The following is a 57,671-nucleotide window of genomic DNA, read 5'->3' as shown; positions in this document are numbered from 1 at the left end:
GGTCGTAAATTGCGGAATGCTCGTTTGCGCCTTGTTCCTCGCAATCAGTGGTGTGATGCTTTCGAATCACGTGTTTACATTCCTCGAGATTGAATCGGGAGCGAGCTTTGCCCGGACGGCGCACTTGCTTGCCTCGCACTGGTATTTCGTATTTATCGCGCTGCACATTGGGCTACACGTGAATGTGATTTTTAGTCGATTGGGGGTGGCGCAGCTTGTTATGAAGTCGCGCGGGGTGGTTGTCGCGACCCGCATCGCAGTTGCGCTAATCGGTGCCTACGGCGTGTACGCCTTTATCGAACGGGGTCTCTGGAAATACCTAACGCTCCAGCAGCCATTCTTCTTTATGGACTTGGAACGCGGCTACGTGTTGTTCTTCGTCGATTATATTGCAATGATCGTGGCGTTTGCCGTTGCGATTATTTTTGTTTCCAGTTTAATACGACTGCGGCAGCGAGGATAAGCGCGATGCCTGTTCCAGAGAGTAGCGTTAGCGCTTCGGAAAAACAGGTGATGCCGACGATGGTTGCAACCATGGGCTCGAGGGTCGCGAGAATCCCTGCTTTGCTGGCTTCTACCGTGCGGAGGCCCAGTGTGTAGAAGAGAAACGGGATTACGGCTGTGATGAGGGCCGTCAAGAAGCAAAAGAGAATCAGGTTTGTTGAATTGCTGGCGGCTGAAAATTTCGTGAGCATGTCTGCTGGGTTGCAGATGAACCAGGAGCCGATTGCGGCGAGCAAGAATGTGTAAGTCGTGACGGTGTAGGGCGAGTATCTGCGTAACGCGACCGTGCCCAAGATGCTGTAGAGTCCGTAACCGATGCCGGAACCAAGGCCAATTAGCAATCCTTTTAGGGTGATGCCTTCGCCCGAAATTCCTGAAACTAGCACGCAGCCTGTGAATGCGAGCGCCAGCGCGAGAAGCTTTTTACAGTTCATCTTTTCGCGGAAGAAGATGGCCGACATCAGTACAATCCAAATGGGCGATGTATACAGGAGTATTGCCGCGGTAGAAAGCGGCATGATGGTGATGGCCGTAAAGTAGCAGACCGTAAAGAACAGGATGCTGCCGAAACCGAGCCCGAGAAATAGCGGGATGTCGCGCGGTAAAATCTTGAAGCCGGAGCGGTCTTTGACGAGCAGGATTAAGGCGAAAAATAACGCGGCCAGGGTAATACGAATCGATACGATTTGGATGGCGCTGAAACCGAAGGAGCTCAGATTTCGCACAAAGATGCCCATGCTTCCCCAGAAGCAGGCGGCGATAATAATTAAAATCGGACCGATTTTTTGAAACATGGCTCTAAAGATATAAAATTGCCACGACGCAAAAACGCCCCCGACGACTGGAGATTCGTCGAGAGCGTTGGAGTGTGCAACAAAAGAAACTTTCTGAAAATTACTGCACGGTAGCGGTGAAGCGTGCGGCGATAGCGACGTCAGAGACTTCGTTTTCGCTGTAGGCGCTCAGCTGGATTTTGCTACGCTTGCCAATCTTCTTGATAAGGCTTACGGTCCATGCGACGGCATCGGCGTCGGCCTGCAATTCGTCGCGGTTGGAGAGGTATTCGAGTTCGGCGTAGAGGCTGTTCAAAATGCCTGCGGTGGGGATTTCAATGCCTACGAAGAACGGAACGTATTCGGTGCCTTGGGCGTATTCAGGCTTGATGGCGTTTTCGACAGAAAGATTTTCGTCGTCGCCGGTATACACGTAGGCGACTTCGCCGTAGACACCCAAATTCTTGAGGAAGTAATAGCTGGCACGGCCTGCAACGCGGTGGGTGACTTCGGCGGTATGCTGAATGGGGTCAAGAACATTGCCGCGGTAAGCGACGCTCACCTTGGCGTCACCGAACTTGAGGGTTTCTTCAAAGCGCAGGTAGCCGGTATCGAACTTGTTGTCGTATGCGCCCAACAATGCGCTGAAGCTAGAGATGCCCTTGTCGAAACCGAAGGCGACGGCATCATGCTGGTAATCGCGAGCGAGGAAGCCGCGCTTGGAGAGGTGTACGTCTACATAGGTACCGAAGTTGCCTGCGACGGTCCAGTCGGTACGGAAACGGCCGAATTGAACGCTGAGATCGCCGAAGGCCGGATTCCACTTGTACTTGGCGTAGTAAGTATCGGCGCTGATCTTGTCTTGAGCGGTCTTGGTCACTTTGGCCTTGCCGTTTTCGTCGATGGTGACGTCGGTGACATTCTTGTTGCCGAAAATGGGGCTAAAGATGCGCAAGTTGATGACGGCTTCGAAGTTGTCGGAAGTGTATTTACCGCCTACGTTTGCACGCAAGAAGGAGTTGTCGAGGGTGTTATCGGCATCGTTGTCATAAACAGCCTTGATGGCCTGGGCCTGAACGTTTCCGGTGAGCTTGAAGGCGGGTTCTTCTTTGACAGTTTCCTTGGCGGGTTCCTTCGCAGCCTCTGTTGTGGCTTTAGCGGCGTCTTGTGCGAAAACGGAGGATGCAAAAATAGAGGTAGTAAATAGTGCCACGCTGGCAAGCTTTGCAAAATTCTGATTCATTCTTAAACTCCTTGGTTATGATTTTTATTTGTGTATTGTTTTTTTTGTGCGCTCAAATATAGAAGCGGTTTTTAGGGTTGTCCAATACTTTAATTTTATGCGGAGTTATCGGTTTTTGCTATGAAAAGGTGTGTTCCATAGAATCGTAAAAACCACCGGTATTTCTACCGGTGGTTCATTGTTTTGAGGGATGGAGTAGCTACATATTTAAATTTTTCAGGTGTTTTGTTAAATCCATGTTGGCGGAGTAATCTACGGGGCATTCGATGATGCTCGGCACTTCCTGAGAGAATGCGTCTTGCAACGTGCTGATTAGATCTTCGGTGCGCTCGACGCGGTAGCCCTTCAGGTGCATGGATTCTGCATACTTCACAAAATCGGGGTTCGTAAAATCGACGGAATAGCAATCTCCGTAACGTTCTTCCTGTTTCCACTTGATTAGGCCATAGGAACCATCGGTAAAGATGAGCGTCACGAACGGAATGTGTTCGCGGTACGCCGTTTCCAGTTCCTGACTGTTCATCATAAAGCCGCCGTCTCCCGTAACCGCCAGGACTTTCTTTTTGGGGTACAGGAGCTTTGCTGCCATCGCGCCGGGGACTGCAATTCCCATGGTGGCAAAACCGTTGGAAATAATACAGGTGTTCGGATGAAGACAGTTGTACTGCCGCGCAATCCACATCTTGTGTGCGCCTACGTCCGAAATCAAGATGTCTTCTTCGCCCATGACCTGTCGAATGTCGTGCAGCACTTTCTGTGGTTTTGGCGGAAAACTATCGTCGCGGTCGTAGCGAGAATGCTCGGCAACCATCATCTCGCGAATGCAAAGCGCCCAGTCGGGTTCCCAGGTGTTTTTGCAAACCTCGCAGAGAGAATCCAAAGAGGCCGAAATGTCGCCGATAACTTCTTCTTCGGGCTGGTAGAATTTGTTTATATGGTTCGGAGTTTCGTCGATGTGGATGATGGTCTTGTCGCCTTTAGGGTTCCACTTTGCAGGGGCGTATTCTACCACGTCGTAACCCACGGCAATCACGAGGTCTGCCTGCTCCATAATCACGTTCGGGTAATCCCTTTGCGGCAAACCGATACATCCCATAAAGTAGCAGTTGTCGTAGGGGACTGCGCCTTTTGCCATCATGGTGCAGACGACGGGAATCTTCAACGAAGATACGAATTCCGTCAACGCTTCGAAGGCGTGGTTGCGGACCGCGGAATGACCCACGAGAATCACGGGGCGTTTCGCAGTTGCAAAAACTCCGCCCGCAGTGAGAATTGCGTCGGTGCTCGCATATACCGTATTTTCGCGGTGGTGCTTTAGCGGCGTCTGGGCCACTTCGCCATTCACTTCCATCGCCGCGATGTTGCAGGGCAAATCGATGAGGCAGGCGCCGGGCTTTTCCATTTCGGCGTACTTGAAGGCGATTCGCACAATTTCATTTACCGTATCGGGGCGCACCACCTGCTTGCTGCGCTTGGTGATGGGGGCGAACAGATTTACCAAATCCAAATACTGGTGACTCGTCAGGTGCATGCGTTCGGTGCCGACCTGTCCGGTAATCGCGATCAGCGGGGCGCCATCGGAATTGGCGTCGGCGACACCCGTCACGAGGTTGGTGGCTCCGGGGCCGAGCGTCGAAAGACAGACTCCCGCCTTGCCCGTCAAGCGGCCGTAGACATCGGCCATGAACGCGGCTCCCTGTTCGTGGCGGACCGTGATGAACTTGATAGACGACTTCCGGATCGCTTCCATCAGTTCCAGGGTTTCTTCGCCGGGAATTCCAAAAATATACTTGACGCCTTCGCTTTCGAGGGACTTGATTAATACTTCGGCAGTGTTCATAATCGCTTCGTAGAGGTTGTTCCTTTGGATGTAAGCGAAAACCGTGCCAATGGGAATGGGCGGGAGAAATGCTGATTTTCGGGGTTTTTCTGCCTTATTTGCGACCTATTTGCACACAAAATCTGTAAAGACTGCAAAAACTGTAATTAATAATGCTCTAAAAACACATATAAATGCGCCTAAATGGATTGGCACAATTTTTGCGATTTATAAATGTATGAATTGTGTTGAAGATGAAGATTTTTTTATCAATTCCATTTCGGCGATGTCGAAGGTGGAATTTGAGCACCGTTGCAGGCGATTGCACAACGTGCTTGACGAGAATGACCTTTCGTCGAGTATGGGGTGTAGCCACAAGGGCACGGACCCGATTCCGCTGGTGATTTCGACGGATGAATGGAAGACGATTGAAGCCGGCGTTGCGCAGAGAGCGAGGCTTTTCAACGCGCTGGCCAACGACATTTATGGCGAACAACATCTTTGGAAAGTAGGCAAGTTGCCTGCGGCCTTGCTGTTTGCAAATCCCGATTTTTTACAGGTTGTCTGGAAAGTGCGACCTGCCGGTGGCATTTTCGTGAACTTGGCCTCTACGGATGTGGTGCGGCTCAAGGACGGATCGTTTGTGGCCGTGGGGGACCATTTGCAAGTGCCCGAAGGTTTAGGGCGTGCGCTCGAAAACCGAATCGGCGTGAGCCGGGCTTTCCCGGAACTTTTCCGCAGCATGCGCACGGAAAGGTTGGCTGTCTTTTTCAAGAAACTGATGGACGGCCTCGACGACATGCACAAGGACATTCGGGAGCGGGGTGAATCGGACAAGGTGGTGCTTCTCGCCTCGGGGCCCGAAAATCCGCGCCGTGCCGAAGACGCCGTGATCGCGCGGTACCTGGGGATTCCCCTTGTGGAAAACGACGACTTGGCTATTCGCCATATGCAGGTGTACATGAAGACGCTCATGGGCCTCAAGAAAATCGGGACGATTTTCCGAAGGGTCGAAGACGGTATGTGCGATCCGCTGGAACTGCGTATCGATAGCGGCGAAGGGGCTGTCGGCTTAATCAGTACGGTTCGCGCCGGGAATGTGGCAATTGCGAATTTCTTGGGAACGGGCGTTCTGGAATCGCCGATGTTCAAGCCCTTCTTGCCGGAGATTTGCCGTGAGCTTCTTGGCGAAGAGTTGCTGTTGCGCGATGTGGAAACGCTTTGGCTCGGGAACGGGGCCGATGCGGAGCGCGTGCTGGCCGAACCGGAAAAGTGGATTTTCAGGAAGGCTTTCAGGGATGCCGAAAGCTTTAAGGAAGCCGAGCCCAAGGCGTACGCTTCTATGACGACGACGGCACAGCTCGCCATGTTGCAGGCTGTAGAAGAATCGCCGGAACAGTGGGTGGCCGAAAAGTCGATAGAATCTGCGACCGTTTACGCTTACCGCGAAACGCCAGAAAATGCGGCCCGCGATGATGGTGGAAAATCGAATGGACCGGAGTTCTCGTCGGTGGCGGCGCGGATGCGGTTCTTTGCGGTGAATACGAAGAAAGAAACGACGGTCATGCCCGGCGGCCTTGGAATCTTGGGCGATGGGCTCGGCGAAAAAGACATCTGGGTGCTTTCGGAAAACCCCGTGGCGAACTTTTCGCTTTTGGCTCCGGCGGGCCAGACGATTACGCCGTCGAGAGCGAGCGGAAACTTGCCGAGTCGTGCGGCCGAGAACTTGTTCCGGCTGGGGCGAGCCCTTTCGGCTTCGAACATGATGGCCCGCATTGCGAGAGGTATCGCCGTCAGGCTTTCGGACGAATCCTGGATGGAAATGCCGGAGCTGCCTTGGATTTTGAAGGCGGGGCTTTCGGACGATTCCCAGTCGAGACTCGCGCAGGATCCGGAAAATGCGCTGCGTTATTTCGTCTTGCGCAAAGACAACAAGGACGGAATGCAATGCGTGCTGACAGAGATTCGCGATTTGGGAATGCAGTTGCGGGACCGCATTTCGGAAGACTTGTGGCTTTACCTGAACGGCTTTGGCATTGCCGAGATGCCGGCGGGGCCAGGTGCGGCGGCACTGTTGCCGTACTTGAAGGCGGTGCTTTCGGACAGTGCCGCGGTGGCCGGACTTGCTGCCGATTCCATGACGCGCGGCCACGAATGGCGCTTTCTGGAACTTGGTCGCGAGATTGAATGCGCCATCCGCACCTTGCGACTCATCAAGAATCTGCTTTCGACGGCTCCTACCGACGAAATGACGGATTTGCGGTTGCTGCAGGCGGTGCTTGAAATCGGCGATGGCCTGATGACGTACCACCGCCGTTACGGAGGCCGCTTGCAGATTGTGCCGGTAATCGACTTGCTGCTCTCCGACGAATCGAACCCGCGAAGCGTTGCCTACCAGGTGGCGAAACTGCGCGAAGCGTCAAAGCATTTGCCCGGCAACAACCAGAGCGAGGCCACCTTCTCGCCGCTGGACCGTGAACTGATGCGGGTGCTGGCGGAACTTCGCCTTGCAAACATTGAACAGCTTGCAAAAACAGAAAACAACAATAGGGAGAATCTGGAAAAACTTCTTGACGAACAGATAAATTCGATTGAACGTATTGCCGAAATTGTCACCCGGCTCTATTTAAGCCACGCTCCACGCGCAGGCGTCATTCACGCCACAACCACGGAAATGTCGGAGGTTTAAAAAGTGCCTATCTATCAGATTGATCACGAGACTGTCTATGATTACCGCCTTCCCGTTCTTTACAGCAATCACTTGGCGCACATGCTCCCTCGCGCTGTCAGCCGTCAGAATTGGATTAGCCACAGCATCGAAGTGGACCCGGATCCCTCCATTCAGCAGGAGCGGCTCGATATTTTCGGGAACAGGGTTTTGGCGTTCAGCATCGAGCAAGAACACAAGCATTTTCGTTTCAAGACGACAGGCCTTGTGGACGTGCATGCAGAAGAACCCCCGAAACCAGGCGAAACCATGCCGTGGGAAAATGTGTCTAAACTCTTGGAACGTCCGACAAACGACGAGACGTTGGATGCAGCCATGTATGCCTACGCCTCTCCATTCGCCAAGTTTGAAGAATCCGTCCGTAATTACGCGCTCGAAAGTTTTCAGCCGAACCGCCCCATTTTCGATGCCGCTTACGAACTGATGACTCGAATTTTCACGGACTGCAAGTACACACCGGGTGCCACGAGAATCGGGGCGCAGCCGCAGGAAATCTTGCGCGGTCGAAAGGGCGTGTGTCAGGACTTTGCGCACTTGATGATTGGTTGCTTGAGGTCCTTGCATTTGCCTTGCCGTTACGTGAGCGGATACCTTCGTACCCATTCTTGCGAAGGCCAGCCGAAACTTGTCGGAGCCGATGCGACCCACGCTTGGGTGAGTACCTACGTTCCTGACCACGGTTGGGTGGAATTGGACCCGACGAATAACGTGCTCGGTGGTGACGAACACATTGTACTTGCCTGGGGGCGCGATTTTGGCGATGTGAGCCCCTTGAAGGGCGTCATTACCGGTGGCGGCGACCACACCTTGAAAGTGTCGGTGAACGTGGATGTGAAAGAATAAACATAAAAGCATAAGGAAACAAAACATGCAATTCGAAAACTACGATACCGAAGGCTTTTACGACGAGCTTTGCTTACCCGACGGGACGCCCCGCCCGGCTGCAGAGCCGTTGTTTACGAAAATCAATGAGCTTCCCGCAGGAGAACTGCAACGCCGCCAGAAAATCGCGGAGTCGGCTTTTTACGACAACGGCATTACTTTCGCTGTTTACGGCAACAAGGATGGTAAGGACAAGATCATCCCCTTCGATGTGATTCCCCGCATTGTAAGCGCTTCTGACTGGAAGCACCTTGAAGCGGGCCTGAAACAGCGTACCGATGCGTTGAATTGCTTTTTGACGGACATTTACAACGACCGCAAGATTCTGCGCGACAAGATTGTGCCCGAAAGCCTCATCAACACCTGCACCGCGTACCGCCCGCAGATGGAAGGCTTCGTGCCGCCCAAGGGAATCTGGGCGCATATTACCGGTACCGACCTTGTGCGCGATACCGACGGCACCTTCTACGTGCTTGAAGACAATATGCGTTGCCCGAGCGGTGTTTCGTACGTGTTGCAGAACCGCCAGATTCTAAAGCGTACGTTCCCGCAGGTGTTTTCGAATTGCTCGATTCGCCCGGTAGACGAATACTGTACCCGCCTGCGCAAGTCGTTGGAATACTTGGCCGAACCCGTCGCATCGCCCAAGGTTGTGGTGCTGTCGCCCGGCATCTACAATTCCGCTTACTATGAACATTCCTATCTCGCGCAGCAAATGGGCGTGGACTTGGTGACTGGAGATGACCTGATTGTGCAGGACAAGAAGGTGTATGCCCGCACCACGCGTGGACTCAAGCAGGTTCATGTGATCTACCGTCGTGTTGATGACGAATTCCTGGATCCGAAGGTGTTCCGCCCGGATTCTTGTCTCGGCGTGCCCGGACTCATCGAAGCGTACAAGGCTGGTAATGTGGCGCTTGCAAATGCTCCCGGTTGCGGTGTCGCTGACGACAAGGCGATTTACACTTACGTGCCGCAGATTATCAAGTACTACTTGGGTCAAGAGGCCATCATTCCGAACGTGCCGACCTTCGTGTGCGAAAATCCGAAGCATATGCAGCATGTGCTGGACCACATCGAAAACATGGTCGTCAAGGCGGCCAGCGAATCTGGCGGCTACGGCATGCTCGTGGGCCCGAAATCTACAAAGGAAGAATGCGAGGCGTTCAAGAGCAAGATTATTGCGAACCCGCGTAACTACATTGCACAGCCTATGATTTCCCTCAGCCGTGTGCCATGCATTGTGAACGGCGGTTTTGAAGGTCGCCATGTGGATTTACGCCCCTACATTGTGCAGGGCCGCGAAACCTACATCCTGCCCGGTGGCCTCACCCGCGTGGCGCTCCGCAAGGGCTCCATCGTGGTGAACAGCTCGCAGGGCGGGGGTTGCAAGGATACATGGGTGATTGCCGAAAACGAAAAGGCTCCGGAACTTGGCCAGGCCAAGCTATGGATGGAACAACAACAGCAGCAACAGTAAGGTGAATTATGTTAAGTAGAGTCGCAAATTCCATTTATTGGCTTGCCCGTTACATTGAACGTGCCGAAAACGTGGCGCGCAGTATTGATGTAAACCTCCAACTCCAATTGGACTTGCCCGGCGAAGTGCGCCCTTGGGAACCGGTGATTCAGATCGCTGGCAATGCGGATGATTTCTTCAAGAAATATGTGCACGCCTCCTTCGAAAATGCGTTGACTTTCCTGACGTTCGACAAGGAAAATCCTAGTAGCATTATTTCTTGCGTGGCGGCCGCGCGCGAGAATGCCCGTTGTGTGCGCGAAAGGATTTCTTCTGAACTTTGGATTGCCATCAACCAGTTCTACCTGAAATTGAATGACCCGGAAATGTCCAAACAGGTTCTGGCCGCACCCCATGCGTTCTACAGTAGCGTCAAGGAATTCAGCCAGCTCACGGCGGGCATTATTCAGGGTACCATGAGCCACGATGTGGCGTGGAACTTTACGCACCTCGGAACTTTGCTGGAACGCGCCGACCAGACTTCGCGAATTCTGGATGTCAAGTACTACATCCTGCTTCCTGACGTGAGCATGGTGGGTATGGCGCTTGATACCGTGCAGTGGAATGCCGTGCTCAAGAGTGTCGGTGCATACGAGATGTTCCATCGTCGCAATTCCAACGTGACGCCCCACAATGTGGCGGAATTCCTGTTGCTTTCGGAAGACTTCCCGCGCTCCTTGCGTTACTGCTTGGAAAAGGCGGAAATTTGTCTGAAGAACATTGCGTTTCCCGTCAAGAGCAACGCGGAATCCATTCGCCTCTTGGGCAAGCTGCGTTCCGACATTTCGTTCACGACTATCGAAGAAATCATCGACCACGGGCTTCACGAGCAGATAGAAAAAGTCCAGATCCGCCTATGTGATTTAGGAAACCAGATCTGGAAAGATTTTTTCTGTTAGATGTGATTAATGGATAACCACTTTGCGGTACGTGTCGAAGGCTGTCCACTTGCGGAAAAATTCCTCACGGTGGTCGAGGCCTGCAGCGTTGTATTCGTTGAGTAGCTGCTTCACGTCTGCATCGGATTTAACTTTGATTTCAAAGCCGCGCCCGTTGATGACGGGAACATTGCCGTAGTGATACTCGGCGGCGGCCAACACTTCCGTGATGCGCTTGCCGCGAATCTTGACGGCGACGCTATCACGCAAAATGATAATGTCGAAGTCATCGGGGTAGTGGTAGCTTTCGCCTACGGTGGGGATTTCGTCGCCTACGGTGTAGTGTTGCTTGACGGGTTGCTGCTTCACTACCGAGAGCGTTGCCGTGTCGTAGAAGAATTCTTCGAAGATTTCTCCGCGGCCATGGCGTTCGCCTTGCACGAAGGCGGCCTTTTCGCTGTTAGAAACTTGCTTTTCGAACAGACCTTCTACTACGCCGCAAGCCGATGTTGCATGCGTGACGCGATCGATGAGAATCAATTCACCAAGCGTTTTGTGATTTTCGAAGAGGTCTGCGACAATGGCTTCGGCAAACACGATTTCGACAACGGCGATTCCGTTCTTGCTCAAACTTTCGGTGGCTTGATGCGCACCCGTATTCACGTCGATGGCGTAATCAATTTTCGTGAGGGTGCCGGGGATCGTCTTCGTTCCAAGTTTGACAAGAAAATCTTTTCCGAGAGAAAGCGGCTCGTCGTCCATCCATAAGAGCGAAGCCTTGATTTTCTTGTAGCTAGCGATATTGGCATCCTTGATGAGTACGCAACCTCTCGATACGTCAACTTCGCGGTCGAGCGAAATGGTAACGGGTTCGCCAACATGTGCTTCGTCTACATTCTTGTCGGTGAAAAGAATGCTTTTAACGGAAGCCTTTTCGTTGCTCGGGAGCGTAGTGATGGTATCGCCCACGCGAATGGAGCCTGCTTCAATCTGGCCTTGGAATCCGCGGAAGGTTCTGTCCGGGCGGCAAACGCGTTGCACCGGCAAATAGAATCCCTTTTCCTGCTGAGAATCGGCGATGTCGATGGTTTCGAGGTAATCCAGGAGTGCCTTGCCGGTATACCAAGCGATGTTTTTGGATTTCACGGTTACGTTGTCGCCTTCGGTGGCCGAAAGCGGAATTACGTAAATGCTGTGGAGCGAAAGTTCGCTGGCCAGCTCGTTAATTTGCTTCAGGATTTCTTCGAAGCGTTCCTTGCTGTAGCCCACAAGATCCATCTTGTTGACGGCAAAGACGAAATAGCGAATGCCCATGAGCTTGCAAATGCGGGCGTGACGGCGTGTCTGCACCAGAACGCCCTGCGATGCGTCCACAAGAATCACGGAGAGATCGGCAAACGAAGCGCCTACCGCCATGTTGCGGGTGTATTCTTCGTGCCCCGGGGTGTCCGCCACGATAAAGCTGCGGCGATCCGTCGTGAAATAGCGATACGCGACGTCGATGGTGATGCCCTGTTCGCGTTCTGCCATCAGGCCGTCAAGCAAAAGGGAATAGTCGATTTTTCCGCTGCGGCTACCGACCTTGCTATCCAATTCCAGAGCCTTTTCCTGGTCGGCGTAGAGTAATTTGGAATCGTAAAGAATGTGGCCGATGAGCGTGGATTTTCCGTCGTCCACGCTGCCGCATGTAATAAACTTCAACAAACCTTTCATTAGAAATATCCCTCCCTCTTGCGGCGTTCCATGCTTCCGGCGGCTTCGTTGTCGATGACGCGCGAAGTTCTTTCCGAAGAGACGGCGCTCAGGGTTTCGTCGATGATTTCATCAAGCGTGGTGGCGGTGGATTCGATGCCGCCCGTGAGCGGGTAGCAACCCAGCGTTCTGAATCGCACCGATTTGATTTCGGGTGTTTCGCCTTCGCGCAGCGGGAATCGTTCGTCGTCCACCATGATGATGTTGCCGTCGCGCACCACAACCGGGCGCGGGGCCGCAAAGTACAGCGGAACGATGTCAATCTTTTCGCGCTTGATGTACTGCCAGATGTCTTTTTCGGTCCAGTTGGAAATCGGGAAAACGCGGATGCTTTCGCCCTTGTTGATCTTGGTGTTGTAAAGCTTCCACATTTCAGGGCGCTGGTTTTTCGGGTCCCAGGCGTGGGCGGAATTGCGGAACGAGAAAATGCGTTCCTTGGCGCGGGACTTTTCTTCGTCGCGGCGGCCACCGCCAAATGCTGCGGTAAAACCGTACTTGTTCAGCGCCTGCTTCAGGGCTTGCGTCTTCATAATGTCGGTGTAAGCCGAGCCGTGGTCAAAGGGGTTGATGCCTTGCTTGACGCCATCCTGGTTGATGTATTCCAGCATTTCGATGCCGAGTTTTTTCGCGATGTTGTCGCGGAACTCAATCATCTCGCGGAACTTCCAGGTGGTATTCACGTGCAAGAACGGGAAGGGCGGCTTTTCGGGATAAAAGGCCTTCATGGCCAAATGCAGCATGACGGAACTGTCCTTGCCGATAGAATACAACATCACCGGCTTTTCGCATTCGGCGGCGACTTCGCGGATGATGTAGATGGCTTCGGCTTCCAGCTCGTCGAGGTGTGAAAATTCGCTCACTGTGAAACTCCTAGTATTTGTTGGATTCTTTGGGGTCGATGTCAATGTGCTTTACGTTACCGTCTGGAAATTCCACAATCCAGCGGATAAGTCCATTGACTTTTTCGGTGTGCACCTTGCTGCCCTTGCCGCCAATGTCTTCGCCCAGGAAGAATCGGATGGCGTGAACGGGGCATTCCTTGATGCACGAGGTGCAACCCCAGCAATCTTTGGGGTACTTGATAAACGCTTTTTTGTTTTCGTTAATCTTGATTAGCGTGCCGGGACAAACATTGTGACATTTTCCGCAGCCGATGCATTTGCTTTGATCAATGCTGATGCTCATAGTTCTTTTGCCCTTCTGCGGTGAGTTCGCGCAAGATGATTTTGATTTCGCCGTTTTCGAGGCGGGAATTCACGTACTTGCGGAAGTTGGTGTTGTCTTTTTCGGGGTAGTCGAGGTTTTCTGCAAAGCTGTGCCAGCGGGTTTCATGTCGTGCCGCGAGGTGCGCAATGACGCTCTTGCAAACCGTAAGGCGTTCCTTGAGCTCGTAGATATACATGACTTCTTGCAAGTCGGCGGCGCTCAAGTTGTCTGTCAGCTTTTCGATGATTTCGATTTCTTTTTTTGCCTGGTTCAGTTGGTTTTCGCTGTAGCGGTAGCTGGTCTTGATACCGCCTGCGTAAGAATCCATAACCGCCTGCATGGCTTCTTCGAGATTTTCGGTGGTCTGCGCAGTTTTCTTGTTCAGCAGATACTTCTCAATTTCTGCGATGTGATTTGCGATTTCTGCGACGGAGATTTTTGCTGTAACGGTGCCATTTAAGCGGATGTATTCTGCGGCGGATTTTGCTGCGATTTCGCCTTCGGCAAGTGCGCCTGTCACGTACTTTTGCGGGCAGCCTCCGGCCACATCGCCGGCGGCATAAAGCCCTTGAATGGTGGTGGCGCGCTTGGTGTCAACCCAGTAACCGCTTGCGGTGTGGCCGCCTACGATATACGGTTCCGTGCCTTCGATTTCCACATTCGCTTTCGAGGGCAGTTGATTTTCAAGCCAGCGGATAGTCTGCGACGGGGCCATATTCAAGTAGGCCTTCAAAAGCGATTCTTCTTGCTCGGCGGTAATGCCCTCGGTCCTTAAATAGCAGGGCCCGCGGCCTTCCAGATTTTCGGCCACCGTTCCGTAAACACGTTCCGAAGTTGAAATGCCGTATTTGGTTTCGTAAACTTCGCCGAGAGAATTCACCTGCTTGGCGCCAACACCTTGCGCCAGCGTTCCCGTGGGCGCGATGGTGTCCTTGCAACGGAGTGCAATGAACCGCATTTCAAAGGTGGTCATTTCGGCACCATGGCGAATACCCATGGCGTAACCTGCGCCCGTATTGAAAGGCGGGTACCACATTTTATGGCGAGAGAAACCCGGATTGTTCGGGCGGTAAAGCCCGGCGGCACCGCCTGTGGCGATAATGACTGCGCCCGCTTCGATGGCGTAGAAAGTATCGTTCTCTATTCCGAATCCGAATGCGCCGTCAATCTTGTTGCCGTGTACCGAGAAATCAAAAATGTTCACGTGATTCAGCACGGTCACGTTGTCCAACTTTTTAACGGCATCGGCTAAAATTGGTTTGATGTTTTCGCCATTGATTTTGATATTGCGATTGCCGCGCGTCACATATTTGCCGTCTTTGTCTTTCAAGATGACAAGGCCCAATTTTTCCAGGTGGGCGGCGACTTCGTTGAACTTTTCGGAGATGGTGTAAAGAAGGTCTTCGCGAACGATTCCGTCGGCGTCTTTTTTTGCGTATTCTACATAATCCTTGGGCGTGCGGCCTTCGGTAATGTAGGCGTTCAAGGCGTTTACGCCGGCGGCCAGGCAGCCGCTGCGCTTGATATTTGCCTTTTCGACGATAAGGATTTTGAGACCTGCGGCTTCTTGCGGTGCATTTTGCGCACCTGCGGCGGTAATGGCGGCGTAGCAACCCGCCGTGCCTCCACCAATAATCAACAAATCTGTTTTAAGTCGCTCTATTTTCACGGCATCTCCGTACAACTATTTGATTAGCCATTATAGGCGTCTTTGATTTTTTGTGCAAAGACGTCGTGGCCAATGCGGTCGATGGTGTATTTAAAGCGTTCGCTGGGCTTTGCATTTTCGGCGAAGAAGGTGATGGCGGCATCACAAATGTCAAGCAGCTTGTTTTTGTCTTCTACGAAGGGGATAATGGTTTCGCCCTTGTTGATGTTATTGCCGAAAAGTCCACCGAAAGAAACGATGTAGCCGTGAGTGGCATCCCATGCATCAGTGGGGCAAGATTTGTAGCAACGTCCGCAGAAATTGCACTGGTCTTCGTCAAAAATGACTTTCTTGTTTTCAACCTTGATGGCGCCCTTGCGGCAAGATTTGGCGCAGAGCCCGCAACCAATGCAGCGATCTTCGGCCCACTTCACCTTGATAGCACCCTTGATGCCCACGTCGTTTTCTTCGGCTTTCAGGCAGTTGTTCTGGCAGCCGGTTACGCCGAATTTGAACTTGTGGGGGAGTTCTCGAGCGAAATAGCGGTCGTCCAGTTCCTTGGCGAGTGCGTAGGTGTCAATGCATCCGCTGGGGCAAACGGCTTCGCCTTGGCAAGCCGTAATGGTTCTTACGCGGGGTCCGCAAACGCCCGGTTCCACGCCGCCTTCGGCAAGGGCAGCCTTTACATCGTCAACATTTTCAAGCTTGATAAAGGGAATTTCGACGCTCTGCCTAGAGGTCAAATGAGCGTAGCCTTCGCCGTATTTTTCTGCGACCTCGGCGATTTTAGCCAATTGGGTTGCGGTGAGGTTTCCGCCTACGACGCGAACGCGCAGCGAGAAGTTATTCTTCTGCTTTTGGCGCATCCATCCGCCCTTTTTAAGAGTTGCATAATCCGTTGCCATATTGTGTGTCTCCTTAAATTCCTTTTATTGCTTGTTCAAAGTCTTCTTTAAGATCTTCGATGTCTTCGATTCCGACACTCACGCGGATGGTGCCTTCGAATACACCTGCATTTTCTTTTTGTTCCTTAGTGCCGTGGGTAAAGATGGTGCTGTCGGGGTGAATCACCAGCGTGCGCAAATCACCGATGTTGGTGGCGATGGTGGCGTATTTCAAATTGTTAATCAGCTTGAAGGCTCGTTCTTTGTTGCCCGCGTCAATGGTGAAAATGGCTCCGCCCTTTCCGCCCAGCTGCTTTTGCACCAAGTCGAAATAAGGGCTGCTTTTGAGGGCGGGGTAGTTGACAGAAATACCTTCGAAACCCTGCAAAAATTCAGCCAGTTGCAAGGCGTTGCTACAAAGACGTTCCATGCGCAGACCAAGCGTTTCAAGGCCAAGTGCGTTCAAGAAAGAGGTATTCGGGGCTACGCAACAGCCCACGTTGCGCCAAATGCCGTTGCGAAGTTTTGCGATGTAGGCGAATTTGCCAAAGCGCTTGTATTCTTCCAGGCCTTTAAAACGAGAGTAATCCCAGTTAAATTTGCCGCTGTCAACGATAATGCCGCTAATGGCGCTGCCATTGCCGTTGATGTACTTGGAAGAAGAATGTACAACGATATCGGCGCCAAAATCAAAGGGATGTACAAGGTAAGGGGTGGCCGTGGTGCTGTCGACAATGAACGGGACGCCTCCCTGATGCGCCACGTCTGCGACACTTTGCAAATCGACCACGTTTAATTTCGGGTTGCCAATAAATTCGGTGAATACGGCTTTGGTCTTTTCGTTCAGCTGGGCGCTCACTGTTTCGGCGGTGACTTCGGTGACAAAGCGGGTCTTGATGCCGAAAGCTTCCAAATCGCGGAACAAATCGATGGTGCCGCCAAAAAGGCCGGCGCTTGCAATGACTTCGTCGCCTGCCTGCAAAATATTCAGGAGCGAAATGGTCACGGCGGCCATGCCCGAAGAACACGCCACCGCACCGATCCCTTTTTCGAGGGATGCGATGCGGCGTTCAAAAGAATCTGTTGTGGGGTTTCCGATACGGGAGTAAGCAAAACCAGGGGCGCGGTTGTTGAAAACGGCTTCAAGTTTTTCAGCGGATTCCTGCGAGAATGCGGTCACCTGGTAAACAGGGGTAAGCGTAGCGCCGCTACATCGGTCACTTCCAAAATTCTGATGCAATAAAGCTGTATTAAAATCCATTCACCAACTCTCCGTCCGAAAAATTTTATTAGTTACGCAGCCAAATATAGAACACGACTTTCGCCGCGTCCAATACTTAATAAGTATGGCTTTTTATAGGTAATTTTTATATCACAACGACAGGTTCACGCAGCGACTTGTTTTCGAGCAAGTAAGCTTTCTCGCCTGAGGTCACGAAGATGCGGTAGATGAACACGTCTACCTTTTCGCCTACGGAAATGCTAGGCTCATCAAAGCTGCGCCTTGCCGTAAGCGTCTCGCCGTTTACAAGCACGGACAACTCGATTCCACTGCCACGGAAGGCGACGTCGGTCACGACGCCTTCTTCGGCGGAGTTTTTATACTTTTGCACTTCCGTTTTCTTGGTGACTTTCACAAATTCCGGGCGCACGATCGCTTGTTCCGCACCTTCAATCGCGTCAAAGCGACGGAACTTGCTGTAATCCTTGAAAATGGAAGGCTGTCCAAAGAAGGACGCTACGAAAGCGGTTTTGGGGGAACTGTACACGTCGAGCGGTTTGCCGATTTGATCGATACGACCCTTGTTCATGATGATGATTTCGTCGGCCACTTCAATGGCTTCATCCTGGTCGTGAGTCACAAAGATGCTGGTGACGCCGAGTTTTGCAATCATCTCCTTGAGCCAGTGGCGTAATTCCTGGCGTACCTTGGCGTCGATGGCGGCGAAAGGCTCGTCGAGCAAAAGCAGCTGCGGATTCGGTGCAAGGGCGCGGGCGAATGCTACGCGCTGTCTCTGGCCGCCCGAAAGCTGGCTGGGGTAGCGATTTTCAAGCCCTTCTAGGCCAATCAACTTGACAAGTTCGGCAACGCGGTCTTTAATTTCGCTGTCAGACTTCTTGAGAACGCGAAGCCCGAAGGCGATGTTTTCGAAAACTGTCATGTAGCGGAACAGGGCGTAACTCTGGAATACGAATCCGATGCCGCGCTTGCTTGCGGGCACATTGTTGATGACCTTGCCGTCGATAATGATGTCGCCGTTGTCAGGCGTTTCAAGGCCTGCAATCATGCGGAGAATCGTCGTCTTTCCCGAACCGCTCGGGCCCAACAGACCAATCAGTTTACCCTTTTCGATACCGAAGGATACGTTGTCAGACGCCTTGAAATTTCCAAAATGCTTGTTGATATTTTTTAGTTCTACGTACATAAAATCTCCTCTATTGCAACGTCATTGCGAGACGCCGAAGGCGACGCGGCAATCCATGTTAAGCACGATCCCTCTTCCGTCCACGATGCTCTATGAAGCTTCTCGCAATCAAAATGATAATGGCGAGCAACACCAGAATCGACGCCACCGCAAACGCGGGCACATACTGGAATTCGTTAAACAGAATTTCCACGTGCAACGGGAGCGTATTCGTCTTGCCGCGCAAATGTCCCGAAATCACCGACACCGCACCGAATTCGCCCATGGCGCGGGCCGCACAAAGTACCACGCCGTACAAAAACGCCCACTTGATATGCGGAAAGGTAATCTTCCTGAAAATCGTGAATCCCTTTGCTCCCATCAGCGCCGCCGCCTCTTCTTCATCATTGCCGCGGGCTTCCAGAACCGGGATCAATTCGCGTGAAATAAACGGGAATGTCACGAAAATCGTCGCTAGCACAATTCCCGGCACCGCAAACACAATCTTGATATCCCAATCCTGCAACAGCGGGAAAATGGGGCTCTGTCGCCCGAACGTGAGCAAGAAAATCAGACCAGCGATAATCGGCGAAACGGTCACCGGCAAGTCAATCAGCGTCGTGAGAATCTTCTTGCCCTTAAAATGGAACTTGGTCAGCGACCAAGCGGCACTCAGCCCGAAAATCGTATTGATAATCACCGCCAGCGCCGTGGCCTCTAGCGTAAGCCAAATGGCCTTCACCGTATAGTTGTCGGTCACAGCCTTCTCGTACACGGCAAAGCCCTGCTTAAATGCCTCGGTAATTACCGTAATCAGCGGGAGCAGCAACATCAGCACTACAAAAATTACGCTAATGCTAATCAAGAACCACTTGACAATTTTCGAAGATTTTGTCTCTTTTTCCATCAAGCGCCTCCCTTCAAAATTCGGCTGTTTCTAGTCTGAATCAAGTTCACCAAGAAGAGCGTCACGAATGAGGCTACGAGCATTACAAGCGCAATGGTCGTAGCACTCGCGTAATCGTATTCCTGCAATTCCGACATAATGATGAGCGGCACAATTTCTGTTTCATACGGCTTGTTGCCCGCGATAAAAACCACGCTGCCGTATTCGCCTAGGCAACGCCCGAAAGCGAGCCCGAAACCCGTCAATGCGGCAGGCACAATCTCCGGGAAAATAATCTTCCAGAAAATGCGGCTGCGAGATGCTCCCAGCACGCCCGCGGCCTCTTCATAAGCGGGGTCCAACTTTTCGAGCACCGGCTGCACCGCGCGCACCACGAAGGGAATGCCGATAAACACCAGCGCCACCGTAATGCCCACTTGCGTAAATGCAATCTTGATTCCAAACTTCGCAAAAAATCCGCCCACAAGTCCCGTATCCGCCGTAAGTGCGGTCAGCGCAATGCCCGCCACCGCCGTCGGCAACGCAAATGGAAGTTCAATCATGCCGTCAATCAGGCGCTTGAGCGGAAAGCTGTACTTCACCAGCACCCACGCCAGCACAATGCCCATTACCGCGTTAATCAGCGACGCCACAAACGCCGTCACAAAACTCACGCGAAAACTTGACAGCACTCTGTCGCGCGTAATCGTCGCGATAATCTCGTCAAAGGACATCTGCGCCGTAAACACCACCAGCGATGCAAGCGGAATGAGCACCACGACGCTCAAGATGGCTAACGTGATGCCCGTAGTAAGGCCAAAGCCCGGTATAACACTTCTATTCGTTCTTTTCATTTACTTCTTTTCGTAGATCTGGTCGAAAATGCCGCCGTTGGAGAAGTGCGTGCCCTGAGCCTTATCCCAGCCGCCAAAGCGTTCGATGCTGATCAGGTTCACGTTCGGGTCGAATTCCTTGTACTGGGCGAGAATTTCCTTGTTTGACGGACGGTAATGATTCTTGGCGGCAATATGCTGGCCTTCGTCGGAGTAGAGGTAGTTCAGGTATTCGGTAGCAAGTTCGCGGGTGCCGCGCTTGTCAACCACCTTGTCCACGATAGCGACGGAAGGTTCGGCGAGAATGCTGATGGAGGGAATCACGATTTCGTAGTCGTTCGGGTAATCCTTAAGCGCGAGGAAGGCTTCGTTTTCCCAAGAGAGCAACACGTCGCCCTGACCGTTTTCGATGAAGGTCGTGGTAGAGCCGCGAGCGCCCGAGGCGAGCACGAGAACGTTCGCGTAGAGTTTCTTCACGAAATCCTTTGCTTTTTCCTGGTCGCCCTTATACTGGTCTTCGGCCCATGCCCAAGCGGCCAAGTAATTCCAGCGCGCACCACCGGAAGTTTTCGGGTTCGGCGTAATGATGCCCACACCCGGCTTCACGAGATCGCCCCAGTCCTTGAGATTCTTCGGGTTGCCCTTGCGAACCAGGAATACGATGGTAGAGGTGTACGGAGAGCTGTTCAGCGGGAATTCCTTGACCCAACCCGGTTCAATGAGGCCTGCGTCGCGAACGGCGTTCACGTCGAATTCGAGAGCGAGCGTCACCACGTCGGCTTCGAGGCCGTTAGCCACTTCCAAAGCCTGCTTGCCGGAACCGCCGTGAGACTGCGTGATTTCCACTTCCTTGCCGGTCTTTTCTTTCCAATGCTTGGCAAAGGCTTCGTTGTAGTTGGCGTAAAGTTCGCGCGTCGGGTCGTAAGACACGTTGGTGAGAGTCTGCTTTTCCACCTTGGCGGTAGAAGCGCCCTTCTGTTCGTCAGAAGATTCGCAAGCGGAAAGAGCGAGAGAAAGAATAGCGGATGCAATAGCGAGTTTCTTGAAATTCATGTTTGTTACCTCGTGGGTTAAAATTTTTTGTTTGGTTTTTATTATGCCCGGCGCGAATATTGTCCAGAAAAAGGCGGGCCCCTTTTCTCTAAAAATGCGTTTAGAAGATATGCTCCTTGATGGGGTGTTGTTTTTTACGCGGCAAAATATAGAAGCCGTTTTGCGCTCTGTCCAATACTTAATAAGTATGGCTTTTGATAGAATTTTTTTATAAGTGAACTACAGCTACAAAAAAATCCGATAGATGACTATCGGATTAATGGAGTGTTAATGTCAGATTGTTTTTATGCGGCGTTTCCTGCAAGCCCGATTTCGGCGGCGTGTTCGCGCATGCCTTCGATGCAGATTTCAGCGACTTCTTTCACGTCCATGCCGAGGAGCGCGCAACCCTTTAAAATGTAGTCGCGATTGCACTTGGCTGCAAACTTTTTGTCCTTGAATTTCTTTGCGAAACTTTTTACTTCCAAATCCAAGATTCCGTTGGGGCGCATTCTTGCGCAGGCCTGAATAATTCCCGTGAGTTCGTCGACGGTGAACAGGCTCTTTTCCATATTCGTCTTGGGTTCCACTTCGTTCACGATTTCAAAACCGTGTGCCAAAATCGCGCGAACGTCTTCTTCCGAAACGCCTTCGGCAAGCAATTCCTTTTCGGTGTGCTGCAAGTGTTCTTCCGGAAATTCCTGGTAGTCAAAATCGTGCAGGTAACCCACGGCTTCCCAATGGTCTACGTCTTCACCAAAATGCTTTGCCATGGCACCCATGGCGTAACAAACGTTCAGGGAATGGATTACCAGGGATTCTTCGGTCACATGATTCTTATTGATTTCTTTTGCGCGTTCTAAAGTCAAACTCATTTTATGCCTCTTGTTGTTTAAAATATAAAAACGCCCTCGGCGTATGGCTTCAATACGTCAAGGGCGCTTGGACTTTATCGGTTTTATGGTTTCTATACAATCACAAGGCCTTCGTTAGTGGCATTGTCGCCTTCGATGTGGAAGGAATTCAACACCGGATTATCGCGGTCTTGCAGCGAAAGGATCAAGTAGCTCGCCGAGGAATCGTAGGCCAGGCGCTTGTCTTCTTGCGACGGGCGTGACGGCGATTCCGGATGGGAATGCCAGTTGCCCAGCGGCTTTAAGCCCTTGGCGCGAATGTCCTTGATGGCGGCCAGATGTTCCTTGGGGTCAAGGGAAAAATGTTCGTTGGAATGGTCGATGTTCGTGAGCAGATACACTTCGCGAATGGCCTTTCCTTCGGCGGTCACTTCGCCCGCAATCAGCCCGCAGGCTTCTTCCGGCAAGTTCTTTTCCGCATGCGCCAGGATCTTTTCGTAGTTCTCTTTGGATAGGGTTATCATGCGCCCTCCTACCTTAATGCTTCATTTCGCAAACGGCCTGTTCGTAGTCAATGAGCTGCGTAATGGTCGGGTGCGTGCCGCAAACGGCGCAGTCTTCGGTATGGCTCGGAAGCTTGACCTTGCGGAATTCCATGGTGAGCGCATTGTAGGTGAGCAAATAGCCGGTCAAAAGGTTGCCTACGCCAAGAATGTACTTGACAGCTTCCATGGCCTGGAGGCTACCGATTACGCCGCCCATGGCGCCAATCACGCCGGCCTGCTTACAGGTGGGTACAGCGTCTTTTGGAGGGGGTTCCTTAAATACGCAGCGGTAGCAGGGGCCCTGTCCCGGAACGTATGTCATGAGCTGTCCCTGGAATCGAATGATGCCTGCATGAGAGAAGGGCTTCTTCGCCATGACGCAAGCGTCGTTAATCAGGAACTTGGCGGGGAAATTGTCCGTACCGTCGATAATGAAATCGTAATCCTTGATCAGGTCCAGGATGTTTTCGCTTGTCACAAAGGTATGGTAAGTGATGACCTTGACATCGGGGTTCATGGCTTCCATGGTTTCCTTCGCGGATTGCACTTTGGGCTTGCCCACATCCTGCGTGGCGTGGATAATCTGGCGTTGTAAATTCGAAAGGTCAACCACGTCGGCATCGGTAATACCGATAGTGCCCACACCTGCCGCGGCAAGATACATGGCCACAGGAGCGCCAAGGCCACCTGCACCAATCACGAGCACCTTCGCGTTCAAGAGCTTTTTCTGGCCCTTGGCACCCACTTCTTTCAGAATGATGTGGCGCGAATAGCGTTCAAGTTGTTCGTTGGTAAAAGCCATTAGCAGCCACCTCCCATAAAGTAGAGGAATTCCACATTGTCGCCGTCCTTGAGCACGGCCTTATCGAAAGTTCCGCTTTCGACAAATTCCTCGTTTACAGAAACAGTGACATAGAGCGGATTGTCTACCTTTTCGACTTCAATCAACTCGGCAACAGTAAGACCATCTTTATATTCTTTCTTGTTTCCTGCAACAGTAATAAGCATTTTAACTCCTTGGTTATTCGCCGACCTTCTTCACGATGAGCGTAAAGGTTCCGTCTTGGTTGTCATCGAGTTTCAAAATTTCGTGACCTTCTTCCTTGATGCTGCGCGGCACGTTCTGCACGGGCTCGCCGTCGTTCAAGCGGATCGAAAGAATCTGACCTTCGTCAAGTTCTTCCAGGGCGACTTTCGCCTTCACGAAGGTGGTGGGGCAAACGACATCGGTAATGTCGATGGTATCGTCAATCTTAAATTCTTCAGCCATTGTTTTTCTCCGTACATTGTTGTTTAATTCTTGCCCAAATATAGAACGGGCTTTTGCCCCCGTCCAATACTATCTTTTTATGCGGAATTATCGCTTTTTTCTATAGCACGGATTTAAAAGGGGGAAGAACACCGAGTCTTGCATCACCCCTACTGCGGGGACACCCCGCAACGCTCCATTTTATCTCCTTTTGGTGCTTTCCTTCACTTTCTCGATAACTTCCTCCGGCGTCACGAAATTCAACACACTATATGCCGAAAACTCTGCCCCCATGTCTTTGAATGATGCCCCAAAGTGGTAAACCGTTTCATCTACAAGCATAAAACGGTCGTGAATCATTCGCATAGTCTTGAGTTCCAGTCCAGGATATTGCTTGTTGTGCAAGACAACAGCTGCCTTAAATTCAGGTGTAATGCGCGGGGAGTAAATGGTTGCGGTAACGCCTTTCGCTCGCATTGCAGCGAATTTCAAAACCTCAATGGTGGCAAATGGATCGATAAATATGACAGAACGTTTTGCGGTCTTCACAAGGTCGGCAATCAGCACAAGTCCGTCGAAACGAGTTCCCGTTGCAAGAATGCCCCCTGTGGGTGTTTGAGAAGCCTTAACAAAGAAGTCTATGTGCTTCTCAACAGCTTTGATTCGGGCGTCTTGAGTCTCTAACCGAGAATCCTGATTATCGATTCTAGCAGTTTGAATTTCGATTTTCTTATCCTGTTCAATAAATTTTGACTCCAGCTCCATTCCTGCCGCGAGTATCCGTCGATTGAGACTGTAGCCTTTAAGCAGATGTTCCTTTAATACCTGATTCGCCCAACGGCGAAAACAAGTTGCATTTTTGCTATTCACTCTATAGCCTACGGAAAGAATGGCATCGAGGTTATAGTACTTAGTTTCGTATACTTGATCAGCATCCTTACCCATATGTTCCAAAATGGAACATGTGGTCTTTTCTTCAAGTTCTTTGGATGCGTAAATGTTCTTCAGATGCTTTGTAATTGCAGGTCTTTTTGTCCCAAATAGGTCTGCAATTTGAGCCTGCGTGAGCCATACAGTTTCATCTTCAACACGAACCTCCATTTTTACCGAGCCTTCTGGCTGGTAAAACACGATTTCGCCGTTTGTAATACCCATAATTGTCCTTTTTTAAGCGCATTTTAGGTCCATATACTATACACGCTTTTTTTGGGGTACTTAAGCCATTTTACCGGGAAATTTTACAATGATTTACAAATAATTGGAGCTTGTACGCGACTTTTTCCAACTTGGAATAATCCTGATTTTCTAGCGAAAACGCGCTTTTTGGTCGATTTTAAAGAAAAAAATGAGGCTGATCGTAAATTTTTGGGACAAAGTTGGCTTTTTTGAGTTATTTTTTAAGCGAAAAAGAGTTTAGCTCTTGTTCTCACGCTGAAATCTGCAAATTTCAAATAACCGAGGACAAGGCGAACGCTCACGCAGATATGCCGTTTCTCGGTGTATCTCGGTTTGCTGTATTAGCAACAGCCCTTTTGGGGCGTGGGTCGTTTGCGTTTATCGGTTATAGGCAATGCAGAGCCTCAGCGTGATAGATGCAACGACTCGCGCCTTTTTTGTATCCATACAAAATTTGGCATGAATCCTTGCTGAATAAGGCGAATTCCTTTGTTCCAAAAAGGGGAATCTCATGAGCAATAAATTCGACATCATCGGAAATTTGGCAAATGCTCTTGCCAAAACAGGGGATACATTCAAAGCCTTGGGAATCGCAGAACTGTTGAATCAAAATAATCATAAAACAGCAAAAGGAAAACCTTATTCAACTAAATCTCGTGGAATATTCAAGGTTATTAGTGCAGCTTATCATTATTTCGTAGGGAAAGGAGACAAAACAACAGCAACAAATATAGCCAGCGCATATGTTAATAAAAAAAACAAACATGCTTGGAAAAAATAATGTTCACCTAAATAAACACTGAGGTTTGTATGATTATAAGAAATTTATATCTAGTTGTTTTAATGTTTGTTCTAATGAGTTTTGCAGATATTCATCCAGGACTGAGAAATGCTGTTGATAAAGGTGATGTCAAAACAGCAGAAAATCTAATAAAGAAATTTAATGTTAAAGGCATATATTGTCCCGCAAGTCTTTCGTACGAAGACGGTTTAAAAATATATGGATCTTCTTTTTCAAATAATCCATCTAAATTGTGGGAAATTTGTGATCCTGTATTTATTAAATCTGCCGAAAAGAATGTTTGCAAAACATCGATTCCGTTATGCAAATATTATTTAAGAAATCTTCTTCAAGATGGCGCTATTGATGTATTAGATTCTGTATTTGAAGATATTCTTCAGTCAAAATTGTATATCCAAAAAACAAAAAAACAAGTTAAACAGTTTAAAACTATAAAAGCGACAAAGGAAGAATGTATAGATCAATTGGAGACTGCAAGACTTCAAAAGGTAGATTCTATTATAAGTTGGTACAGAAATGATTGTAAGGATTATCTTGGCTCGAGTGATTGTCCCCAAATTTTTTCTAGGCAAGGTTTGACAAGCATAGATTCCATAAATAAAATCTTTTCTTCTAAAAGTAAACTTTGCAAGAAAAATCCGACCAAAACAGACACTAGCTATGTTGAACAAGATTTTCTTATAAATCCCTTTTTATTTGATATTGAATATTACGGCATTCTATTATCAAAGAAACTAAAAAATCCTTTTTATTCAAATTTAAAGTCGGTGACAAGATATAAGGAATTGAAAAGAGTGAAAGACTTTGGTGAAGTGATAGAGGATAAAGTTGACATCGTGTCAAATATTGATTTTGCAGCATATTGTTTAGCATTTTCAAATAAAAAAGATAAGGTTGGCGGCGTATGCCGGACAACGGTTGAAAAATATGCAGGAAACATAAATTTGGTATCGGATAAAAATGCTGTAATAAAGGAGTTGTCAAATGTATATGCGACTTCTGGTTTTGTATCAGATTCACTAATAACTTTTTCTTGTAAACTTTATCCTAAAATTGATAAAGACTTTTATGAAGTTATGGAAGTTAATGTCTTTGATTGTAATGTTGTGGGCAAGTACAATTCTGAAAATGAAAAATGCGCAAATTCTAGTATAAACTATATTCAAACATTTTCTTCAGGAATCACATACGCTTGTGACAATAATAAATGGAGAGCCCTTAAACAAAGAGAAAATGAATATGGTGTTTGTTCTAATGAAGGTGATAAAAAAGATAAAATGTATTGCGCCCAAAAGATTGGATGGATAAAAAATGCAGGTTATGAGACTTTTGTTGACAATCGTGATAATACAGTTTATCGTGCAATAAAAATTGGAAACCAAATCTGGATGGCTGAAAATTTAAACTACAAGGCAAAAAAAAGTCGTTGCTATGACGATGATAAAGAGAATTGTGATAAATACGGGCGATTATATACATGGTATTCAATAATGTCCGAAAATGATAATGGATGTATGGAGGACGGTGGAAAAGAATGCTTTGAAAAGAGTCCGATTCAAGGAATTTGCCCTAATGGATGGCATTTGCCTTCAAAAAAAGATTTTGAGAAATTAAAGGCTTTTCTAGAAAAAAACAACTTGAGCTTAAAATCCTTAAATTCAATAGATGAATGGTCTAATAAAAATATGGGGACAGATTCTTATGGGTTTAATGCTTATCCAGTTGGAATTTGGTGTCTAAACAGGTGTACAAATGACAAACAAGAGGACGTGTATTTCAATGGCAAAGGCTACAATACAAGCTTTTGGAGTTCCTCTATATATAAATTAAATCGAAATTACTTAACACCCTACGCTTTTGATCCTAATCACAATGATTACGAAAGTGAAGGTCTTTTTAGTGGAGATGACAGATACGGCAGATCAGTTCGTTGCCTAAAGGACTCAGAACCTAAATCAGACAAGAATGCTGTAAAAAAAGTTGAAACAAAATCAAGTTATGCAAGCTTTCGGATAAAACAAGCAAAACAAATAAAAGATGGTAAAAAATAACTATGTCTTTTGTCCATTTTTTCTCTATTGAATGAAAAAATCATAAACGAATCAGTGAAGAGAAAATAAACTGTTTTGATAAAGCTTTTATTGTCATTTCAGCATTTCTTTGCATTAGGGATAGTTACCCACAAGGGCGGAGACTTGCGCTAGCAAGGCTCCGTGAGCGAAGCGAGTATAGCCCGACCCGGCGAAGCAAGGGAGATTCCGGGTCAAGCCCGGAATGACAAGTCCCGCTGAGCTGGGGAATCGCCCAAAATAAGAAAACCTCGGACATCTTCTCCGAGGCATTTTTAATTCCGAAATCTGAACTCCGCATTCTGAATTAAATGATATAGTACCATTCTTCACTTTGGGTGATTTCTTCGGTTTTGTGTTTCTTGTCGGTGGACACGTAATCCATTTCCAGATTTTTCATGCTCACGCGGGTGTTTGCGCCTACGGAACTGGTGATGAATGCGTTGCCGCCGATGACTGCATTTTCGCCCACAACGGTGTCGCCACCGAGAATGGAAGCGCCTGCGTAAATTGTGACGTTGTCTTGAATGGTGGGGTGACGCTTTTTGCCGGAAAGTTTCTGGCCGCCTCGTGTTGAAAGTGCGCCGAGGGTTACTCCCTGGTAAATCTTTACGTTCTTGCCAATGACCGCGGTTTCGCCAATCACAATGCCTGAGCCATGATCGATAAAGAAGTACTTGCCAATAGTGGCTCCTGGGTGTATGTCGATGCCTGTTCTGGAGTGCGCATATTCAGTCATCAGTCGCGGGAGCACGGGAACGTGCAAAAGGTAAAGTTCGTGGGCGATGCGGAAAATCGTGGTCGCCATGAGGCCGGGGTAGGCGAGGATGATTTCGTCGAGGCAGCCGGCAGCGGGGTCACCATCGTAGGCGGCGTGCAAATCCGTTTCCAGAAATTCGCGGACTTGCGGGATCTTCGCGAAGAATTCCTTGCAAATGCGGTAGCTTTCAATCTTGCGCTCGTCAGATGTCATGGAACCGCGAAGTTTGCAATAATCCAGCGCAATAGCCACCTGCTTGTGAAGGTGGTAAAAAGTATCTTCGATCAGGACGGCGAAACTGTTTTTCGGGTCATAAATTTTATGTGTGCGGTCCCTGAAATGCCCGGGATAAACCACCCTAATCAAATTCTGCAAAATCGTCTGAATCTCGGCCTGGTCGGGTCGATTATAAATGTCGATATTATCGATATGCTTGTTGCCGTTGTAATCATTGAAGATGGTCTGTACGGCTTTTTCGACTTCGGATTCTTGGATTAATTCATGCATAGGTTTTTATTGTTAAAGGAAAAGTGGCTGGCGGCGAGCACACAATGCCGTCAACCACTTAGTGTTTTACGCGAACGTCTTCAGCGCTCTTACCAGGGCGTCGATGTCGTCGGGCGAATTGTACAGTGCCAGAGTGGGGCGTACCGTACTTTCGTATCCGAAATGGCGTAATACAGGTTGCGCGCAGTGATGCCCGGTGCGGACGGCAACGCCGTAAGCGTCGAGCCTCTTGCCTACTTCTTCGTCGGAGTATCCGTCGAGCTTGAAGGCGAGCGCAGATGCCTTGTTGAGTGCGGTTCCCACAAGGTGAAGCCCCTTGACAGTTTTCAGTTCCTTGAGACCGTACTGCAGCAATTCATGTTCCCATCTGAATACGCAGGGCATTCCGATTTCGGAGAGGTACTTGAGGGCTTCGCCAAGGCCAACGGCGTCGGCGATGCTTCCGGTACCCGCTTCGAACTTGTTCGGGATTCCGTTGTAGATGGTGCGTTCGAAGGTCACGTCGGCAATCATGTTGCCACCGCCGTGATACGGGCGGGCTGCTTCCAACAATTCCTTCTTGCCGTAAACGACACCGATTCCAGTCGGAGCAAACACCTTGTGTCCAGAGAACACGAAGAAGTCTGCATCGAGGGTGGCAACGTTTACCGGAATGTGGGCGATAGATTGTGCACCGTCGATGAGGATTCTCACGCCGTGCCTGTGGGCGATGGCGATCAATTCTTCAATCGGGGTGACCGTGCCGAGAACGTTCGAAACGTGAGTCACGGAGACGAACTTGGTGCGCTTCGTGAACAAGGCTTCGTAATCGTGGAGCTTGAGCTGGCCGGTAGAATCACAGGGAATCACCTTGATAATCGCGCCCGTTTCTTCGGCAATGAGTTGCCAAGGAACAATGTTGGCGTGGTGTTCCAAGATAGATACGATGATTTCGTCGCCTGGCTGGAGCGTGGGCTTCACGTAAGCGTTAGCAACCAAGTTGATGGCTTCGGTGGTTCCGCGCACGAAAACGATTTCTTCGGCCGAGGGAGCGCCAATAAAGTCACGGACAATGCCGCGGGCGTTCTCGTAGGCATCCGTAGAAGCGGCAGCAAGCGTGTGTGCGCCGCGGTGGACGTTGGAGTTTTCGTTTTCGTAGTAGTACTTGATGCGGTCAATAACCTGCTGCGGCCTCTGCGTCGTGGCACCGTTATCAAGCCAAACCAACGGATGTCCGTTGATTTGCTTCGAAAGAATCGGGAAGTCGGCGCGGATCTGCGACAGGGTCTTGGAACCGATGCGGATAGAATCGTTCCTGGAATTTCCGGACGTGGCTGCAGAAGCGTTCTTGGCGGAATCGCCGCCGAGAGACGTGGGGGCATCTACCTTGCGGTTTGCTTCGTAAGCCTGTGTCTTGGACACGACCTTCGGAGAGTAACCGGTTGCAGGTGCCGGAGTCACCGCCACATCGCCCTGCTGCGGCAAGAACTGCGCTTCAGGTGCTGCGGGAGCTTCCACTGTGTTTAGCCAGGTGTCCGTAGAACTTCCGCCGTAGGCGAACGGTGCCTGAGTTTCAGGGCGTTCGGCAAAAGGATGTTCCCAGTCGAAAACGGGAGTCTGGTTGATGGCTGCGGCACCCTGGGCGGCACTGACGCCCTGTGCAGCAGAAGCATTCTGTGCTTCGGGAGCTGCGGGGGTTGCTGCATATGCGTTATCCGTCAAGTCGGGGAAATTCGCATTTGCCAATTGCTCCAGTTCAGCCGCATAGGGAACTCCGGCGAGTTCTTCCAGCGATCTGGTATCTGGATTATTCGTAGTCATAGTATTCGCCAACCTCTACATCTTCAAGGACTGCAATAGCGTCGTCGGCAAGGATAGCCGCAGAGCAGTACAGGGAAAGCAGGTAAGAAGCGACACCCTTGTTGTCGATACCGCGGAAACGCACGGAAAGGCCGCGAGAGTGTTCGTTCTTGAGACCAGCTTGGAACAGGCCAATCACGCCGCGCTTGGCTTCGCCAGTACGCACCAGCAAGATGTTGGTCTTGCCGCCCTGAGACTTCGGATTCTTCACGCCGTCCACAAGGAGCTTGTCGGTGGGAACCAGAGGAATGCCGCGCCAGGTGAGGAACTTGCCACCGGCAATGTCTACGACAACAGGCGGCACGCCGCGACGGGTACATTCACGTTCGAAGGCGGCAATCGCGCGCGGGTGGGCGAGGAAGAAAGACGGTTCTTTCCAAACCTTAGAAATGAGTTCGTCGAGATCGTCCGGTGTGGGGCGGCCATCGGCGCGGAGCGGCTGAATACGCTGGGAATCAGCGACGTTCTTCAACAGACCGTAGTCATCGTTGTTGATGAGTTGGCTTTCCTGACGTTCGCGGAGGGATTCGATAGCGAGACCGAGCTGTTCCTGAACCTGATCGTACGGGGAGCTGTAAACATCTTCGATAGCAGTGTTCACATTGATGATCGTAGAGATAGAATTCAGCTTGTATTCGCGCGGTTCGGTTTCGTATTCGACGTAGCCTTCCGGGATAATGTCAGTCTTCTTGGTCTGGCTGCAAAGAACGTCAAGCGGGGTTTCGCCTTCCACAACTTTGTTCACGCGGAACAGACCGGTTTCCAGGCCCTTGAATTCAAGGAACTTGGTGAGCCACTTCGGAGTGAGGGCACCATATTGCGGCTTGGTCTTGGTAACGTTAGCAAGGTTGTAGGCAGCCTTTGCACCAAGTGCATTGATGCCGACTTTTTTATCTGTGGATTCATTTGCCATTTTGAGTACCTCTCTTGTTGTTAGTGGCAAGTTGGATTGTAATAGATTTTGCCTATCAATTTTGTAGGAAATCTGTTTAAAAAATTTTGAGTGTTACAGCCATGCTCCTTCATGGGAGAACATGATGTCCTTAATGGCGTCGATGCCGCCCTTCAGGTTATAAAGCGGGCCGGTGTAACCTGCTTCGCGCAAGGTGTTGATTGCAAGAACGCTGCGCTTACCCTGCTTACAGATAATGACAGTATCCTTGTTCGGGTCCAGTTCCTTTTGCCGGCGGGCGAGCTGTCCAATGGGAATCACGATGGCGTTGGGGAAACGCAAAATCGCGCGTTCGTGGGGCTCGCGAACATCCACGATGGTCATGGGGTCGCCATTTTCAATCTTGTGGGCGAGTTCTTCGGGGGTAAAGCCTTCCACCGGAATTTCGGTTTCGGTCTTGAGTCCGCAAAGATCGTCGTAATCGATTTCTTCGACATCGGTAATGGTGGGGGTATTTCCGCAAATGGGGCATGCCCTGTTGCGTTCCACCTTGAGAATTCTCGAGGTCAAGTAAAGACTATCGATATGCAGCAATTTCCCGTTCAGGTGTTCGCCAATGCCCAAAATGAGTTTGAGTGCTTCGTTAGCCTGGATGCTGCCCACTATGCCCGGGAGCGGGCTAATGGCACCGCCTTCGGAGCAAGAGGGAATCAGCCCTGCCGGCGGGGGCGAGGGGTATTGGCAACGGTAGCAGGGGCCGCCATCCAGATTGAAAATTCCCACTTGGCCTTCGAACTGGTAAATCGCACCGAATACCACGGGAATGCCGTGCAAGGCGCAGGCGTCGTTAATCAGGTAACGGGCCTTGTAATTGTCGGTACAGTCCACCACCAGATCGTAGCCGTCGATTTGTTCCAGAATATTCGACGAATCCAGCTTCACTTTTTCGGCGATGAATTCGATATTCTTGTTGATGTTCTTGACCTTGTCTTTTGCGGAGGCCACCTTCGGGCGCTTCAAATCGCGGGTGCCGTGGAGCACTTGGCTTTGCAAGTTGTAGAGAGCGACATCATCAAAGTCGATGGCCTTGATGGTGCCCACACCTGCGGCGGCGAGGTACTGAATCACGGGGGAACCGAGGGCTCCAACGCCTGCGACGACCACTTTGGCGGCCTTGATTCGCTTTTGTCCCTTGACGCCGATATCTTTCAGCATTAAATGCTTGCCGAAACGTTCCACTTCGGAATCGTCGAAAGAAACTGCTTTGCGCCTTTCATCCGAAATCAAACTTTCTACGGGGGCGTCTTCCGGTGCGCCGCCTGCAATAGCGGGCAGCAACAGAATTTCGGTATCGGCAGGGAGCTCTGCATCCCAAAGGGTGTCGATTACTAACTTCTTGCCGTTGATATAAACTTGAATGAAGTCCCTGAGTTTTTTGCTCTCGTCGTAAAGGACATTTTGTGCTTCGGGGTGCATATCCAAAAGAATTGCAAATGCCTTTCTAATGGAACTCGCAGGGATTTCTACTTGGGGCGTACTCCCAAGAAACTTTCTAAGTGTTGCAGATATATATATTTTCACTTTTTCTCTCCGTACATAAAAAGTGTTGCTTCGCGCAAAAACTCCCCTGGAGAGGGGCTTTTGACATGGCGAAATATAGAACTGGATAATTTGTATGTCCAATACATTAATTTTATGCGGAATTATTGAAATTTTTTATAGCGTGTGGCTATTTCTGAAAATATTGTATATCCACCACGCCGTCTTTCGTTACAGAGAGAATGGCGTAAACGAGCCCTGGAATCATGTGCTCTAGATCCTGTTCCGAAGGGATCGCTTTGCAATCTGGGTGAGAGTGGTAAAAACCGACAATTTCTAAATCGCTTCCTTCGATTTCGCGTTCCACCTGGTAAAGGAATAAAGGGTCTATTTCAAAATGTCGCTTGGTCTTTTCACCTGAAATCTGGTTGGTCGCTTCGCGAATGCCACTAATCGTAATGGTATCGCCCATTTTACCAAGCAAAATTCCGCAACACTCATGCGGGTAGGCCTGTTCTGCAGCCAAGGTGATTTGCTTCGTTGTATTTTCGCGTAGGTCGATATTCATAATCTGTAGTGGAGCTCTAAATATAGAACGGGAATTTTGGCGTGTCTTTTACGCAAAACTTATATTCATATTACTTTTGTAGGGAAATATCGCGAAAACGGGCTTTTTTTCGATGGTCAAATATGTTGTTATAAATTTTGGCGATATCTAGGTATTCAAAAACATTATTGGACATCTGTTTTTGAGTCTTCTACATTTGGCAAAATGACAAAAAGAGTGGCAGTCGGTTTATCGGGTGGCGTGGATTCCGCCCTTTCGGCGTACCTGTTGCAAAAGCAGGGGTACGATGTAGTGGGCCTCACCATGGCAACGTGGGATGGCTCGGTGAATATGCCCGCGGTAGAAGGCCGCGAAGGTTGCTACGGCCCCAGCGAAGACAAGAATATCGAAGAAGCAAAACTGGTAGCCGACCGTTTGGGAATCCCGCATTATGTGGTTCCTGTGGCCGCTGAATACAAGACGAAAGTGTTGGATTATTTCCGCAGCGAATACCGCGCCGGCCGTACGCCGAACCCCTGCGTTCGTTGCAATCAGTCTATCAAGTTTGGCGCATTGCATTTGGCCGCCCGCAAAATGGGAATCGAATTCGACTATTTTGCCACCGGGCATTACGCACGCCTCGATTTCAAGAACGAGAATGAACCCTTCCTGTATCGCGCCTTAGATACGGGCAAGGACCAAACTTATTTTTTGTCGCGCCTCTCGGCAGAACAACTTTCCACCGTGCTTTTCCCGCTGGGCGGTATGCACAAGCAAGACGTAAAGGCTTTCGCCGCTGAAATCGGCTGGGAAGATTTTGCTACCAAGCGTGAAAGCCAAGATTTTATTGAATGTGGCGATTACTCGGTGCTGTTCGAAGAATCGGATCAAGTGCCAGGCGATTTTGTAGATGTGAGCGGTAAGGTGCTGGGCAAGCACAAGGGTATTGTGAATTACACCGTGGGCCAGCGCAAGGGCTTGAACATTGGCGGGCAAAAGGAACCGCTTTTTGTGGTGGCCATTGACGCCGCCAAGAATCAGGTAATTCTCGGACCCCGCAGCGCTCTTTCTTGCATTCAAGTTTCTGCCATTGATTTGAACTTGATGGTTTCTGAAAATTCGCCGCTGCTCGCGGGCCCGCTAGATGCCCACATTCGTTTGGGCCACAAGGGTTCTCCGGCAAAGATTCTCGATTTGGAACCGGGCCGCATCCGCGTGGAATTCGAAACCCCGCAATTCGCTGCCGCCCCCGGCCAAGTGCTGGTGCTATATTCCGGCGACGGCGTCGTTGCCTCGGCGATTATTGATAAGTAAAGGAGATGCCGCATCAAGTGCGGCATGACATATGACGAAAAAAAGCCCGGCTTAAATAAGTCGGGCTTTTGAGGTTTTGGAGTTAGTCAGGGCGGGCTTGACCCGCCATTTTTTTACTTCTTTTCGGCGCGGAGCTGCTTAGCGGCTGCCACCAAGTTCTTGAGGCTTGCGGTAGTTTCCGTTTCGCCACGGGTCTTGAGGCCGCAATCGGGGTTCACCCACACATTTTCCTGCGGAACCTTGTCCAGAATCTTGTGCAAGGTGTTGACAATTTCATCCACAGAAGGTACGCGCGGAGAGTGAATGTCATACACGCCCGGACCCACCTGAGTTTCGAAGTGGGCTTCATTCAAGGCGTCAAGCAACTTGAGGTCGGAACGGCTTGCTTCGAAGGTAATCACGTCAGCGTCCATGGCGTCGATGTCGCGCACGATGTCGTTGAATTCGCTATAGCACATGTGGGTGTGAATCTGGGTTTCGGGCTTTACCTTGGCGTGCACCAGGCGGAATGCCGGAATGGCCCAGTCGAGGTATTCCTTGTGCCAGTCGCTCTTGCGGAGCGGCAGCTTTTCGCGGAGGGCGGCTTCATCAATCTGAATAATCTTGATGCCGTTCTTTTCGAGGTCCAGAACTTCGTCGCGGATGGCGAGGCCAATCTGCTGGGCCTGAGCCTTCAAGGAAATGTCTTCGCGGGGGAAGGACCAGTTAAGAATCGTCACGGGACCGGTGAGCATGCCCTTCACAGGCTTGTTGGTCTGCTTCTGGGCGAACACAGACCATTCAACGGTAATGGGCTTGCTGCGGTGAATGTCGCGCCAGACTACAGGCGGCTTCACGCAACGGGTGCCGTAGCTCTGTACCCAAGCGTTTTGCGTAAAGATAAAGCCGTCAATCTGGGTGCCGAAATATTCCACCATGTCATTGCGTTCGAATTCGCCGTGCACAATCACGTCGAGGCCGATGCTTTCTTGCAAGGCGATGCATTCTGCAATCTTCTTCTGGTTGAATTCCACATACTGATCGCGACTGATTTCGCCCTTCTTGAAGGCAGCGCGGTTGGCGCGGACTTCTGCAGTCTGCGGGAAAGAGCCGATGGTCGTTGTGGGGAAAGCCGGAAGTTTGAATTTTTCCTTCTGGACCTTGCGGCGTTCGAGGCGGCTCGGACTGCGGACAAAATCGGCATCCGTGAGGGCGGCGAGTGCGGACTGCACCGAGGCGGTGTCGTTCACGCGGGCGACAGAGAACAAGGCCTTGTTCTTTTCGAGGGCAGCTGCGTTTGCGCTGGCGAGGTCAGCAAGTTCCACGAGCTTTTCTTCGGCGAAGGCAAAGTGGTTCAAGATGTTTTCGGCCAGAACCTTTTCGGCATCAACCGTGTACGGCACGTGCAACAGGGAGCAAGATGTGCCCACCACAATGTTGGCTGCATCCACATACTTTTCGATTTCGGCGAGAATAGCGTTCTTCTGGGCGTAATCGGCGCGCCAGATGTTCTTGCCGTTCACAACGCCTGCGAACAGGAGCGTGTTCTTCGGAAATCCGGTCTTCAAGATTTCGAGAGTCTTGACGCCTTCGACAAAATCGAGGCCGATGCCGTCGAAACCGAGGGCGGTGACGTCCTTGTAAATATCGCGGATGTCGCCAAAATAGGTCTGCAAGGCAATCTTCAAGTTCTTGCCGTGAACCTGCTTGATGAGGCTAGAATAAATTTCGTTGAACAAGACCTTTTCTTCGGCGGTCACGTCGAAAACCAGAGCGGGTTCTGCAACAGAGATCCACACGGCGCCGGCAGCAGCAAGCTTGTCGGCGAGTTCCACGTAGGCCTTCACAGCGTCGGCCACGAAATCCTTGGCGGTCTTCTTGCCGTTGTAGCGGGCGAGGCGCAGGAAGGTGTAAATGCCGATGAGGCTCGGAACCGTCTGGATGCCGGCGGCCTTGGCTTCGTTGTATTCCTGAACGGGCTTGTCGCTAGAAAGGGCGATGACGGTGGAATCGTCAATTTCCGGAACAATGTAGTGGTAGTTGGTGTTGAACCACTTTTTCATGGGGAGGGCCTTCACGTCGCCCTTGGCGCCCTGGTAACCGTGGGCTGCAGCAAAATAGGTTTCGAGAGCGGAAACGCCCAGTTCCTTATAGCGGGCAGGCACTGCACCCAGCAAGAAGGACGTGTCCAAGACGTTATCGTAGAAAGAGAAATCGTTGGACGGAATGAAGTTGATTCCGGCGGCCTTTTGCTTTTGCCAACCGTACTGACGGATTTCGGCGGCAACCTTTTGGAGTTCGGCTTCAGAAACTTCGCCTTTGAAGAACTTTTCGCTAGCGAACTTGAGTTCACGTGCCTTACCGATACGCGGGAAACCAATCACAGAAGTATTTTTCGTTGTCATATTGTTTAACCTACCTTTTTTGTATGATTTTTTAGTTCGCTGCCAAATATATCATCTTTTTTGCCATCGGTAAAATACTATTTTTTGTGCGTTCACCATAGCTTCAATCTATGGTGTGAATAATTTTGTATAAAAGGAGATGCCGGATCGGGTCCGGCATGACAAAAAAGAATGACTTTGCAACAACTTAAATACGCAGTGGCAGTGGCCGACACCTTGAATATTACCGAGGCTTCCAAGCGAGTGTTTATATCGCAACCGAGTCTTACAGCAGCCATACACGAGCTCGAAGAAGAAATGGGCGTGACCATCTTCAACCGCTCCAATAAAGGCGTCACCATCACCAACGAAGGCGATGAATTTCTCTCTTATGCGCGCCAGGTGCTGGAACAGGCCGCCCTTTTAGAAGACCATTACAAGGGTGGCGAAAGCGGCAATACCATTTTCTCGGTGAGCTGCCAGCATTATTCCTTTGCGGTAAACGCCTTTGTGGATGTTATTCGCAAGTTCGGCGGCCCTAGCTACGACTTTACGCTTCGCGAAACCCAGACAAACGAAATTATCGATGACGTCGCCAAGATGAAAAGCGAAATTGGCGTGCTTTACCTCAGCGGCAAAAACGAAAAAGTCATCCGCAACATGATGCGCAAAAACAATTTGGAATTTGAACCGCTCTTTACCACGCCGCTGCATGTGTTCATGTCGTCCAAGAATCCTCTCGCCAAGAAAGAACGCATTACGCTGGCGGATCTGAAACCCTTCCCGTACTTGACTTATGAACAGGGGAATTTCAATTCCTTCTATTTTGCCGAAGAGCCCCTGACGGCCATTGACTTTGATTGCCCGCGAAACATCAAGGTGCGCGACCGTGCTACCCTTTTTAACTTGCTGATTGGTCTGGATGGTTACACCATTTGCTCCGGCGTGATAAGTCATAAGCTGAATGGCCGAGACATTATCGCGAAACCCCTTGCGGTGATTGATAAAATGACCATTGGTTTTGTGAATCGAAAGGGCGTGCCTCTGTCCCGCTATGCCCAAGCCTACGTTGGTGCCTTGAAAAAGCATTGCGGCATCAAGGCCCCATAAAAATTTTCGCATTTTCTGTCAAAATAATATACATTAAGGGTATGGATATTGCATCGAGTACATACCGCCGGATTTTTGTATTGGGTTCCGGGTTCAGTAAATCCTTTTGTCCGCAGATGCCGACGCTGCGCGACTTGAACGAACTGATTCCCTTTGGAATTTCAGACGAGTTCCCGCACCTGCGTGATTACTGCAGGCGGTTTTTGGAACTTTGCAATAACCAGGCGGAATACCTGAATATCGAAACCCTTTCGACGTCGATTCTTTCGGCGCAGATTTTCCCGGGTGTGCGCGAGAGTCTTTACCATTCCAGTTTGCGATTTGAACTGTTGCGTTTTATTGCGGGCGCGATTCGCCATGATTGCGGAATTGATTCCCAGTCGGCATCGGTGCTCCGCAAGTTCCTTGCTGGCTGCGTGAATTGCCCCAGCGAAGGCATTCGCGATACGCTCTTGCTCAGCTTTAATTACGATACCCTTGTGGAAGACGTGATAACTGTCGATCCGGAACTTTCTGCCCGTGTGGCGGTGGATTACGGTGTGCGTATTGACCCGGCGGACCGTTCGGCCGTTCGTGCGCCGAAAAGTCATACCATTGACTTGGTGAAGTTGCACGGTTCTCTGAACTGGTACCCGGTCAAGGGTGCCTCTGACCCGCTGGACTTGAAGAACGTGTGCCAGGTGGAACCTTGTGACCGCAGTTTCCCGATTTATCGCGAAGATACTCCGATTTATATTCCGATGGCCCATGCCAAGGAGTCGTTCCTGCGCGGGAGTCTGTTTAATTTGTTGTGGAGTAAGGCCGATTACTACCTCAAGAATGCCCAGGAAATTTTCTTCTTGGGTTACGGATTCCCGAAGTCCGACATGAACAATCTGGAATTTTTGCTCCGTCACCGCGACCGTTTTAAGAAGGTTGTGGTATTTGAACGCGAAGGTCACCCTGATTTGGACCGCCTGCGCGCCCTGCTGGGCGATACCTTGGTGCAGTCCATGGATGCCAAGGAATTTTTGACAAAATTTTAAGCTCGCGTGATCCGCCCTGCTAAGGTCTTGCTATATTTTGCAAAGAGGGTGCAAAAATGAAACTTCTTGGATTGGCCTTGTTTATGCTTGCGGGCATCGCTTGTGCCCAGCTGGTACAAAGGAAGACTCTGACGGCTGCAGATACTATTGATCTTGGCCACAAGAAAGGTCCGGTTGTCTATGCGGATCCGAAAGAAAACGAAAAGTCAGCCATAAAAGATGCAACCGTCGAAATGGACAGCCGCAAGATTTCGAACGATTCTACCGTCGGGACCTTGATCGGGGTAGGAGCGGAATTCGTTGGCGACATTATGAAGGGAATGCTCTCGCCGAACTCTGCCGAAACCGACGCCGTCGAACTCGAACGTACGAGACGATAGAAAACGCTAAAAGAACAAAGTGGAAAAAAAGAAATCCCCGGTTTGGCCGGGGATAAATTTTTGGGCGATGTTTAGGGATTATCCCAGGTACTTTTCGCCGCTTTCCACGCTCTGGTATATGAGGGTGTTGATGGTCATGGGGCCTACGCCGCCCGGAACCGGAGTGTAAGCGCTGGCCACGTCGTCGAGGCCCTTTTCAATGTCGCCCACGCCACCCGGATGGTAGCCGGCATCAACCACGACTGCGCCCTGCTTGATCCATTCCTTCTTGATAAATTCCGGCTTGCCGACCGCACCTACCAAGATGTCTGCCTGCTTCACGTATTCCGGCAGGTTTTCTGTCTTGCTGTGGCAAATCGTCACGGTGCAGTCTGCGTTCAAGAGCATCAAGGCCATGGGCTTGCCAAGGATTGCGCTGCGGCCTACAACCACGGCATGCTTGCCAGCCAGAGGAATGTTGTAAGCCTTCAGCAAGCGCATAATGCCAGCCGGCGTTGCGCAACCATAAGCGGGTTCGCCCATCGCCATGCGACCAAAGCCCAGGCAAGTCACGCCGTCCACGTCTTTGCGGGCGTCAATAGCTTCAAAAGCGGCGCGTTCGTCAATGTGGCGCGGAACCGGGTGCTGCAACAGAATGCCGTGCACGTCCTTGTTGTCGTTCAGTTCCTGAATCTTGTCGAGGAGTTCCTGCGTGGTGGTGTTCTTCGGGAGCACCACGCGAATGCTTTCCATACCCACGCGGGCGCAGGCATTGCCCTTCATCTTCACGTACGTGGCGCTGGCCGGATCGTCGCCCACCAGAATGGTGGCCAGAATCGGGGTCTTGCCCGTCTTTTCCTTGAGCTTTGCCACGCGGGCGCTGAGTTCTTCTTCAGTGGTCTTGGCAAGAGCCTTGCCGTCGAGGATGAGTGCTGCCATAAAGTCTCCGGTGCGCAAAATGCGCGGGTTTTTGCCAAAAATAAAAAAAACACCCTGCGTTTTGCAGGGTGCCTAAAGTGTTCTGTTGGAAATTCTTAGAACAGTTCCTTGAGGGAAGGAACCAAGGAGCAAACCAAAACCCACGGATAAGAAAGGGAGCCCTTGAGCCAGCCGGTCGTAGAAGCGCTCTGAACGGCCGGAGTGCTTGCGGAGGCGGTCATGGCGTTCAGAGAGCTGCGCACGCTTTCGATAGAGCTATCGAAGGTAGCCTTGTTCTCGTTGGCCGAGCTAATGAAATTTTCGAATCTGGAATTCATACAATTTCCTTATATTTCTCACTCTTATATGTAAATTTAGCAACAAAAAGCTTACAATGCAAGGGCTTTGTAAAGGGCTGTTTACGGTGGCTGTGTAAGGCAAGTTGTTGCCTATTTGGATAAAAGTCTCTATTTTTAACTAAAAACGGCAATTTTTGTTTAAAAATTATTCTGAGAAGTACGTTTTTTGTATTTTTTAGGGTAAAAAAAGCGTTCTAAAAAGTGTTCTCACTCCGTTCCTTTGAGTGTTTTCTATTTTTAGATGTGTCGTAAATCACTGATTTTCAAAGGTTTAAAATGAAATTCAAGCCGATTTTAAGTATTGTTTTGCCCATTTGCGGTGTCATGGTCGCCTGTGGTGGCGGCGAAAAACCCGCTGTGGAACCCGCTCCTGTGGCTGCCCCGGTTGCTGCAGACTCGTCGAAGCCGGATCTTGGCAATCCCGTAGACCGCTACAGCTATGCCCTGGGTATGGATCTGGGCAAGGCGGTGGCGAATGTGAATGTTCCCCTGAATATCCCGGTGCTCATGGGTGCCATCAAGGATCAGGTGGATTCTAGCCGCTCGGTGCTGATGTCCGATTCCGCATCGGAATCTGCCTTGCAGGATCTGCTCCTGCAGATGCAGAAGAAGAAGGAGGCCGACGACAAGGCCCAGGCCCAGAAGGCTCTGGATGAACAGACCAAGTTCTTTGCCGAAAATGCAAAGGATACCACTGTCAAGAAGACTCCTAAGGGCGTGCAGTACAAGATGCTCAAGGCCGGTGCCGGCATTAGCCCCAAGACGGGCGACAAGGTGCAGGTCCACTACGTGGGTTCCCTCCTGGACGGTACGGAATTTGACAATAGCGTAAAGCGCGGTGAACCGCTGGAATTCCCGGTGGATGCCGTGATCGAAGGCTGGCAGGACTTGCTGCAGGTCATGAAGGAAGGCGACAAGGTGAAGGCCTGGATTCCCAGCGCCCTGGCCTACGGTGAAGCCGGCGTGCCTCCGATGATTCCGGCCAATGCGATGCTGGTGTTCGAGGTGGAACTGCTGAAGGTTTTTGCCGAGGTGCCTGCCATTGACAGCGCTGCCGTGGCTCCTGCCGCGCCGACTACTGAACCTGCTAAGGCCGAAACTAAGCCGGCTGCTGAAAAGAAACCGGAAGCGAAGCCTGCTGAAGCCAAGCCGACCGAGAAGAAGACTGAGGCAAAACCCGCCGAAGCAAAGCCCGCTGCCAAGAAGTAAAAACCGGCGGTTGCTGAATAATTATATGGAAGTCGCCCCCGACCAGGTCGGGGGGCTCTTTTTTTTTAAATTTGCGGTGACACTTTTAACTTCCTCTAGTGTTACAATGGTATGAATGGGAAAAATCTCTTTGACCGCATGGCATTTTCGAAACTGTACGAGGCTTACGCCCCGATGGTTTTCAGGCGCTGTGTGTTTTTGCTCAAGGACGATGCCGAAGCGAAAGATATGGTGCAAAACGTGTTTTTGCGCGTGTACGAACGTTTAGATTCCCTGGATTTGTCGCAGCCGTCCAGCTTGTTGTGGAATACGGCCACCAGGCTTTGCCTGAACCGCATTCGCGACAAGAAGCGCCGCGGGCTAGATGTGGATTCCAGCGAGATGCTGCTCACGATTGCCTGCGCCGAAGAAGATGACGGTTACGAAACCAGGGGGCTTCTGGCCAAGATTTTTTCTAAGGAGCAGGAATCGACCCGGACCATTGCCACCCTCCATTATGTAGACGGCATGACTCTGGAAGAAACTGCTGAAACTGTTGGACTTTCGGTGAGCGGCGTGCGCAAGCGTTTGCGTACCCTGCAAGCCAGGATCAAGAATCTGGAGGTTGAAAGATGACGACTGTCAACAAAATTTCCGATTTTAAGTTGGAACGTTACCTATTGGGGGAACTTTCCGAGGAAGAAATGAAGGCTTTGCAGCAGCGCGAAGCCGAAGATGATATTTTTGCCGCCCGCGTGGCCGAAATGCGCGAACAGGGAAAACGCTTTTTGGCGGAAAATCCGTTTGCCGCTATTGAAGAACGCATCGAGGCTGTCGAAGGCATGGATTGCCACGTCGCTGACGCTCCTCGCAATGACGTAGATGCCGGTCGCAATATCTTGTGGCTCAAGGTGGCCGCCGCTTTGATCATTGCACTGGGCGTGTTTTCCATGGTGGTTTTGAACCGCGATGTGGAAACCTATTCCGGCGAAAAGTCTTCCATGGAAGTGGCCATGGCCGATGTGGACGACGGAACTCGAATCAAGGGTATGTCCGCTTCGCTGGAAGTCTGGAAAAAGACGGGGGACAGCGCCGTGCAAATGGTGAACCTGGGTGACGCCTCTGAAGGTGATGAAATCCAGTTGCGTTACCGCGTTCCGCAGAAATGCTATGGCATGCTCTTTAGTATGGACGGCAACGGTACCGTGACCATGCACATGGGTGACGGCAATAATGCCATTGAACTGGAACCGGGCAAAATGACCACACTCCCGTTCGCCTACAAGCTGGACAATGCGCCGAAGTTCGAAAAGTTCTTTTTGCTGACCTCGCAGAATTCTTTTGCAATCAATGTGGATGATTTTGACAAGAGTTTGAAGCAGGCTGGAGTGGAATCGGTTTCGTTTACGCTCCGCAAGGTGGAAAAGTAAGGGGGAAACAATGAAAAAGTTTTTGGGAAATGTTTTGTTCTGCGATTTTTTGTCGGGATCTGCAGTTCTTTGCCTGGTGTGTATCGTAGCGCTTTTTGCTATGGCTGGCAAGACCCATGCCGCTCCGAATTCTGGCGAAATTGCAATTAACCGCTACGTGTTTGCGGTGAGTGCGAACAATGGCGGTAAGGGTCGCCCGGTATTGCGTTATGCCGAAAGCGATGCCCGCGCCTTTTCCAATGTGCTTTCGCAAATGGGTGGCGTGCCCAAGCAGAATGTGTATCGCGTGACGGAACCTAGCGTTGCCTCCTTGCAAAGCCAGCTGGACGCCCTCGATAAAAAGCTGCAAGCTTCAAAGTCTGCCAAGGGCGCCGATGCCAATTCCCGTGAAGAAGTGCTGGTGTATTATAGCGGCCATGCTGATGAAAAGGGCCTGCGCCTCGGTGAAGAAATTTATAGCTGGAAGGAATTCCGCAAGCGTGTGGATGCCTTGCATGCCGACGTGAAGATTGCGGTAATCGATGCTTGCGGTTCGGGTGCCATTACCCGCGCCAAGGGCGGTGTAGCCGTGCCTGCGTTCATGGTGGACAAAAGCAGCGACATGAAGGGCTATGCTTTCATTACCAGCAGCACGCAGGATGAATCCAGCCAGGAAAGCGACAAGCTGAAGGGTTCCTTCTTCACGCACTCGCTGGTGAGCGGCCTCCGCGGTGCCGGCGATGTAAGCGGTGACGGCAAGGTGACACTTTCTGAAGCTTACCAGTTTGCCTTCAATGAAACTTTGCAGAAGACCGAGGCTACGATGGGCGGCGCCCAGCACCCCAGCCGCGACATGAACTTGGCGGGTACCGGTGACGTGGTGATGACGGATTTGCGCAGCACCAGCGCAGGCCTTGACCTGGACGAGGACGTGGACGGTCACTTGTTCATTCGCGACGAAAAGGGCGAACTTGTTGCCGAACTTTACAAGAAGTCCGGTCGCGCCATGAGCCTCGGGTTCCCTGCCGGCAAGTACAGCGTGCGCCTGGAACGCCCCCTTGAATACAAGGAAGCCTCGATTACGCTTTATGACAATAACCGTGCGCGACTCGATAATAAGCAGTTTAAGTCTGTTCTTGCCGAGAAGACGACGCTCCGCGGCGAAATCAAGAGTGAACGTTCTTGCGCGAATGGCGATGCCGCAAAGTGTTCCATGGATTCCCTGGACCGCAACGGAGTTTCTCGCACCACCTTCGATTTCTATGACCGTGAAAAGGAACCCCGCAAGGGTGTACAGCTGGGCCTTTTTGCGACCAAGGCTAGCGACTACATGATCGGTTCGCAGGTGAGCTTGTTCGTGAATAACTCCCGCAAAGAGATGCGGGGGATCCAGGTGACGGGTCTATTGAACATTGCCAGCGAACACATCGAAGGTGCGCAGATTTCGGGAGTGGTCAACTATGCCGAAAGTGTTGACGGCTTGCAATTCGGCTTTGTCAACTGGGCCGACGAAAAGTCCGATGGCGTGCAGATCGGTTACGTGAACGGCGCTCTCGATACCATGAAGTACTTGCAGCTCGGTTTTGTGAACGCCTCTGAATACAGCAAAACTCACGTGGGCTTTGTGAATGTGGGCCTTGGCGCCGGCGTGCAGGTGGGCTTTGTGGATGTGGCAAAAGAAAGCGATGTGCAGGTTGGTTTTGTGAATGTGGCCGCCAAGTCCGATGTGGAAGTTGGCTTCGTGAACACCTCTGCGCTGGAAGGCGGAACCCAGGTGGGCTACGTGAACGTTGCTGGCAAGGCCAAGGGGCGCCAGGTTGGTTTTGTGAACGTGTGCTGGGAATGCGAAAAGACTCCGGTGGGCTTCATCAGCGTGGTGGGTAACGGCGTGTGGTCTGCAACCACCTCCCTCAGCGAAATGGGCTCTCTGGGACTTTCGCTCCACTTGGGTACGGCTTATTTCTACTCCGCTCTTGAAGTGTCCCGTCCCTTCGAAAAGGGAAACAACTTCAAACACTTTGATGTTCACTTTGAAAGCGGTTATGGTATCGGTACGCAGTTTGGCAAGTACGGCAACCACTTCGAACTTGAATACATGCTCCTGAATGCCTACGAAGCGATCTCCTTCAGCGACGATAATGATGACAATTATCACCATCGCCTGCGTCTGGGATATGTGTACCGCCTGTTCCCGGGTGTTGGCTTGACTGTGGGCGGTTCCTTGAACCTTGTCACCTTGGGCTATGCGGACAAATTGTGGCCGAAACCTTGGAATAACTACCACGACGATTTCGGAAGCGAGAAGCATAGGGGTCGCTGGTGGCCTGGATTCTACTCAGGTATCACTGTCGGAAGATTTTAAATAAAATAGTGACACTTTTTACTCCTTTAGGTGTTACAATAGCAAATAGGGGAACCTATTTGCTATTTTTGTATACGAGAAGAGAGTTTTTGTTGAAAAAGTTAATTGGAATCTTTGTTTTACTGGTGGCCTTGGCCGCTATGGCACAGGAGCCTGTGCCAGACTCCCTTGCGCCTGCGGGGATTGTATTTAACGGTGTGGTGCAGGATTCTTCCTTTGCCCCTGGCGAAAAGCTGAATGTGGAAATCCTGGAGTCCGGCGAAGCCTTGCAGACCACCGTGGGCACGCCTTTTAGCGTAGTTCTTCCGGAAGATACCCTCTGGAACGTTTGCGTTACCAATTCCGACACCTCGGGCGCCGAGAAGGAAAAATGCTACGAACTGGTGTATTCCGGTACGGAACGCAGTTTCTCGCAGACCCTGGGCGAAGCATTCGTGAACGATAGTTCGAATGTTCCTTCGGATAGTCTTCCTGGAGCCGAAGGCGACGGAATCCATACGGCGCTTGCTGATTCTAGTGGGAAAGACCTCCCGACGGTCGAGAATGACTCGGCGAAGAAAGACTCTGCTAAGGATGTCAACGTAGACGACCTCCTTGCTGGCGGCGACAACGCCAAGGTCACCGAACTCAAGAAAGTGGTGGTGCAACTGCGCCGTCGCCCCAAGCGCAAGCCCGGCGAATCCGTGGTGTCTGCCAAGTCTATCAAGCGTATGCCTAGCCTCGCTGAAGCGGATGTCATCAAGAGCATCCAGGCGCTCCCGGGCGTGGTGGCCAGCTCCGATTTTAGCTCCAAGATTTACGTGCGCGGGGGCGCCGCCGACCAGAACCTGTTCCTGTTCGACAACGCCGTGGTTTATTCGCCGGTGCATTTCTTCGGACTTTTCAGTACCTTCCTGGTGGAAGGCATTGACGATGTGCAGTTCTACAAGAGCGGTTTTCCGGCTCAGTACGGTAACCGCCTGAGTTCCGTGCTCAAGATGGATGGCCGCGCTGGTGGCCAGGATACCGTCAACGAATGGTTCAGCAAGTCTAGCATCAAGATCAGTACCTTTGCCGCCCAGATTCACACCGAAGGTCATCAGGGCCCTGCCCGCTGGGTGGTGGCAGGCCGTACGACTTACATCGGCTACATGCTGGATTTGATGAACGCCCTCGATATTATTGACCTTGCGCTGGATTATGAATTTACGGATGTGCAGGGTACCTTCATGTACAACTTTACCGACGACACCCGCATGAAACTGAGCTTTTATGTGGGTAAGGACCGCTTGAGCTTTGACCCGCTTTATATGGACTGGGGTAACGTGGCGATTCCTCTCGGCTTCAGCCATCGCATTAACGGGGACTGGGATTACAACGCGACTCTCGCCTTCAGTGAATTCTACCAGACCATGAGTATTAGCGACCTCATGTCTATCGAAATGTACCTTTATACTTTCGCTGGCAAGCAGTGGGTGAACTATCGTGGCATTCCGAACCATACGCTTACCGTGGGTTACGAACTGGAATACGACTACGAACGTTACCAGGAACAGATGTCCACCATCAGCGTGGCGGATATCCAGGACCCCTTCCATCATGTGGGTTACCTGCAGGACGCCTGGAAGCTGACTCCTGATTACTTGTTGCAATACGGTCTCCGATTTAACTACCAGACGGCGGCGAAGCACTTTGGCGTAGAACCCCGTGCATCGCTTACTGTCAATATCGATGACGACAAGACGGTGGAATTGTACGGTGGCTATTACCTGCAGTACCTGAATTCCATTGTGTATACCGACCAGGAAACTCTGAACGAATTCTATTACCCTGCCACGACGACCTCCAAGGGCACGCATATCGAACCGGCATCTTCCTGGCTGTTTGCAGCGGAATATAGCCAGCGTGGCATTTTGGAAGATTACGATGCGACCGTGGGCGTTTACTACAAGACCCAAAGCAACCTGAATACTTTTGTATCCGTGCTTGACAGTAATGACGAAACCACCTCGGATGACTTTGTGGTTGCCGATGGTTTTGGTACGGCGGAAGGCTATTCCCTCGGTTACGAGCTCTCGCTGCGCAAGGATAAAGGCTGGTGGTTTGGCGGCATTAACTGGAGCCAGAGCGTTAGCGTCATGAAGACGGATGACGGTTCCAAGCCCTATTTCCCCAGTTGGCATCAGCCTTACGCTTTAAAGATGGATTTGGGTATCAACTGGCGCGGTCCGGAAGATGCCTTGACGGTACACCCGACGCAAAGAGACATGTACGTTCGCACTTCGGTCCTTATGAAGTATTCGGCGGGTATGCCTATCAGCGAATACAAGGGCTATTACATATCGCAAGATATTGGGCACCAGCAGTATAGCGACGAGGTGGTGGTGCTGCCGGGTAGCCGCAATGCCGCCCGCCAGACGGACTACTTCCGCGTCGATGTGAAGGTTATTGATATCGGCCGCGAAAACAAGTGGAACTTTAGCTGGACATTTATCAACGTGACCGATCACGAGAACATGTTCTATACCTTCTACGATACGCGCAAGAACCCGCCAGAGAAAACAGAAATCACTCAGTTCCCCTTTTTACCGGTTATGTTGAGCTATGAATACTATTTCTAAAATCTTGAGCGTTCTTGCTGTGTTTTCCTTTGTGGCGTGCGACTTTCACGGCCCTTGGGAATACTATCCCGAAAAGCGTGACGTGTATACGGGTATTTATACCTATGGCTACATCGCTTCTGGCGAAGCTCCTTATATCTGTTTTTCGAAGGTTTATGAGCTGGAAGAAACTGCAATCGAAAGCATTGCCTTTTACGACAGCGCCTATGTGACGGTGAAGGGCCGTTTCGTTACGACTTCTGGCGAAGAGAAGGATACGTTGTCGGTTCTTTATAGCGGTAACAAGCCGAATTGCTTTGGTGGCTACGCCTACCGGGGCATTGTGGGCGAGACTTACACCATGGAAGCCTACTTTGAATGGGATAGCTCGGGCCACAAGGCGGAATCCCGTTATAAGGCTCAGGCGACCATTCCGCCTAAAGTTAAAATCAAGGGCCTGAATGTCCCGCTGCAAAATGGGGACTATGAGTGGAAACCTTTCAACGAGAAAAAGCCCAGGTTTGAAATAGACTTCTTGGAATATCCCATGGACATGGAATTCGTGAAGTGCGCCCTGGATTACGATCAGTCTGTGAGAGGCGTGATTGCGGTGATGAATTACGACATGAGTAATGCAGAATCGCAGAATACGACCATTAACGACATGTTCAAGGGCTTTACCAGCGAAGACGAAGAAGGCTATCGCGGTATTTCGATCCATGATCCCTTGGAACAGACCCAGAATTTGGGCTTTACCTCGAACCGCAAGGTTGCCGATTTCCATGCGTTGGATACGGCTTACCTGATGAACATGATGCTCCCCTTGGGCGATGTCTCTGTAGACCTGTATTCGACGGATGAATCCTATATCGATTACATTGACAAGGTGAGGGAATCGGTGAATGATTCTCGAATCTTGCCTGAATCGAATATCGAAAATGGCATGGGCGTGTTTACCGGAATGTCCAAGGCGACTGTGTTGCTGCATGTCAACGGTGATGGCGTGAGCGTGAAGCACATTGCGCACCACAACTGCTATAATGCCGAGGGAGATCTTTCGGACAGCTGGGATTCAAAAGGGTGCAGGCTTTACCAGGATGTTTACTGTGCCGCTATAGATGTTTCTGTTTGGAGCGATGACTTGGCAACGCTGAATAGTAAGGCTTACGAAGAATATCGCGATTCTGTATACAGCAGGGACAGTAAAGAATGCTATGCCTCCAACGTGAAGGCCGCCATGATGCTGGATACCACCAAGTGGTCCCTGTTCTTGCCTGACACCATCAATACCCAGGACAAGTCCAACGCCTATGCCGATGGTCTCAAGCGCTATTGCGTGGCTTCGGGTTTTGAAAATAACAAGATTGCCGATTGCTACGATTTGTATAAGCTGTGCATGGAAAGTCCGGAAAATAATTACTGCAAGGAATATTTGTGGACCTGGTGCGCCGACCGTGACTGGCCGGACAATGATCAGTGCAGGAGCGCATTGGTGAGTCGCTATTACCTCAAGGAACAGAAATCCAGCATTATTTTGCGGGAAGTCCAGAAAGTTTGTGACCTTTATCGCCCGACCATTTGCAATAACTGGTGTACCGAAAACAAGGATCACTTGGAATGCCCTGAATCCAGCCCTTTGGAAAAATGAGGTGAGGTGGTGACACTTTTGTTGGGCTCAAGTGTTTCAATTATGTAATTTTGAAAAATAACCTATTGTGGATCATTATGAATAAGTTTAAATTATTGCCCTTGGCGCTTCTGGTTTTGGCTCTCTCGGTGACGGCTTATGCCGACCGTGATTCCGAAATTCGCGACCTGAAGCTTGAAAAAGACAAGCTGAATTCTGAAATCCAGAAGCTGAACCGCCAAATAGCATCAACCGATTCGATGCTGAAGGCTGACGATAACCGTTACAAGACTTTGCAGCAGCGCTACAAGGCCGATACGGAACGCCGCCGCAGCGAAATCGATAGCCTGAATGCCAAAATCAAGACGGTTGCAGGCGAACTCCAGACGGAACGCAACAAGCAGGCCCGCGCCAAGAACAGGAGCGACAATGTGGCTGCCAAGCGTAAGGCTTTGCGCGAAGAACTGGCCGGCATCAGCAAGCGCCTGGAAGCCCAAGTGGCGGCTACCATTCCCTGGGAACGGGAAACCAGGCTTGACCGCGTCAAGTCCCTTACCCGCGATATCGAAAGCGGTAACGCTAGCGAAGAAGAAAGCTTTTCTCGCTTGAAATCCCTTGTGGCCGAAGAAACCAAGTTCGGTGACGAGGTGGCGATTATCAACAGCCCGCTGACCCGCAAGAACGGTGAACTCATTAACGCATCGATTCTCCGTATCGGTAACCAGTGGATGGTTTACAGCGACGAAAACGGTACGGTTTTCGGTTCCCTGGTGCGCAAGTCCGAAGACGGCAAGGTGACTTACGAATGGAACGAAGAATTGGATCTTGAAGAACGTGCTGCCGTAAAGCTCGCAATCGAGGTGAAGCAGGCGAAAAAGCCGCCCCAGATTGTGAAGTTGCCGGTTAGCCTTTCTGTGGCGAGGGGGGACAAATAATGAATAATGAAAAATTAAGAATGAATAATGGCGGACACGTCATTGCGAGGAGCAAGGCGACGAAGCAATCCATGTCTTATTGTTTGTTTGTTGCTGTAATATTTATGTTTGCATCTTCTGCTTTTGCGTGGCCCTGGTCGGGCTCGGGCGAAAGCAAGGCTTCTGCCGAAGACCAGGCCCGAATCAAGGATTCCCTGCAGACCGAAGAAGTTCGCAACTTGCAGCGCGAAGTGGAGGCATTGACCCGTATTCGCCTGCAGAAGGCGGATTCTCTTGAAAAACTGGAAGCGGAACACTGGCGCAAGCGTTATGCCGAATCCCAGTTGACCGAAGAACATCAGGCCGCCTCCCGTGAGCTGGACGGCCGCTATTCCAAGCTTTCTACGGATTTGGGCCGCGTAAGCGAAGAAGTTATGGCTAGCAAGAACATGACAAGCGATGCCGAAGAAAAGGCCCAGTCCGAAGAATCGGCCTACGATGCCATGAATACTCAGGTCAAGCTTTCTATCGACAAGACTCTTGGCGACGTGATGGGGGATTACCCCGTGGGCATGAACGGCCGCCTGTTGCGTTTGCGTCAGGCTGCTGGCGAAGCGGACAAGAAAGATCCGAATACGATTGGCGCGGTGCAGGGTTACATGGATGACCTCTTGCTCCGTCATGAACTGACTTATACCCAGTCTTATGGCCGCGAAGTGTCTCAGGTGGGCAGCCGCCCCGATGTGAACGTGAACCGTTTGCGCTTGGGAACGGTGTTCCTTGGCGAAGTGGCCCAGGATAACGGTGATGTGCAGGCATTGCTCCGTTCTGGCGCCTTGCAGGGCAAGGTGTTCGAATGGAATGCGAACCTTCCGGCTGAAATGGCGACTAACATCAAGCAGGCCGTGGTGCAGGCCGGTTCCGCTACCGGTGCGGTCGTTGTCCCGCTGGATGTCTTGCAGAACAAGGCTGTCAAGAATTCCATTACAGACACCAAGGAATTGACTTGGGACGAAGAGCTGGTGGCATTCTTCAAGAAGGGCGGTATCGTGATGTACCCCTTGGCCCTGGTGGCAATTTTTGCCTTGCTCCTTTGCCTGGAAAGATTCCTGGTGCTCACGCTCCGTGGACACATGGGTCGCAGATTCCTGAAGAAGTTGAACGGCCTTGTCCATGATAAGCGTTACGAAGAGGCTGCCAATCTTTGCCTCAAAAAGGACTCCAGCCTTTCTATGGTGCTGTTTGCCGTGCTGAACCGCGCCCGCGACAAGCGCGAAGATGCGGAACGCTCGCTGCAAGAAGCTTTGCTCCGTGAACAGCCGAAACTGGAACGCCGCATGGGCCTTTTGGCTGCCATGGGCACCATCGCTCCGCTGCTGGGCTTGCTCGGTACGGTGACCGGTATCATTACCCTCTTTACCGTGATTACCGAAGTGGGTACCAACGACGCCCGCGTCTTGGCTGGCGGTATTTCCGAAGCCTTGGTGACTACGGAAACGGGCCTCGTGATTGCTATCCCCGTGATGATCTTGCATGGCCTCTTGAGCGAAAAGATCGAAAAAGTGACTAGCGAAATGTGCGTGCAGAGCACTGCGTTGTTGAACAAGATTTTTGGCAAGAATGACTAACACTCACTACATATTCATTGAATCGTTGCAGAACACGTACCAGGCCGGTGGCGTGGTGATGCTCCCGATTCTCTTGGCGGGTGTAATCGGCTTTTACTTCTTGTTCTCGACTTGGTTCCGCATCGGTAGCGACTTTTTCCGCACCGACATTCATAAGGTCATTAAGCGCATGCGCCTGGACTTGAATGGCGGTAACGAAGAATACGAAAAGAATGGCGAGCCGCCGAGTGTCGAAAAGGCTGTACGCCGACTCCGCAAACGCGGTGGGCTCCTGTCTCGAGAACTTTGCTATGCGATTGATGTGGCTGAAAAGAACCCCGAAGGTTTCCGCGACTACATGCAGGTGCGCATGATGAAAACGGTGCGCTACATGGAACAAGGGAACCACATTGTTTCGGTGATGGCATCTGCGGCGCCGCTGCTGGGCTTGCTGGGAACCGTGACGGGCATGGTCTCAACCTTTGAGGTGATTACGCTGTACGGAAACCAGAACCCGGTGCTGATGGCCGATGGCATTTCGGAAGCCTTGATTTCGACTCAGAGCGGGCTTTTGGTGGCGTTCCCGCTGACTCTTTTGAAACAACGTATGGACGAACGTGTGGAAATTTTGCGCCAGAAGATGGAACTCGGCGCGACTGTGATAGAGAATTATTTCGTGGAAAAAGTGGATAATTGATACGTCATTGCGACCCTGAAAGGGGAAGCAATCCATGAATGAGGATTTACTTATGGAATTCAACTTGCCGAGAAGAAAACAGAAGGATATGGGCATTGAAATGGGCCCGCTGATGGACATCGTGTTCATCTTGCTCATCTTTTTCGTGGTGACGTCTTCCTTTACCCGCGAAACGGGCGTGGATGTGACTAAGCCCCAGGCGCAGACAGCAAGCCAGCTGGAAAAAGAAAACTTGCTCATTGCCATTACCCGCGAAGGTACCATTCATATGAATGAACGTCAGGTGGACTTGGCGAGCCTGCAGGATATTTTGAAACAGTCGTTGGCGAAAACTCCCGACCGCGAAGCCGTGGTGATTGCGGACAAGGGCGCTGAAACGGGCGTGTTGGTGCAGGTCATTGACATGTGCAATTTGGCCGGAGTGAAAAAGGTTTCTATTGCTGCTCAGGCAGAGTAAACGTCATTGCGCAAGCGCAAAACGATGAAGCAATCTATGTTAGAAAGATGATTTTATGTTTAGGTTTATAAAGAAACTTTTTAAGCGCTTTGGCATTTTGCTTGCGGCTATACTCGCGAGTATGCTTCTCGTGTTCTCCGTGACCATGGCGAACCTTTTCTTGAGTGGCAAGGTCTTTCACGAAAAGAAGTACAACAAGGCCGAAATTGCCATCAAGAAAGTGGACGAGGTGGAGAAAAAGGTTGAAAAGAAAAAGCCTGCCCGCAAGCCGAACCGCATGAAGTCCAATTCCCGCTCGCCTAAGGCTGGCCCCCGATTCGCCATGAATCTTGGTGCCGCTTCGGGTTCTGCAGGGGCTGCCGTCAGCGAAGACATGGTGGCGGATTTCCGCGGCGGAGCGCTTTCGGTGGAAAAAGGCGATGTGGACAAGAAGCCGGAAAGCAGGGCCTTCCCCAATTTTCAGGTTCCGCCCCAGATTCGCGACCGAGAAATTGATGCCATGCTCCGCCTCAGTTTCTGCGTGGATGCGGGCGGTCGTGTATACGATATCAAGGTGCTGGAAGAAACTCCGGCTGGATCAGGCCTTGCCCAGGCCGGTAAAGACGCCCTTTCTCGCATGACTTTTGCTCCGGCAGAAAAGGCGGGGAAGGCGGTACCCTTCTGCGGCATGGAACAACCTTTCGAAGTGAAGTTTAGGGATTAGTATGCGTCGTCTTCATTATTCATTTTTAATCGTGATGGCTGTCGCCGTGCTTGCTTTTGCGGCCCAGTCCGCTTATGACTTGATGGAACGCGCCAATGCCCTTTATCGTGAGGGCAAGTTCAAGCAGGCTATTACCCTTTACCATAAGGCGGAATCTCGCGGCGCCGACCCCGTCGCCACCAGTTTCAACATCGCCAATAGTTATTACCAGATGAATGACTTGCCGAATGCGGCCGCCACTTACCGCAAGGCCATCGATTTCTCTAATGGTGCGTTTTCTCCGGCCCTCTTCAACATGGCCAGCGTCTATTTTCGCCTGCGCCAATACCCCGAATGCGTGGCGGCCTATCACCGCGCGTTGAAACTGGAACCGGAAAATGTTTCCGGTTGGCTTTACTTAGGCGAAGCCTACAGTAAAACCGGCGACGCGGTCGGCGCATTGCGTGCCATCGAAAAAGCCTACCAGCTGGACAAAGAAGATATCAGCATCGTTTATCAGCTTTCCGAAGCGAATATTGCCGTAGATGATTTTGATCGCGCCGTCGCCGTGATTCGCGAAGGTTATGCCGCCCACCCCGAAGAAATCGACTTTCTCGTTTACTTGGGCGATGTGTACCGCCTGAACAAGCAGTACGAAGAAAGCGCCGGCGCCTACCGCGAAGCTCTGGGCGTCCGCCCCGATGACGCTCCCACCATGTACAAGTTGGCCGACGTCCTCGCCGAAGACAACAAACCCTTCGTTGCCATGGACGTACTCAACAATTTGACGCAAATCAAGCCTGAATTTAGCGACGCCGCCATCTTCCTCGGGAACCTGGCTTACGACGCCAAGTTCCTCGACCGCGCCGAGGCCGCTTACGAACTTGCCGCCAAGCAGGGCAACGCCGAATCCGTTTTCGGCTACAAGAATATGGCCTACGACGCCCACGCCCAAAAGCGCGACGACGAAGCCCTCCGCCTGCTCCGTATCGCCCAGCAATACTTCCCCGACGATGTCACCCTTCAGGCCGACATCTTGGAATTCGAGAAGCAATAGTTTTTTCGAGCTATTTTTGCTTCTTTGAAAAAATTCTCCAGAGTGTCAATATCTGACACTCTATTTTTGTATATTCATATTTAGAATTATGCATGTATTTAAATATATGCATAAAATATAAAATCAAGCCTACAAAAACAAGGAGATTGATATGGCCGAACACGAAAATGAATCTTTCGCCGAATTCTGCGTCCGTCAAAAGGCGGGTTTACAGCTTGTCAGCGAAGCAGAACAACAGGAAAACGACTATAAGAAGGCGCTCAAGGAGGCTCAGGAGAAGCGTTATGAGCGCAAGTACCAGCTGTTTTACGACAACCTGGACCTGATTTTGCGCCATAAGGATGAAATCCTTGCGACTCCGCGCTACGCAAACATTGATGCGCATTACTTGCTCAAGGGTGGCGGGCTTTATGTGGGGCATCTCAATATGGCGCGTCAATTTAACATCGCGGGCAACGTCGTCATCATAAACCTCAGACTTGCTTCGCTCTTCAAGATTTGGGAATCGGACCAGTTCCGCGTGGAATGCGAATGCGGCACGACAACCTTTATCCGCGGCTTTGCTGGGTCACCTCTGTCGGGTAGCTCTCAGGCGTCGGCCATTTGTTCCAAGTGCAAAAAGATTGTCCGCGTGGACAATCGTAGCTTTGGCGCCTACTGCGGTATTGTGAATGCCGCTTACGCCGAAGACATCGAAAAGTTCGCAAAGGCTTTGATGACGAAGTGGACCCTGGCCGAGGTGGAATACGAGAAAAAGATTGTCCAGGGCAAATCTGCACGCTGGTTCACAGTGGGCGATGTGTTTAAGGACGATGGCGAAATCTGCGAACTGGAAACTATGATTAACGAACTGAAATTGAAGGAATATGAGAATTCTCCTGCAAATGACTGCTAAAATGCGACTGATGCGTGCGGCAACATTTGTCGCATGATGCAGTTATATTTACATGATACATTGATTTGAAATGGGGTATAAAATGAATACACAAGAGACATTGGCTTTGCAGACGGTTATCGCAGATTTTAGGCCGGCGTTAGAAACACTTGACCGTTACGATCACGAACAACTCGCTTACCCCAAGAGCACTGCAGTGAATGCGGGCGAACGCATTACTTACGAAGAGGCGATGGAAGCAATCGCCGTTCTCAAGGAAATGTTCAACGACAGCGATATTTTCGGTACAGAAAAGGACGCCTCGTTCAAGAGCTCGCTAGGGCAAATCTACCAGACCTTTGGCGGCAAGGAACTTTACCCTACCGCAGAAATCAAGGCGGCCATGCTCCTTTATTTGGTAGTCAAGAACCATTCTTTTGTCGACGGCAACAAACGTATCGCGGCCTTCGTTTTCTTGTGGTTTTTATCGCGGAACGGCCTGCTTTATAAGGCAGACTGTTCCAAGAACATCTCCGACGGAACGCTGGTGGCGCTCACGCTGCTCATCGCCGAAAGCAAACCCGAAGAACGCGAAACCATGGTAAAACTCGCCACAAATCTGCTAGGGGTGTAATGAACCGACATCTGTACATTTGTGGCGATATCCATGGCGAAATAAAACGCCTGGTTCACGACGCTATGCATCGGTTAAAAATCAGGTGCGCAGATATTCTCGTTGTCGGCGATTTCGGTGCCGGTTTCGGCCGCCCGAATTCAATGGATGTGCGGTATCGCGAGATTCGCTCGGCACTTGAAGAGAATGATATTTGCCTGTACACGATTCGGGGAAATCACGATGATCCGGCGTTTTTCGACGGCCAGCACGATTACGAGCGCCTACATTTTTTGCCCGATCACAAAATGATTGAACTTTGCTGCAAACGCATTTACCCCATCGGTGGCGCCGTTTCTACGGATATCGATTTAATTGACCCGCTC

The 57,671-nt window shown here is 50.8% G+C and carries 53 protein-coding genes (2 of these 53 only partly in view); 26 read left to right on the top strand and 27 right to left on the bottom strand.

Annotation, left to right across the window (positions count from 1 at the left end; all coding sequences use genetic code 11):
- Positions 1-463, top strand: the 3' portion of a protein-coding gene (locus ACJMNB_RS08315) for a DUF4405 domain-containing protein (protein WP_405341269.1). Its footprint begins 197 nt before the window's first position; the window shows 463 of its 660 coding nt (coding positions 198-660); the start codon falls outside the window, past its left edge; its stop codon occupies positions 461-463.
- Here the strand turns inward: ACJMNB_RS08315 and ACJMNB_RS08310 are convergent.
- From ACJMNB_RS08310 to ACJMNB_RS08300, 3 genes are all read right to left on the bottom strand, one after another.
- The gene (locus ACJMNB_RS08310; protein ID WP_405341266.1) at positions 420-1,298 is read right to left on the bottom strand and encodes a DMT family transporter; all 879 of its coding nucleotides are present in this window, start codon (positions 1,296-1,298) and stop codon (positions 420-422) included. The genes ACJMNB_RS08315 and ACJMNB_RS08310 overlap by 44 nt on opposite strands.
- Positions 1,299-1,398: 100 nt before the next feature.
- Positions 1,399-2,520, bottom strand: coding sequence for a hypothetical protein (locus ACJMNB_RS08305; RefSeq protein ID WP_405341263.1), 1,122 nt, complete (start codon positions 2,518-2,520; stop codon positions 1,399-1,401).
- A gap of 199 nt (positions 2,521-2,719) precedes the next feature.
- On the bottom strand, positions 2,720-4,360 hold the full coding sequence (locus ACJMNB_RS08300) for an acetolactate synthase large subunit (RefSeq protein ID WP_405341260.1): 1,641 nt from the start codon (positions 4,358-4,360) through the stop codon (positions 2,720-2,722).
- A gap of 217 nt (positions 4,361-4,577) precedes the next feature.
- On the opposite strand from ACJMNB_RS08300, the gene ACJMNB_RS08295 reads away from it, so the two are divergent.
- The 4 genes from ACJMNB_RS08295 to ACJMNB_RS08280 are packed head-to-tail and all read left to right on the top strand — an operon-like array spanning position 4,578 to position 10,367.
- Entirely contained in the window at positions 4,578-7,028 is a 2,451-nt protein-coding gene (locus ACJMNB_RS08295) for a circularly permuted type 2 ATP-grasp protein (protein ID WP_405341257.1), read from the top strand.
- 3 nt (positions 7,029-7,031) lie between these two features.
- Complete coding sequence (locus ACJMNB_RS08290; RefSeq protein ID WP_405341254.1) at positions 7,032-7,910, top strand: transglutaminase domain-containing protein; 879 nt, start codon at positions 7,032-7,034, stop codon at positions 7,908-7,910.
- A 25-nt stretch (positions 7,911-7,935) separates the two neighbouring features.
- Positions 7,936-9,429 (top strand): circularly permuted type 2 ATP-grasp protein, encoded by a 1,494-nt coding sequence (locus ACJMNB_RS08285; protein ID WP_405341251.1) that lies wholly within the window; start codon positions 7,936-7,938, stop codon positions 9,427-9,429.
- An 8-nt stretch (positions 9,430-9,437) separates the two neighbouring features.
- Positions 9,438-10,367 carry an alpha-E domain-containing protein gene (locus ACJMNB_RS08280; RefSeq protein WP_405341248.1) on the top strand — a complete coding sequence of 310 codons (930 nt, stop codon included), beginning with the start codon at positions 9,438-9,440 and terminating at the stop codon, positions 10,365-10,367.
- A gap of 6 nt (positions 10,368-10,373) precedes the next feature.
- On the opposite strand, the gene ACJMNB_RS08275 is transcribed toward ACJMNB_RS08280, so the two are convergent.
- The 16 genes from ACJMNB_RS08275 to ACJMNB_RS08200 all read right to left on the bottom strand — a co-directional run bounded on the left by ACJMNB_RS08275 (position 10,374) and on the right by ACJMNB_RS08200 (position 24,795).
- Entirely contained in the window at positions 10,374-12,059 is a 1,686-nt protein-coding gene (locus tag ACJMNB_RS08275) for a sulfate adenylyltransferase subunit 1 (RefSeq protein ID WP_405341245.1), read from the bottom strand.
- Positions 12,059-12,958 (bottom strand): sulfate adenylyltransferase subunit CysD, encoded by a 900-nt coding sequence (gene cysD / locus ACJMNB_RS08270; RefSeq protein ID WP_405341242.1) that lies wholly within the window; start codon positions 12,956-12,958, stop codon positions 12,059-12,061. The genes ACJMNB_RS08275 and cysD overlap by 1 nt, the downstream gene beginning before the upstream one ends.
- 10 nt (positions 12,959-12,968) lie before the next feature.
- Positions 12,969-13,283 carry a ferredoxin family protein gene (locus ACJMNB_RS08265; RefSeq protein WP_405341239.1) on the bottom strand — a complete coding sequence of 105 codons (315 nt, stop codon included), beginning with the start codon at positions 13,281-13,283 and terminating at the stop codon, positions 12,969-12,971.
- The gene (locus tag ACJMNB_RS08260) at positions 13,267-14,973 is read right to left on the bottom strand and encodes an adenylyl-sulfate reductase subunit alpha (protein WP_405341236.1); all 1,707 of its coding nucleotides are present in this window, start codon (positions 14,971-14,973) and stop codon (positions 13,267-13,269) included. The genes ACJMNB_RS08265 and ACJMNB_RS08260 overlap by 17 nt, the downstream gene beginning before the upstream one ends.
- A 23-nt stretch (positions 14,974-14,996) precedes the next feature.
- Positions 14,997-15,857, bottom strand: a complete 861-nt coding sequence (locus ACJMNB_RS08255; RefSeq protein ID WP_405341233.1) for a 4Fe-4S binding protein — start codon at positions 15,855-15,857, stop codon at positions 14,997-14,999.
- A 13-nt stretch (positions 15,858-15,870) separates the two neighbouring features.
- The gene (locus ACJMNB_RS08250; RefSeq protein WP_405341230.1) at positions 15,871-17,097 is read right to left on the bottom strand and encodes an O-acetylhomoserine aminocarboxypropyltransferase/cysteine synthase family protein; all 1,227 of its coding nucleotides are present in this window, start codon (positions 17,095-17,097) and stop codon (positions 15,871-15,873) included.
- A gap of 106 nt (positions 17,098-17,203) precedes the next feature.
- Positions 17,204-18,262, bottom strand: coding sequence for an ABC transporter ATP-binding protein (locus ACJMNB_RS08245; protein WP_405341227.1), 1,059 nt, complete (start codon positions 18,260-18,262; stop codon positions 17,204-17,206).
- A gap of 58 nt (positions 18,263-18,320) precedes the next feature.
- A complete protein-coding gene (gene cysW, locus ACJMNB_RS08240) occupies positions 18,321-19,148 on the bottom strand; it encodes a sulfate ABC transporter permease subunit CysW (protein WP_405341224.1) in 828 nt (275 codons plus the stop codon).
- Positions 19,148-19,981 (bottom strand): sulfate ABC transporter permease subunit CysT, encoded by an 834-nt coding sequence (gene cysT / locus ACJMNB_RS08235; RefSeq protein WP_405341221.1) that lies wholly within the window; start codon positions 19,979-19,981, stop codon positions 19,148-19,150. The genes cysW and cysT overlap by 1 nt, the downstream gene beginning before the upstream one ends.
- Positions 19,982-21,013 (bottom strand): sulfate ABC transporter substrate-binding protein, encoded by a 1,032-nt coding sequence (locus ACJMNB_RS08230; RefSeq protein WP_405341218.1) that lies wholly within the window; start codon positions 21,011-21,013, stop codon positions 19,982-19,984.
- Positions 21,014-21,297: 284 nt separating this feature from the next.
- Positions 21,298-21,867: an HD domain-containing protein gene (locus tag ACJMNB_RS08225; RefSeq protein ID WP_405341215.1), complete on the bottom strand. Its 570-nt coding sequence runs from the start codon at positions 21,865-21,867 to the stop codon at positions 21,298-21,300.
- A gap of 92 nt (positions 21,868-21,959) precedes the next feature.
- Positions 21,960-22,370 carry a M67 family metallopeptidase gene (locus ACJMNB_RS08220; RefSeq protein WP_405341212.1) on the bottom strand — a complete coding sequence of 137 codons (411 nt, stop codon included), beginning with the start codon at positions 22,368-22,370 and terminating at the stop codon, positions 21,960-21,962.
- Between the two features lie 13 nt (positions 22,371-22,383).
- Positions 22,384-23,193, bottom strand: coding sequence for a HesA/MoeB/ThiF family protein (locus ACJMNB_RS08215; RefSeq protein ID WP_405341209.1), 810 nt, complete (start codon positions 23,191-23,193; stop codon positions 22,384-22,386).
- A complete protein-coding gene (gene thiS / locus ACJMNB_RS08210) occupies positions 23,193-23,399 on the bottom strand; it encodes a sulfur carrier protein ThiS (protein WP_405341206.1) in 207 nt (68 codons plus the stop codon). The genes ACJMNB_RS08215 and thiS overlap by 1 nt, the downstream gene beginning before the upstream one ends.
- 13 nt (positions 23,400-23,412) lie before the next feature.
- The gene (locus ACJMNB_RS08205) at positions 23,413-23,661 is read right to left on the bottom strand and encodes a sulfurtransferase TusA family protein (protein ID WP_405341203.1); all 249 of its coding nucleotides are present in this window, start codon (positions 23,659-23,661) and stop codon (positions 23,413-23,415) included.
- 180 nt (positions 23,662-23,841) lie between these two features.
- Positions 23,842-24,795 (bottom strand): virulence RhuM family protein, encoded by a 954-nt coding sequence (locus ACJMNB_RS08200; protein WP_405341200.1) that lies wholly within the window; start codon positions 24,793-24,795, stop codon positions 23,842-23,844.
- 532 nt (positions 24,796-25,327) lie between these two features.
- Here ACJMNB_RS08200 and ACJMNB_RS08195 point away from each other — a divergent pair.
- Together ACJMNB_RS08195 and ACJMNB_RS08190 are read left to right on the top strand one after the other, a co-directional pair.
- Complete coding sequence (locus ACJMNB_RS08195; RefSeq protein ID WP_405341197.1) at positions 25,328-25,597, top strand: hypothetical protein; 270 nt, start codon at positions 25,328-25,330, stop codon at positions 25,595-25,597.
- Positions 25,598-25,626: 29 nt separating this feature from the next.
- Positions 25,627-27,669: a fibrobacter succinogenes major paralogous domain-containing protein gene (locus ACJMNB_RS08190; protein WP_405341194.1), complete on the top strand. Its 2,043-nt coding sequence runs from the start codon at positions 25,627-25,629 to the stop codon at positions 27,667-27,669.
- Positions 27,670-27,994: 325 nt separating this feature from the next.
- On the opposite strand, the gene epsC is transcribed toward ACJMNB_RS08190, so the two are convergent.
- The 5 genes from epsC to ACJMNB_RS08165 form a co-directional block, all read right to left on the bottom strand.
- Positions 27,995-28,954: a serine O-acetyltransferase EpsC gene (epsC, locus tag ACJMNB_RS08185; RefSeq protein WP_405341191.1), complete on the bottom strand. Its 960-nt coding sequence runs from the start codon at positions 28,952-28,954 to the stop codon at positions 27,995-27,997.
- Between the two features lie 66 nt (positions 28,955-29,020).
- The gene (locus ACJMNB_RS08180; RefSeq protein ID WP_405341188.1) at positions 29,021-30,754 is read right to left on the bottom strand and encodes a SufS family cysteine desulfurase; all 1,734 of its coding nucleotides are present in this window, start codon (positions 30,752-30,754) and stop codon (positions 29,021-29,023) included.
- The gene (locus tag ACJMNB_RS08175; protein WP_405341185.1) at positions 30,741-31,706 is read right to left on the bottom strand and encodes a family 2A encapsulin nanocompartment shell protein; all 966 of its coding nucleotides are present in this window, start codon (positions 31,704-31,706) and stop codon (positions 30,741-30,743) included. Before ACJMNB_RS08175 ends, ACJMNB_RS08180 begins: the two co-directional genes overlap by 14 nt.
- A gap of 93 nt (positions 31,707-31,799) precedes the next feature.
- On the bottom strand, positions 31,800-33,266 hold the full coding sequence (locus tag ACJMNB_RS08170; protein WP_405341182.1) for a ThiF family adenylyltransferase: 1,467 nt from the start codon (positions 33,264-33,266) through the stop codon (positions 31,800-31,802).
- A gap of 148 nt (positions 33,267-33,414) precedes the next feature.
- Positions 33,415-33,792, bottom strand: a complete 378-nt coding sequence (locus ACJMNB_RS08165; RefSeq protein WP_405341179.1) for a Mov34/MPN/PAD-1 family protein — start codon at positions 33,790-33,792, stop codon at positions 33,415-33,417.
- Between the two features lie 204 nt (positions 33,793-33,996).
- Here ACJMNB_RS08165 and mnmA point away from each other — a divergent pair, with 204 nt between their 5' ends.
- Positions 33,997-35,085, top strand: a complete 1,089-nt coding sequence (gene mnmA, locus ACJMNB_RS08160; RefSeq protein ID WP_405341176.1) for a tRNA 2-thiouridine(34) synthase MnmA — start codon at positions 33,997-33,999, stop codon at positions 35,083-35,085.
- A 113-nt stretch (positions 35,086-35,198) separates the two neighbouring features.
- Here the strand turns inward: mnmA and metE are convergent, their stop codons facing one another.
- Positions 35,199-37,469 (bottom strand): 5-methyltetrahydropteroyltriglutamate--homocysteine S-methyltransferase, encoded by a 2,271-nt coding sequence (gene metE / locus ACJMNB_RS08155; protein WP_405341173.1) that lies wholly within the window; start codon positions 37,467-37,469, stop codon positions 35,199-35,201.
- A 171-nt stretch (positions 37,470-37,640) separates the two neighbouring features.
- On the opposite strand from metE, the gene ACJMNB_RS08150 reads away from it, so the two are divergent.
- The 3 genes from ACJMNB_RS08150 to ACJMNB_RS08140 are packed head-to-tail and all read left to right on the top strand — an operon-like array spanning position 37,641 to position 39,963.
- A complete protein-coding gene (locus ACJMNB_RS08150) occupies positions 37,641-38,558 on the top strand; it encodes a LysR family transcriptional regulator (protein ID WP_405341170.1) in 918 nt (305 codons plus the stop codon).
- 41 nt (positions 38,559-38,599) lie between these two features.
- Positions 38,600-39,583, top strand: coding sequence for a hypothetical protein (locus ACJMNB_RS08145; RefSeq protein ID WP_405341167.1), 984 nt, complete (start codon positions 38,600-38,602; stop codon positions 39,581-39,583).
- Positions 39,584-39,639: 56 nt separating this feature from the next.
- Entirely contained in the window at positions 39,640-39,963 is a 324-nt protein-coding gene (locus ACJMNB_RS08140; RefSeq protein ID WP_405341164.1) for a hypothetical protein, read from the top strand.
- 78 nt (positions 39,964-40,041) lie between these two features.
- Here ACJMNB_RS08140 and folD read toward each other — a convergent pair whose 3' ends face one another.
- Together folD and ACJMNB_RS08130 are read right to left on the bottom strand one after the other, a co-directional pair.
- Complete coding sequence (gene folD / locus ACJMNB_RS08135) at positions 40,042-40,881, bottom strand: bifunctional methylenetetrahydrofolate dehydrogenase/methenyltetrahydrofolate cyclohydrolase FolD (protein ID WP_405341161.1); 840 nt, start codon at positions 40,879-40,881, stop codon at positions 40,042-40,044.
- A 95-nt stretch (positions 40,882-40,976) separates the two neighbouring features.
- Positions 40,977-41,198: a hypothetical protein gene (locus ACJMNB_RS08130; protein WP_405341158.1), complete on the bottom strand. Its 222-nt coding sequence runs from the start codon at positions 41,196-41,198 to the stop codon at positions 40,977-40,979.
- Between the two features lie 297 nt (positions 41,199-41,495).
- Here ACJMNB_RS08130 and ACJMNB_RS08125 point away from each other — a divergent pair, with 297 nt between their 5' ends.
- From ACJMNB_RS08125 to ACJMNB_RS08055, 15 genes are all read left to right on the top strand, one after another.
- A complete protein-coding gene (locus ACJMNB_RS08125; RefSeq protein WP_405341155.1) occupies positions 41,496-42,428 on the top strand; it encodes an FKBP-type peptidyl-prolyl cis-trans isomerase in 933 nt (310 codons plus the stop codon).
- Positions 42,429-42,566: 138 nt separating this feature from the next.
- Entirely contained in the window at positions 42,567-43,043 is a 477-nt protein-coding gene (locus ACJMNB_RS08120) for an RNA polymerase sigma factor (protein WP_405341152.1), read from the top strand.
- Complete coding sequence (locus ACJMNB_RS08115; RefSeq protein WP_405341149.1) at positions 43,040-43,837, top strand: hypothetical protein; 798 nt, start codon at positions 43,040-43,042, stop codon at positions 43,835-43,837. Before ACJMNB_RS08120 ends, ACJMNB_RS08115 begins: the two co-directional genes overlap by 4 nt.
- 10 nt (positions 43,838-43,847) lie before the next feature.
- Complete coding sequence (locus ACJMNB_RS08110) at positions 43,848-46,178, top strand: caspase domain-containing protein (RefSeq protein WP_405341146.1); 2,331 nt, start codon at positions 43,848-43,850, stop codon at positions 46,176-46,178.
- A 92-nt stretch (positions 46,179-46,270) separates the two neighbouring features.
- Positions 46,271-48,778 carry a TonB-dependent receptor plug domain-containing protein gene (locus ACJMNB_RS08105; protein ID WP_405341143.1) on the top strand — a complete coding sequence of 836 codons (2,508 nt, stop codon included), beginning with the start codon at positions 46,271-46,273 and terminating at the stop codon, positions 48,776-48,778.
- Positions 48,762-50,405, top strand: coding sequence for a hypothetical protein (locus tag ACJMNB_RS08100; protein WP_405341140.1), 1,644 nt, complete (start codon positions 48,762-48,764; stop codon positions 50,403-50,405). The genes ACJMNB_RS08105 and ACJMNB_RS08100 overlap by 17 nt, the downstream gene beginning before the upstream one ends.
- 77 nt (positions 50,406-50,482) lie before the next feature.
- On the top strand, positions 50,483-51,319 hold the full coding sequence (locus tag ACJMNB_RS08095; RefSeq protein ID WP_405341137.1) for a DUF3450 family protein: 837 nt from the start codon (positions 50,483-50,485) through the stop codon (positions 51,317-51,319).
- Positions 51,319-52,926, top strand: a complete 1,608-nt coding sequence (locus ACJMNB_RS08090) for a MotA/TolQ/ExbB proton channel family protein (RefSeq protein WP_405341134.1) — start codon at positions 51,319-51,321, stop codon at positions 52,924-52,926. The genes ACJMNB_RS08095 and ACJMNB_RS08090 overlap by 1 nt, the downstream gene beginning before the upstream one ends.
- Complete coding sequence (locus ACJMNB_RS08085) at positions 52,919-53,602, top strand: MotA/TolQ/ExbB proton channel family protein (protein WP_405341131.1); 684 nt, start codon at positions 52,919-52,921, stop codon at positions 53,600-53,602. The genes ACJMNB_RS08090 and ACJMNB_RS08085 overlap by 8 nt, the downstream gene beginning before the upstream one ends.
- 52 nt (positions 53,603-53,654) lie before the next feature.
- Positions 53,655-54,059, top strand: coding sequence for a biopolymer transporter ExbD (locus ACJMNB_RS08080; protein ID WP_173352170.1), 405 nt, complete (start codon positions 53,655-53,657; stop codon positions 54,057-54,059).
- A gap of 121 nt (positions 54,060-54,180) precedes the next feature.
- Positions 54,181-54,762 (top strand): energy transducer TonB, encoded by a 582-nt coding sequence (locus ACJMNB_RS08075; RefSeq protein ID WP_405341128.1) that lies wholly within the window; start codon positions 54,181-54,183, stop codon positions 54,760-54,762.
- Position 54,763: 1 nt separating this feature from the next.
- On the top strand, positions 54,764-55,798 hold the full coding sequence (locus tag ACJMNB_RS08070) for a tetratricopeptide repeat protein (RefSeq protein WP_405341125.1): 1,035 nt from the start codon (positions 54,764-54,766) through the stop codon (positions 55,796-55,798).
- 151 nt (positions 55,799-55,949) lie between these two features.
- The gene (locus ACJMNB_RS08065; protein WP_405341122.1) at positions 55,950-56,693 is read left to right on the top strand and encodes a hypothetical protein; all 744 of its coding nucleotides are present in this window, start codon (positions 55,950-55,952) and stop codon (positions 56,691-56,693) included.
- 82 nt (positions 56,694-56,775) lie between these two features.
- Positions 56,776-57,306 (top strand): type II toxin-antitoxin system death-on-curing family toxin, encoded by a 531-nt coding sequence (locus ACJMNB_RS08060; protein WP_405341119.1) that lies wholly within the window; start codon positions 56,776-56,778, stop codon positions 57,304-57,306.
- Positions 57,306-57,671, top strand: the 5' portion of a protein-coding gene (locus ACJMNB_RS08055; protein WP_405341116.1) for a metallophosphoesterase. The gene runs 363 nt beyond the window's last position; the window shows 366 of its 729 coding nt (coding positions 1-366); its start codon is at positions 57,306-57,308; the stop codon falls past the right edge of the window. The genes ACJMNB_RS08060 and ACJMNB_RS08055 overlap by 1 nt, the downstream gene beginning before the upstream one ends.

The sequence above is a fragment of the Fibrobacter sp. genome, from assembly GCF_045131395.1.
In the GTDB taxonomy this organism is placed as follows: domain Bacteria; phylum Fibrobacterota; class Fibrobacteria; order Fibrobacterales; family Fibrobacteraceae; genus Fibrobacter.
This window is presented reverse-complemented; position numbering and strand designations above follow the sequence as displayed.

Excerpts from the sequence above, each read along its gene's own strand:
- ACJMNB_RS08310 (WP_405341266.1), bottom strand. The coding sequence starts at position 1,298 with ATGTTTCAAAAAATCGGTCCGATTTTAATTATTATCGCCGCCTGCTTC.
- cysW (WP_405341224.1), bottom strand. The coding sequence starts at position 19,148 with ATGGAAAAAGAGACAAAATCTTCGAAAATTGTCAAGTGGTTCTTGATT.
- ACJMNB_RS08195 (WP_405341197.1), top strand. The coding sequence starts at position 25,328 with ATGAGCAATAAATTCGACATCATCGGAAATTTGGCAAATGCTCTTGCC.
- ACJMNB_RS08060 (WP_405341119.1), top strand. The coding sequence starts at position 56,776 with ATGAATACACAAGAGACATTGGCTTTGCAGACGGTTATCGCAGATTTT.
- epsC (WP_405341191.1), bottom strand. The coding sequence starts at position 28,954 with ATGCATGAATTAATCCAAGAATCCGAAGTCGAAAAAGCCGTACAGACC.
- ACJMNB_RS08295 (WP_405341257.1), top strand. The coding sequence starts at position 4,578 with ATGAATTGTGTTGAAGATGAAGATTTTTTTATCAATTCCATTTCGGCG.
- ACJMNB_RS08095 (WP_405341137.1), top strand. The coding sequence starts at position 50,483 with ATGAATAAGTTTAAATTATTGCCCTTGGCGCTTCTGGTTTTGGCTCTC.
- ACJMNB_RS08080 (WP_173352170.1), top strand. The coding sequence starts at position 53,655 with ATGGAATTCAACTTGCCGAGAAGAAAACAGAAGGATATGGGCATTGAA.
- ACJMNB_RS08070 (WP_405341125.1), top strand. The coding sequence starts at position 54,764 with ATGCGTCGTCTTCATTATTCATTTTTAATCGTGATGGCTGTCGCCGTG.
- ACJMNB_RS08075 (WP_405341128.1), top strand. The coding sequence starts at position 54,181 with ATGCTTCTCGTGTTCTCCGTGACCATGGCGAACCTTTTCTTGAGTGGC.
- mnmA (WP_405341176.1), top strand. The coding sequence starts at position 33,997 with ATGACAAAAAGAGTGGCAGTCGGTTTATCGGGTGGCGTGGATTCCGCC.
- ACJMNB_RS08190 (WP_405341194.1), top strand. The coding sequence starts at position 25,627 with ATGATTATAAGAAATTTATATCTAGTTGTTTTAATGTTTGTTCTAATG.
- ACJMNB_RS08305 (WP_405341263.1), bottom strand. The coding sequence starts at position 2,520 with ATGAATCAGAATTTTGCAAAGCTTGCCAGCGTGGCACTATTTACTACC.
- ACJMNB_RS08255 (WP_405341233.1), bottom strand. The coding sequence starts at position 15,857 with ATGGCAACGGATTATGCAACTCTTAAAAAGGGCGGATGGATGCGCCAA.
- ACJMNB_RS08130 (WP_405341158.1), bottom strand. The coding sequence starts at position 41,198 with ATGAATTCCAGATTCGAAAATTTCATTAGCTCGGCCAACGAGAACAAG.
- ACJMNB_RS08180 (WP_405341188.1), bottom strand. The coding sequence starts at position 30,754 with ATGACTACGAATAATCCAGATACCAGATCGCTGGAAGAACTCGCCGGA.
- ACJMNB_RS08115 (WP_405341149.1), top strand. The coding sequence starts at position 43,040 with ATGACGACTGTCAACAAAATTTCCGATTTTAAGTTGGAACGTTACCTA.
- ACJMNB_RS08100 (WP_405341140.1), top strand. The coding sequence starts at position 48,762 with ATGAATACTATTTCTAAAATCTTGAGCGTTCTTGCTGTGTTTTCCTTT.
- ACJMNB_RS08200 (WP_405341200.1), bottom strand. The coding sequence starts at position 24,795 with ATGGGTATTACAAACGGCGAAATCGTGTTTTACCAGCCAGAAGGCTCG.
- ACJMNB_RS08300 (WP_405341260.1), bottom strand. The coding sequence starts at position 4,360 with ATGAACACTGCCGAAGTATTAATCAAGTCCCTCGAAAGCGAAGGCGTC.
- thiS (WP_405341206.1), bottom strand. The coding sequence starts at position 23,399 with ATGCTTATTACTGTTGCAGGAAACAAGAAAGAATATAAAGATGGTCTT.
- ACJMNB_RS08110 (WP_405341146.1), top strand. The coding sequence starts at position 43,848 with ATGAAAAAGTTTTTGGGAAATGTTTTGTTCTGCGATTTTTTGTCGGGA.
- ACJMNB_RS08140 (WP_405341164.1), top strand. The coding sequence starts at position 39,640 with ATGAAACTTCTTGGATTGGCCTTGTTTATGCTTGCGGGCATCGCTTGT.
- ACJMNB_RS08265 (WP_405341239.1), bottom strand. The coding sequence starts at position 13,283 with ATGAGCATCAGCATTGATCAAAGCAAATGCATCGGCTGCGGAAAATGT.
- ACJMNB_RS08175 (WP_405341185.1), bottom strand. The coding sequence starts at position 31,706 with ATGGCAAATGAATCCACAGATAAAAAAGTCGGCATCAATGCACTTGGT.
- ACJMNB_RS08225 (WP_405341215.1), bottom strand. The coding sequence starts at position 21,867 with ATGAGTTTGACTTTAGAACGCGCAAAAGAAATCAATAAGAATCATGTG.
- ACJMNB_RS08150 (WP_405341170.1), top strand. The coding sequence starts at position 37,641 with ATGACTTTGCAACAACTTAAATACGCAGTGGCAGTGGCCGACACCTTG.
- folD (WP_405341161.1), bottom strand. The coding sequence starts at position 40,881 with ATGGCAGCACTCATCCTCGACGGCAAGGCTCTTGCCAAGACCACTGAA.
- ACJMNB_RS08205 (WP_405341203.1), bottom strand. The coding sequence starts at position 23,661 with ATGGCTGAAGAATTTAAGATTGACGATACCATCGACATTACCGATGTC.
- ACJMNB_RS08215 (WP_405341209.1), bottom strand. The coding sequence starts at position 23,193 with ATGGCTTTTACCAACGAACAACTTGAACGCTATTCGCGCCACATCATT.
- ACJMNB_RS08065 (WP_405341122.1), top strand. The coding sequence starts at position 55,950 with ATGGCCGAACACGAAAATGAATCTTTCGCCGAATTCTGCGTCCGTCAA.
- ACJMNB_RS08245 (WP_405341227.1), bottom strand. The coding sequence starts at position 18,262 with ATGTACGTAGAACTAAAAAATATCAACAAGCATTTTGGAAATTTCAAG.
- ACJMNB_RS08275 (WP_405341245.1), bottom strand. The coding sequence starts at position 12,059 with ATGAAAGGTTTGTTGAAGTTTATTACATGCGGCAGCGTGGACGACGGA.
- ACJMNB_RS08230 (WP_405341218.1), bottom strand. The coding sequence starts at position 21,013 with ATGAATTTCAAGAAACTCGCTATTGCATCCGCTATTCTTTCTCTCGCT.
- ACJMNB_RS08280 (WP_405341248.1), top strand. The coding sequence starts at position 9,438 with ATGTTAAGTAGAGTCGCAAATTCCATTTATTGGCTTGCCCGTTACATT.
- ACJMNB_RS08145 (WP_405341167.1), top strand. The coding sequence starts at position 38,600 with ATGGATATTGCATCGAGTACATACCGCCGGATTTTTGTATTGGGTTCC.
- ACJMNB_RS08165 (WP_405341179.1), bottom strand. The coding sequence starts at position 33,792 with ATGAATATCGACCTACGCGAAAATACAACGAAGCAAATCACCTTGGCT.
- ACJMNB_RS08285 (WP_405341251.1), top strand. The coding sequence starts at position 7,936 with ATGCAATTCGAAAACTACGATACCGAAGGCTTTTACGACGAGCTTTGC.
- ACJMNB_RS08250 (WP_405341230.1), bottom strand. The coding sequence starts at position 17,097 with ATGGATTTTAATACAGCTTTATTGCATCAGAATTTTGGAAGTGACCGA.
- metE (WP_405341173.1), bottom strand. The coding sequence starts at position 37,469 with ATGACAACGAAAAATACTTCTGTGATTGGTTTCCCGCGTATCGGTAAG.
- ACJMNB_RS08120 (WP_405341152.1), top strand. The coding sequence starts at position 42,567 with ATGGCATTTTCGAAACTGTACGAGGCTTACGCCCCGATGGTTTTCAGG.
- cysT (WP_405341221.1), bottom strand. The coding sequence starts at position 19,981 with ATGAAAAGAACGAATAGAAGTGTTATACCGGGCTTTGGCCTTACTACG.
- ACJMNB_RS08125 (WP_405341155.1), top strand. The coding sequence starts at position 41,496 with ATGAAATTCAAGCCGATTTTAAGTATTGTTTTGCCCATTTGCGGTGTC.
- ACJMNB_RS08090 (WP_405341134.1), top strand. The coding sequence starts at position 51,319 with ATGAATAATGAAAAATTAAGAATGAATAATGGCGGACACGTCATTGCG.
- ACJMNB_RS08220 (WP_405341212.1), bottom strand. The coding sequence starts at position 22,370 with ATGATAACCCTATCCAAAGAGAACTACGAAAAGATCCTGGCGCATGCG.
- ACJMNB_RS08085 (WP_405341131.1), top strand. The coding sequence starts at position 52,919 with ATGACTAACACTCACTACATATTCATTGAATCGTTGCAGAACACGTAC.